Origin of the sequence: Streptomyces sp. ATexAB-D23, assembly GCF_000373645.1 — a bacterium.
GTDB classification, from domain to species: Bacteria; Actinomycetota; Actinomycetes; order Streptomycetales; family Streptomycetaceae; genus Streptomyces; species Streptomyces castrisilvae.
The window spans coordinates 1-43612 of record NZ_KB892001.1 but is presented as its reverse complement, the minus strand read 5'-3'; the positions used below and the strand labels follow the sequence as shown (position 1 = coordinate 43612).

29 protein-coding genes are annotated in these 43612 nt (G+C 72.1%); 12 read left to right on the top strand and 17 right to left on the bottom strand.

Going from position 1 to position 43612, the window contains the following annotated elements; translation table 11 throughout:
• The first annotated feature begins 240 nt into the window (after positions 1 to 240).
• Entirely contained in the window at positions 241 to 2511 is a 2271-nt protein-coding gene (locus B082_RS0100150) for a glycoside hydrolase family 2 (protein ID WP_026249256.1), read from the top strand.
• A gap of 56 nt (positions 2512 to 2567) precedes the next feature.
• On the opposite strand, the gene B082_RS0100145 is transcribed toward B082_RS0100150, so the two are convergent.
• Positions 2568 to 3407, bottom strand: coding sequence for a phytanoyl-CoA dioxygenase family protein (locus B082_RS0100145; RefSeq protein WP_018549794.1), 840 nt, complete (start codon positions 3405 to 3407; stop codon positions 2568 to 2570).
• Positions 3408 to 3572: 165 nt separating this feature from the next.
• On the opposite strand from B082_RS0100145, the gene B082_RS0100140 reads away from it, so the two are divergent.
• Entirely contained in the window at positions 3573 to 4592 is a 1020-nt protein-coding gene (locus B082_RS0100140; RefSeq protein ID WP_018549793.1) for a LacI family DNA-binding transcriptional regulator, read from the top strand.
• Between the two features lie 81 nt (positions 4593 to 4673).
• Here the strand turns inward: B082_RS0100140 and B082_RS0100135 are convergent, their stop codons facing one another.
• From B082_RS0100135 to B082_RS0100090, 9 genes are all read right to left on the bottom strand, one after another.
• A complete protein-coding gene (locus tag B082_RS0100135) occupies positions 4674 to 7970 on the bottom strand; it encodes a LamG-like jellyroll fold domain-containing protein (RefSeq protein WP_018549792.1) in 3297 nt (1098 codons plus the stop codon).
• Positions 7971 to 8212: 242 nt separating this feature from the next.
• Positions 8213 to 9310 (bottom strand): NADH:flavin oxidoreductase/NADH oxidase, encoded by a 1098-nt coding sequence (locus tag B082_RS0100130; protein ID WP_018549791.1) that lies wholly within the window; start codon positions 9308 to 9310, stop codon positions 8213 to 8215.
• A 142-nt stretch (positions 9311 to 9452) separates the two neighbouring features.
• Positions 9453 to 9725 carry a DUF1876 domain-containing protein gene (locus B082_RS0100125; RefSeq protein ID WP_026249255.1) on the bottom strand — a complete coding sequence of 91 codons (273 nt, stop codon included), beginning with the start codon at positions 9723 to 9725 and terminating at the stop codon, positions 9453 to 9455.
• 94 nt (positions 9726 to 9819) lie between these two features.
• Positions 9820 to 10200 carry a hypothetical protein gene (locus B082_RS0100120; RefSeq protein WP_018549789.1) on the bottom strand — a complete coding sequence of 127 codons (381 nt, stop codon included), beginning with the start codon at positions 10198 to 10200 and terminating at the stop codon, positions 9820 to 9822.
• A gap of 71 nt (positions 10201 to 10271) precedes the next feature.
• Positions 10272 to 13454 carry a glycosyl hydrolase 115 family protein gene (locus B082_RS0100115; protein ID WP_018549788.1) on the bottom strand — a complete coding sequence of 1061 codons (3183 nt, stop codon included), beginning with the start codon at positions 13452 to 13454 and terminating at the stop codon, positions 10272 to 10274.
• Positions 13455 to 13708: 254 nt separating this feature from the next.
• Positions 13709 to 16123, bottom strand: a complete 2415-nt coding sequence (locus B082_RS0100105) for a glycoside hydrolase family 3 N-terminal domain-containing protein (RefSeq protein ID WP_018549786.1) — start codon at positions 16121 to 16123, stop codon at positions 13709 to 13711.
• 52 nt (positions 16124 to 16175) lie between these two features.
• Complete coding sequence (locus B082_RS0100100) at positions 16176 to 17069, bottom strand: carbohydrate ABC transporter permease (RefSeq protein ID WP_018549785.1); 894 nt, start codon at positions 17067 to 17069, stop codon at positions 16176 to 16178.
• Positions 17070 to 17073: 4 nt separating this feature from the next.
• A complete protein-coding gene (locus tag B082_RS0100095) occupies positions 17074 to 18003 on the bottom strand; it encodes a carbohydrate ABC transporter permease (protein ID WP_018549784.1) in 930 nt (309 codons plus the stop codon).
• 2 nt (positions 18004 to 18005) lie between these two features.
• The gene (locus tag B082_RS0100090; protein WP_018549783.1) at positions 18006 to 19241 is read right to left on the bottom strand and encodes an ABC transporter substrate-binding protein; all 1236 of its coding nucleotides are present in this window, start codon (positions 19239 to 19241) and stop codon (positions 18006 to 18008) included.
• A 337-nt stretch (positions 19242 to 19578) separates the two neighbouring features.
• Between B082_RS0100090 and B082_RS0100085 the strand changes: the two genes are divergently transcribed.
• Together B082_RS0100085 and B082_RS0100080 are read left to right on the top strand one after the other, a co-directional pair.
• Complete coding sequence (locus B082_RS0100085) at positions 19579 to 20514, top strand: substrate-binding domain-containing protein (RefSeq protein WP_018549782.1); 936 nt, start codon at positions 19579 to 19581, stop codon at positions 20512 to 20514.
• Between the two features lie 102 nt (positions 20515 to 20616).
• Positions 20617 to 21705 carry a WD40/YVTN/BNR-like repeat-containing protein gene (locus tag B082_RS0100080; protein ID WP_018549781.1) on the top strand — a complete coding sequence of 363 codons (1089 nt, stop codon included), beginning with the start codon at positions 20617 to 20619 and terminating at the stop codon, positions 21703 to 21705.
• A 10-nt stretch (positions 21706 to 21715) separates the two neighbouring features.
• Here B082_RS0100080 and B082_RS0100075 read toward each other — a convergent pair whose 3' ends face one another.
• Positions 21716 to 22393 carry a uracil-DNA glycosylase gene (locus B082_RS0100075; protein ID WP_026249254.1) on the bottom strand — a complete coding sequence of 226 codons (678 nt, stop codon included), beginning with the start codon at positions 22391 to 22393 and terminating at the stop codon, positions 21716 to 21718.
• A gap of 83 nt (positions 22394 to 22476) precedes the next feature.
• Between B082_RS0100075 and B082_RS0100070 the strand changes: the two genes are divergently transcribed.
• Positions 22477 to 23508: an N-acetylglucosamine kinase gene (locus B082_RS0100070; protein ID WP_018549779.1), complete on the top strand. Its 1032-nt coding sequence runs from the start codon at positions 22477 to 22479 to the stop codon at positions 23506 to 23508.
• Positions 23509 to 23635: 127 nt separating this feature from the next.
• On the top strand, positions 23636 to 24559 hold the full coding sequence (locus B082_RS0100065) for a sirohydrochlorin chelatase (RefSeq protein ID WP_026249253.1): 924 nt from the start codon (positions 23636 to 23638) through the stop codon (positions 24557 to 24559).
• A 78-nt stretch (positions 24560 to 24637) separates the two neighbouring features.
• Here B082_RS0100065 and B082_RS0100060 read toward each other — a convergent pair whose 3' ends face one another.
• The 3 genes from B082_RS0100060 to B082_RS0100050 all read right to left on the bottom strand — a co-directional run bounded on the left by B082_RS0100060 (position 24638) and on the right by B082_RS0100050 (position 29013).
• The gene (locus B082_RS0100060; RefSeq protein WP_018549777.1) at positions 24638 to 25696 is read right to left on the bottom strand and encodes a lactonase family protein; all 1059 of its coding nucleotides are present in this window, start codon (positions 25694 to 25696) and stop codon (positions 24638 to 24640) included.
• A gap of 131 nt (positions 25697 to 25827) precedes the next feature.
• On the bottom strand, positions 25828 to 27330 hold the full coding sequence (locus B082_RS0100055; RefSeq protein WP_018549776.1) for an FUSC family protein: 1503 nt from the start codon (positions 27328 to 27330) through the stop codon (positions 25828 to 25830).
• Positions 27331 to 27594: 264 nt separating this feature from the next.
• On the bottom strand, positions 27595 to 29013 hold the full coding sequence (locus B082_RS0100050) for a tetratricopeptide repeat protein (RefSeq protein WP_018549775.1): 1419 nt from the start codon (positions 29011 to 29013) through the stop codon (positions 27595 to 27597).
• Between the two features lie 452 nt (positions 29014 to 29465).
• Between B082_RS0100050 and B082_RS0100045 the strand changes: the two genes are divergently transcribed.
• From B082_RS0100045 to B082_RS0100030, 4 genes are all read left to right on the top strand, one after another.
• Entirely contained in the window at positions 29466 to 30776 is a 1311-nt protein-coding gene (locus B082_RS0100045; RefSeq protein ID WP_018549774.1) for a M64 family metallopeptidase, read from the top strand.
• A 264-nt stretch (positions 30777 to 31040) separates the two neighbouring features.
• Positions 31041 to 31631 (top strand): lytic polysaccharide monooxygenase auxiliary activity family 9 protein, encoded by a 591-nt coding sequence (locus tag B082_RS0100040; RefSeq protein WP_018549773.1) that lies wholly within the window; start codon positions 31041 to 31043, stop codon positions 31629 to 31631.
• A 136-nt stretch (positions 31632 to 31767) separates the two neighbouring features.
• Entirely contained in the window at positions 31768 to 32250 is a 483-nt protein-coding gene (locus tag B082_RS0100035) for an Lrp/AsnC family transcriptional regulator (RefSeq protein WP_018549772.1), read from the top strand.
• Between the two features lie 300 nt (positions 32251 to 32550).
• A complete protein-coding gene (locus B082_RS0100030) occupies positions 32551 to 33687 on the top strand; it encodes a serine/threonine-protein kinase (RefSeq protein WP_018549771.1) in 1137 nt (378 codons plus the stop codon).
• 10 nt (positions 33688 to 33697) lie between these two features.
• Here B082_RS0100030 and B082_RS0100025 read toward each other — a convergent pair whose 3' ends face one another.
• A complete protein-coding gene (locus B082_RS0100025; RefSeq protein ID WP_026249251.1) occupies positions 33698 to 34690 on the bottom strand; it encodes an aldo/keto reductase in 993 nt (330 codons plus the stop codon).
• 1 nt (position 34691) lies between these two features.
• Positions 34692 to 35615: an aldo/keto reductase gene (locus tag B082_RS0100020; protein ID WP_018549769.1), complete on the bottom strand. Its 924-nt coding sequence runs from the start codon at positions 35613 to 35615 to the stop codon at positions 34692 to 34694.
• Between the two features lie 433 nt (positions 35616 to 36048).
• Here B082_RS0100020 and B082_RS0100015 point away from each other — a divergent pair, with 433 nt between their 5' ends.
• Positions 36049 to 39531: a M28 family peptidase gene (locus B082_RS0100015; protein ID WP_018549768.1), complete on the top strand. Its 3483-nt coding sequence runs from the start codon at positions 36049 to 36051 to the stop codon at positions 39529 to 39531.
• A 65-nt stretch (positions 39532 to 39596) separates the two neighbouring features.
• On the opposite strand, the gene B082_RS0100010 is transcribed toward B082_RS0100015, so the two are convergent.
• Positions 39597 to 41027: a helix-turn-helix domain-containing protein gene (locus B082_RS0100010; RefSeq protein ID WP_018549767.1), complete on the bottom strand. Its 1431-nt coding sequence runs from the start codon at positions 41025 to 41027 to the stop codon at positions 39597 to 39599.
• Between the two features lie 464 nt (positions 41028 to 41491).
• On the opposite strand from B082_RS0100010, the gene B082_RS35335 reads away from it, so the two are divergent.
• A partial coding sequence (locus tag B082_RS35335) for a discoidin domain-containing protein (RefSeq protein WP_037709187.1) occupies positions 41492 to 43612 on the top strand: 2121 nt, incomplete at its 3' end.

Genomic DNA, 43612 nt, shown 5'->3' with positions numbered 1-43612 from the left:
CTCGGCGTGGACGGGATGTCCACCGCCGACAGCGCCCACGTCGTGCAGTTCGCCGACAACGGCACCGACGACCACCTCTGGCAGCTCGTCTGATTCCCGGTGCCCCACGCACCCCCCATACCGCCCCCGTCTCCGGGGGCCCAACCGAATCAAGGAGACGAACCTGTGAGCCGTTTACCTGAGCCCGGCCGAAGGCCGTGGTGGAGACGGACGATCGCGACGACCGGGCTGCTGGCGCTGGTGTCCTCCGCGCTGGTCGGGGTCGGTGCGGCGCCGGCCGGTGCCGCGTCCTGGTCGCCCAGGACCCCGCCGATGACGACGCCCTGGACCGGCCAGGTGCCGGTCGACAAGCCGCTGCCCGAGTACCCGCGCCCGCAGCTGACCCGGCCCGACTGGTCCAACCTCAACGGCATCTGGGACTTCGCGGTGACCGGGCGGGACGCCGGGCAGCCGGACTCGTTCCCCGATCAGATCCGGGTGCCGTTCGTCGCCGAGTCCGCGCTCTCGGGCATCCAGCGCAGGATCACCGAGAACGACAAGCTCTGGTACAAGCGCGCCTTCACCGTCCCCTCCGACTGGGACGGACGCCGGGTCGAGCTGAACTTCGGCGCCTCCGACTGGCAGACCACGGTCTGGGTCAACGGCACCCAGGTGGGCGCGCACAAGGGCGGGTACGACTCGTTCGCGTACGACATCACCCCGCAGCTGAACGGCGGCACGAACACGGTCGTGGTCTCCGTCTACGACCCGACGCAGACCGGCGGGCAGGCCGTCGGCAAGCAGCGCGTCAACGATGTGCAGCCGCACGACGGGGGCGGGATCTTCTACACCGCGGCCTCCGGCATCTGGCAGACGGTCTGGCTGGAACCGGTCGCCCAGGCCCACATCACCCGCCTGGACATGACCCCGGACCTGGACGACAGCACTCTGCGGGTGACGGTGCGGGCCGCGTCGGCCGCCGGGCGTACGGCCAGGGTGACCGTCTCCAGCGGCGGCACCGTGGTCGGCACGGCCACCGGACCGGCCGGCTCCGCCCTCGCCGTACCGGTGCCGGACCCGCGTCTGTGGAGTCCGGACGACCCGTTCCTGTACGACGTGAAGGCGGACCTGCTCGACGGGACCGCCGTGACCGACTCCGTCGGCAGCTACACGGGTATGCGCTCGATCGCCGTCGCGAAGGTCGACAACGTGATGCGCCCGGTGCTCAACGGGGAGTTCGTCTTCCAGACGGGCACCCTGGACCAGGGCTACTGGCCGGACGGCATCTACACCGCCCCGACCGACGATGCCCTCAAGTCGGACCTCCAGGCGCACAAGGACCTCGGCTTCAACATGGTCCGCAAGCACATCAAGGTCGAACCGCAGCGCTGGTTCTACTGGGCGGACAAGCTGGGGCTGCTGGTCTGGCAGGACATGCCGGCCATGGACACCGGAAAGAGCCCCGACGGAGCGGCCCGCACCCAGTGGGAGAGCGAGTTCCACGCGGTCATCGACCAGCACCGCAGCTCGCCCTCCCTGGTGATGTGGGTCGACCAGAACGAGGGCTGGGGGCAGTACGACCAGGCGAGGATCGCCGACGAGGTGAAGGCGTACGACCCGACCCGGCTCGTCGACAACATGAGCGGGGTCAACTGCTGCGGCTCGGTCGACGGCGGCAACGGCGACGTGATCGACAACCACATCTATGTCGGCCCCGGCAACACCGCTCCGACCGCCACCCGGGCGGCCGTCCTCGGCGAATTCGGCGGTCTGGGCTACAAGGTCCCCGGCCACGAGTGGTTCCCCGGCGGAGGCTTCAGCTACGAGGACCAGCCGAGCGTCCCCGCGCTCAACGACCGGTTCGTGGGGCTGATCGACGCGATCCGCGTCGGCCAGCTCCCGGCGGGCCTGTCCGCCTCCGTCTACACGGAGATCACCGACGTGGAGAACGAGGCGAACGGGCTGCTCACCTACGACCGCCAGGTCGTCAAGGTGGACGCGGCCCGGGTGCGGGCCGCGAACCGGGCCCTCATCGACGCCTCCAGGAACCCGGCCCCTCCGGTGGCCCTGCCCACCGGGCAGTACAAGTCGCTGCGGGTCACCACCCCCGGCTACACCGACAAGTATCTGCGCCACCAGGACTCGCTGGCCTTCACCGAGGTCGTCGGCGACGACAGCGGCGCGCTGCTCAAGAACGACGCCACGTGGAAGATCGTCCCCGGTCTGGCGAACGGCAACTGCTACTCGTTCGAGTCGCGCAACTACCCGGGCGAATACCTGCGCCACCGGGACTTCCGGGTCCGCCGCGAGGCGAACGACGGATCCGCGCTCTACCGGGCCGACGCCACCTGGTGCGCGGTCGCCGGTACCGGAGGTGTGCGGCTGACCAGCGCGAATCTGCCGGGCAGCTATCTGCGGCACATCGAGTCGGAAGTATGGCTGGCCACCCCCGGCGGCGGGCACGCCTGGGACAACCCGGCCACCTTCACCGAGGACACGACATGGGCGGTGGAGGCTCCCTGGGCTCCCTGAGCCGAAGCGAGGCGCGTGCCGGGGCCGGGCGGGTCCGCCGCCGGGCCCCGGCACCGTCATGCGTCGCCCATGACCAGTCCCTCGATGGTGTGCTTCTGGACGATGGGCGTGAGCCGGTCGACCACCGGGCAGCCCAGGTGCGCCCGGACCCGCTCGGGCAGGGCGGCCCAGAACTCCCGGGTGACCGCCATGTCGTGGTGGCCGTCGTTGCCCGCGCCCGGGGCGTCGACGCCCAGCACCAGGACCGGGCGGGGGTCGTCCGACCGGTTGGCCGTGCCCCGGTGGACGGTCAGGGCCGAGCGGGCCGAGATGTCGCCCCTTCGGGGGTACTTGCGCTGGGCCAGGGCCTCGTAGCGCGGGTAGTCCTCGCGGCGCGGGAACATGGCGTGCCCGAAGCGGGCGCCGTCGTCCCACTGCGTGCCGGGCGCGATCTCGAACGGGCCCATGTCCTCCCGCGTGTCGACGGCGGTCAGGTTGAAGGCGAGCGAGGTGAGCCGGCGCTCGTCGCGCGTGGCCCCGGGCATGGGGAAGTCCCGGTGCCAGGGCTGGTTGACCGCTCCGGCCAGCGGCACGTCGAAGCCCAGCTCCACGATGCGGTAGTCCGGACCGAGGACCGCCTCGCTGACGGCGCGCACCCAGGGGTGGTCCACGAGGTCCACGAAGCCGCGCAGCTGCTCCGGGTGGATCTCCACGTAGTAGCGGTGCGGGCCGCGCCCCACGGCGCCGCCCTCCCGGCCGCGCGCCTCGGCGAAGGCGGCTTCGATGTCCTCGCGCATCCGGTCCGCCCACCGCGGGCTGAAAGCGCCCCGGCAGGCGGTGATCCCGGCCGTGTACAGGTCCCGCACCGCCTCTTCGGGGTGCGGGAACGGGGCGGTGGTGGTCGCGGCCTCATGCATGGCGTGGTCCTTCCGTCGGGCGTGGCACGGTGTGGCAACGCCATATTGCAACGTTGCAACCAACGTGGCAAGAGTCTGCGCGGACGGGTTCGGCGCCACCTGTTACGGTCACTGCGCAAAGGGTGCGGCCCGCCGCCCCGCAGGCCGAGAGCAGGAGCAGCGACCGTGGCAGCGAGACTCAAGGACGTCGCCGCGCTCGCGGGCGTGTCCGTCAGGACCGTCTCCAACGTCGTGAGCAACGCGGCCGCCGTCGCCCCGGCGACCCGGGCCCGGGTGCTGGCCGCCGTGGAGGAGCTGGGGTACCGGCCCAACCTGGCCGCCCGCAACCTCCGGCAGGGCCGCACCGGGCTCATCGGCGTGGTCGTCCCGGAGATCCACTCCCCCTATTTCGGCGCGCTGACGGGGCTCCTCATCGACGCGGCCCAGGAGCGCGGCTGGACGGTGCTCCTGGAGCGGACCGGGGGCCGGGCCGAGCTGGAGCGACGGCTGCTGGACGGCTCCGAGGGGCACCAGGTGGACGGGATGATCGTTAGCCCGTGGTCGACGCCCCCCGCCGAGCTGGCCTCGCTCGCGGGCGGTCTGCCGCTGGTCGTCCTCGGCGAGCTGGACCCGCTGGGGTCCATCGACCACGTGGCGCTGGACAACGTGGCGGCGGCCCGGGACGCCGCCCGTCACCTCGTCGCTCTGGGCCGCCGGAGGATCGCCGCCATCGGGCTCCAGTCGGCGCTGGGGCACGGCACGGCCGAACTCCGGGCCGAGGGCTTCCGGCTGGGGCTGCGGGAGGCGGGGCTGAGCCCGGCCGCCGAGGCCGAGGTGGCCGACCTGCACCGGGGCGAGGGGGCGCGGGCGATGCGCGAACTGCTGCTCCTGCCCGAGCGCCCGGACGCGGTGTTCTGCTTCAGCGACGAACTGGCGCTCGGGGCGCTGCGGGTGGCCGCCGAGCAGGGGGTGCGGGTGCCCGATGAGCTGGCGCTGGTGGGGTTCGACGACATCGAGGACGGGCAGTTCGCCACCCCTTCGCTCACCACGATCGCCCCGGACCGGGCGCAGATCGCGGAGCGGGCGGTGCAGTGCCTGAGCGAGCGCGTCCTCGGCCGGCTGGCCGCGCTGCCCGCGCGCCGGATCGTCGTCCCGCACCGGCTGCTGGTCCGGGAGAGCTCCGGGGGTCCGGCGCCCGCCGGGTAGAGCGCGTCGGGGCAGGCGGAAGCTCCCGGCGGTGCGGGCTGTCGCCGCGCTCCGCCGGGAGCGGTCCCGGGGGCCGGGGCCCTACGGCTGTTCGCCGTCGTGCAGAGCGGTCACCTCCTGATCGGTGAGCGCCTTGTCGTACACCCGCACCTGGTCCACGGAGCCGTTGAGGAAGTCGGTGTTGCCGCCCGACCACTTGGCGCGGCCGAGGGACAGGGCGCCGCTGCTGACGTCGGCGGACCCGGCCGGCGCGGTGGCGGCGAGCTCGCCGTCCACGTACAGCTTGATCTCGTCACCGCTGCGGACGCCGGCCAGGTGGTACCACCGGCCGAGTTCGGGGGTGATCTCCAGCCGGGCCCGGTGGGCGCCGGGGGTGGAGAAGGCGAACGCGCCCTGCCCGTACTGGAGGTAGAAGGGGTTCTCCTGGCGGCGGCCGTCCTGGCTGACGACGGTGGCGTAGTTGCCCGGGAGCGCGTCCAGGGACACCCACGCGGAGACGGTGTAGTCGCCGGTGGTGTCGACGACCGGGCCGTCGGTCTCGGCGTACTGGCCCTCGCCGTCGAACTTCAGCGCCGAGCCGTGCACGCCGGCCGTCCAGGACGTGCCCTCGGAGAGGGTGAGGTTCTTGTGGTTCGGGCCGCTGTCGGCGGCCTTGGTGCCCTTGTTCTCGTCCAGGGACCAGGCGGCGCCGCCCTTGACCGGTGTCCTCGTGCCGGCCGCCGCGCCGGCGGCGATGACCTGGCGGTTGATCTTCCGCACCTGGGCGGCGTCGACCTTGATCTCGCGGCGGTCGTACGTCCAGAGACCGTTGAGCTCGTTCTCCAGGTCGGTCACCTGGGTGTAGATGGAGCCGGAGAGTTCGGCGCCGGCCGCCTCCAGGTAGTAGTCGCGGGTGTTCTCGACGTACTTGGCGGTCAGTGCGGCCTTGTCGGCGACACCGCTGTAGATCGCGGTGGGCGCGCCGGGCCACATGTGGCCGGGCATCCGCAGGGTGAAGCCACCGTGCTCGCCGTCCATCGCGGCGCGGTTCGCGTCCGGGAAGGCGGGGTCGGTGTTGTTGTAGTCGTGGTGGTCGATGATGTCGCCCTTGCCCGAGTCACCCTTGGAGTTGCAGCAGTTGACTCCGCTGTGGGCGTTGACGACACGGGAGGGGTCGGCGGCCTGGACCTGCTCGGTGATCCTGCCGGTCTCGGTGCGGTCCCACTCGCCCCAGCCTTCGTTGAAGACGATCCAGGCACCGATCGAGGGGTAGTTGTGCAGCTGGGTCATCATCTCGGCACCCTGGTCGAGGAAGGCCTTGTGGCCCTTCTCGCCGGTGAGGTTGCCGGAGACGAAGTCCTGCCACACCAGCAGACCGAGCTGGTCGGCGTGGTAGTACCAGCGCGCGGGCTCGACCTTGATGTGCTTGCGGACGGAGTTGAAGCCGAGGTCCTTCTGCGCCTTCAGGTCGAAGACGAGGGCCTTGTCGCTGGGCGCGGTGTTCAGGCCGTCCGGGTAGAAGCCCTGGTCGAGCTGGGCGAGGGAGAAGAACGGCTTCCCGTTGAGGACGAGCTTCCGGTAGCCGCCGACCTCGGCGACGCCGAAGGAGCGCATGCCGAAGTAGCTGTCGACGGTGTCCTTGGAGCTGCCGTCCTTGAGGGTGACCTCCAGGTCGTACAGGTAGGGGTCGTCCGGCGTCCACAGGTGCTGCCCCGCGACCGGCAGGCTCAGCTCGCGGTTGGCCGGGCCGGTGACCCTGCCGACGGCCTTGCCCTTCTTGTCCCGGGCGACGGCGGTGACCTGGGCGGACTTCGAGGCGTCCGCGGAGTTGACCGTCAGGGCGAGGCGGCCCTTGTCGATGTCGGGAGTGGTCGTCAGGGAGTCGACGGCTGCCGGGGCGACGGGCTCCATCCAGACGGTCTGCCAGATGCCGGAGGAGGCGGTGTAGAAGATTCCGCCGGGGTTCGCCGACTGCTTTCCGGTGGGCTGGTCGGCCCCGGTGGTGTCGGTGACCGCGACGACGATCTCCTGCCGGCCGCTGCCCTTGACCGCGTCGGTGATGTCGGCGCTGAAGGCGGTGTAGCCGCCGGTGTGCTCGGCGACCTTCTTGCCGTTGACCCAGACGGTCGCCTCGTAGTCGACGGCGCCGAAGTTGAGCTTCAGCCGGTTGCTCTTGCCCTTGCCGTGCTTGTCACTCTTGACGGCCCAGTTCTTCGGGACGGTGACGAGCTTGCGGTAGAACATGTGGTCCTCGTGGCGCTCCAGGCCGGAGAGCTGCGATTCGACCGGGAAGGGCACGGTGATGCGCTCACCGAGCTTCTTGCCGAAGACGGGCTTCTCCCCCGCCTTGGCCCCGGCGAACTCCCAGGGGCCGTTGAGGTTCTTCCACGCGTCGCGCACCTGCTGCGGCCTGGGGTATTCGGGCAGCGGGTTGTTGCGGTCGACCTTGTCGCCCCAGGTGGTGGTGAGGCGGTGCGTGGAGAGGTTGGTGGCCGTGCGGTTGATCTCCGGGACGGTCTCGCGGCCCGACTTGAGACCGGCTTCGCCGTCGTACGCGACCGTGACCCGCTGGTCCTTCTGGACGGCGGCGGCGAGGGTGACGACGAGCTGCTTGGCGTTGCCGGGGGCCCGCTTGACGGACTTGACCGGCATCGGCGTGGTGTCGGCCTCGATGGTCAGGTGGTCCTTCAGGCCGGCGTAGTCGCTGACCTTGTCCTCGAAGGCCAGCCGGAGCTTCTGGCCGTCGTCCGCGACGCTGAGCCCGACCGGGTAGACCTCGAAGTCGGCGGGCGGGGTGAAGGCGGACTCCGGGACGAGCTGCTTGGCGAGCTTCGCGCTGGACCAGCGCAGGAACATGTTGGCGCCGCCGGTGTCCTGGAACATCTCCAGCTTGAACGTGTGCGGCTCGCCGGCCTTGAGCGATATCGGCTCGCTGGTCTGCTCGTTGTCCCAGTCGGGCTCCCAGTGGTCGATGACGGCCTCGCCGTCGATGAAGAGCCGGAAGCCGTTGTCGCCGATCGCGGAGAAGGTGTAGTCGCCGTCCTCGGGTGCGGTGATGTTGCCGGTCCAGCGGGCCGTGGTGTTCTCGGTGCGGCCGGTGGTGGACTCGAACGTGCCCGTGAGACCGGGGAAGTTGATCTGGGGGTCGAGGGCGACGCCGCCGAGCTCGTCGAAGTCCCGCGCGCCGGGCGCGGACATGCTGAAGTACTCGCCCTTCAGCCCGTGGACGGTGGTGGCCGGGTCACCGGCCTTGAAGGTGGTCGCGGAGGCGGTACCGGCGGCAGCCGCGGGCGCGGCCGCGGCTGCCGGGACCAGGGTGGCACCGAGGGGGATCAGGAGCGCGGCAGCGCAGGCCGCTGACCTGAACAGAGCGCGGGGGCGGGGCGTTTGTCGTCTCAAGGCGTCGTCCTGTCGAGAGAGCTGAAGTGCCTCGAACCTGTGAGGCACAGCACACAATCGAACATTGAGCCACAGCATCAAACGCAAAACAACAGTCGTGCACGGGGATTTTTCAACGATAGAAATCGATGACCGGGGCGGCCCGCCGGGAGGTCCACGCAGACCGCCCCCTTCGCACACCATGGGCGCGAAGGGGGCGGAGAGGGGCGGAAGGCGCGGACGGGACCGCCGGGGCAATGCGGTCAGATCGCGTATCCGTACTGCTCGGGGGCGCGCACCGTGCCGCTCAGTTCGCGGGCCGCGCCCAGGGCCCACGAGGGATTGCGCAGCAGTTCGCGTCCGAGGAGCACGGCGTCCGCGCGGCCCTCGGTGAGGATCTTCTCGGCGTGCTGCGGGTCGGTGATGAGGCCGACGGCCGCGACGGGCAGCGAGGTCTCCCGCTTCACCCGCTCCGCGAAGGGGACCTGATAGCCGGGGCCGGTCGCGATGCGGGCGCGGGGGGCGTTGCCTCCGGTGGAGACGTCCAGCAGGTCGACGCCGTGGGCCCGGAGTTCCTCGGCCAGGCGCACGGTCTCGTCCGCCGTCCACCCCTCCCGCTCGTCCTCGGGGTTCTCCGTGAGCCAGTCAGTGGCGGAGACGCGGAAGAAGACGGGCAGCTCCTCGGGCCACACCTCGCGCACCGCGTCGACCACTTCCAGGGCGAAGCGGACGCGGTTGTCGTAGCCGCCGCCGTACTCGTCGGTGCGGTGGTTGCTGTGCGGCGAGAGGAACTGGCCGATGAGGTAGCCGTGCGCGCCGTGCACCTCGGCGACCTGGAACCCCGCCTCGACGGCGCGGCGGGCGGCCTCGCGGAAGTCGTCGACGACACCCCTGATCTCGTCGGCGGTCAGCTCGTGCGGCACCGGGTAGCCGGCGTCGAACGGCAGCGGGCTGGGGGCGACCGGGGTCCAGCCGTGGGCGTCCGCGCCGACCGGGCCCCCGCCGGTCCAGGGCGCGGCGGTGGACGCCTTGCGGCCGGCGTGGGCGAGCTGGATGCCGACCGCGGAGCCCTGCGCCTTGACGAAGTCGGTGATCCGGCGGAACGCGGCGGCCTGGGTGTCGTTCCAGATGCCGAGGTCGGCGGGGCTGATGCGCCCTTCGGGGCTCACAGCCGTCGCCTCCGTGAGGATCAGGCCGGTGCCGCCCGCGGCGCGGGCCGCGAGGTGGGCGAAATGCCAGTCCGTGGGCACGCCCGCACCCGGCCCCACCGGCTCGGCGCTGTACTGGCACATCGGTGCCATCCACACCCGGTTGGGCACGACAAGCGACCTGAGGGTGTAGGGCTCGAAGAGGGCACTCACGACGGACTCCGTTTCGCCGGTACGGAAGGATCGCTAGTACGATACATCCCGTACTACGAAGGCCGTCAAATTACGACGCCCTTCGTACAAGGAGCCGTGCGCGAGTGCCCGCCGGGTGGTGCCCGCCGTCGGGCCGGCGCCGTCAGGTCAGCGGGTACGAGGTGCGGCCGGAGGCCTCGTCGATCTCGTCGTGGGCCTTGGTCAGCAGCTTCATCGCCAGTTCGTTCAGTGCGCGCGCTCCCGCGATCTCCTCCCCCACCCGGGGCTGTTCCGCGTCGGAGGGATGGCGGCTCGCGTAACCGTGGGCGCGTACCTCCTGACCGTCGGAGAGCCGCACCAGGGCGGCGGCGCGGGTGCGGTGGGTGTCTTCCTCGAATTCCAGCTCGATGTGCCATCCGACAGCGGTTCGTGTCATGGCGCTCACCTCCGGGGGTCTCCTCTCCAGGGTGCGCCCGCCGCGGTGATGACGCGCGACCGGGCGGGGCGGACTCCCGGGGCTTCGCGCGGGCTCAGGCGCCGGGCAGGCGGCCCCGGCGGCGGAGCGGGATGCGGGCGTCCGCGCCGTACATCTGGTTCCAGCTGCGCCCGGCGCCCGAGGTCCAGGTGACGTGGGCGGTGCCCCCGTCGGTCCGGACGGCCTCCACCGTCATGACGCGGTCGCCGTCGCGTACGTCGCCCCGGCGCAGTTCGTCCGCCCTGACGGTGACGGGGTCCGCCGGGCCGCTCTCGGCCTCGTCCGCCGCGAGGCGGAGGGCGGTGGCCAGTTCCCGGGCGCGGGCGGGGGTGCACCGGAAGGAGTGCTCTGCGGACGGCGTGGCGACGGTGATCCCGACCTCCGCCCCGGCGGGGGCGATCTCCCAGATCCCGGTGTCCGCGTTCTCGCTCGTCATCGTTCCGCTCTCTCTTCCCTCGTCCCGCCCGGCACGCACCGGCCGGGCGGGACCGGCCCGGACCCCCGGGCTCAGCGCAGCCGGAGGCTCTCCGGCGGGCCGAGGTAGCTGGGTTCGAGGCCGCCGGTGTCGACCACCAGGTTCTGGAGCACCACCGTCGGGTCGACCATCCAGAATTTCAGCACATGCACACCGGGCGTCGCGATGCGGTGGACGGTGCCGGTGATGTTGACGTTGTCGGAGGTGTTGCGGGCCCACTGGGCGTTCATGGTCCCGTCGTCGGCACCCGTTGCCTTCGTGACGTTCACCCGTTGCGGAGTGGCGTCGTCGAAGGAGACGGCGTACGTCAGGCCGTCGGTCGGCAGCGGGTTGTTGCGGGGGGAGAGGTGGGCGTGGACGGTGACCGGCCCGGTGGTGAAGAGGCTGACCCGGTACTCCAGCCGCGGGCCCCGGCCGCCGGGCGTCTGCCGGGCGGCGGTGACCGGGAAGGGCTCCATCCCGGCACCGGTCCGCCCGATGCCGGGGATGCGCTGCCAGCTGATGCCCCGGCCGCCGACGGCACGGCTGTAGTGGTCGGCCTCGATGGAGACGTATCCGCCGGCCTCCACAAAGCCGTCGAGGCGGGCGCGGGAGAGGGCCGGACGGTCGACGACCGCGGTGACCACGACCTCCGCGCCGCCGGGTCCGGTGACCGTCACCGGTACCTCGGTGACGCCCTTGGGCGCCCGGTCCCAGTCGACGCGCAGGGTGATCCGGTCCTGGGCGGTGACCCGGCCGCGGACCCGGTCGGCGCTCAGCCAGGGCGCTCCGGTCCGCACCCGGTAGTCGAACGGGGCGCGGCCCCGGTTGAACACCTCGATGTACTGCGCGGGCCGGGTCTGATACGGGCTGAAGACCGGCAGCACGGCTCGGGTCCGCTCGTGCGGCCACCAGGCCGTGGAACCGTCGACGGCCACGCCCATCCCGGCCCGTGCGGGCAGGTCGATGCGCCTGACCGCCGGGAAGAGCACGTCCTTGAGTGCGACGTCGTCGATCTCGGGCTGCTGCCAGGGGGCGTTGGGGCCGTAGCGCTCGACGTCGCCGTAGTCGATGTGCGGCTGGGTCTGGAAGCCCCGCCATTTGCCTTCGGCGATACGGGTGTTGAAGCGGTCGGCCAGGGCGAAGTCGTCGGCGAGCCGCGCCTCGGCGGTGGCTGCCAGGTCGTTGGTGAGGGCCCGGCCCTGGGCGGCGTAGTGGAGGTTGGTGAACTCCGCCTCGCGCAGCGCGTACAGATTGGCGGTGGCTTCCACCTCGTAGCCGACGAGTTCGTACCAGGCGTCCTGGGCATAGGCCGGCAGGCGGCGCCCGATCCGTCCGGCCCGCTCGCCGAGGAGCCGCCACTCCTCGGTGACGCGTTCCAGCTCGCGGTAGTGGACGAGGCTGAAGGGGGATGCCTGGTCGTCGTTGACGACCGCCGATTCGTCGGTCGCCGGGTCCTTGGCCGGGTCGAGGGTGATCCGGCGGTTGAGCAGTTCGGGCTTGCGGCGCGACTGGAGCCGGGCGTAGTCGCGCAGCACGGAGGCGATCTCGGCGGCCTGCTCCTCGCCGAAGTTCTGCCGGGCGTAGGCCTCCTCCCACTCCGGCAGCCGGTCCAGGGACCAGCGCTCCGGGTTCCAGGCGTACTCCAGGAAGAACTGCGTGGGCAGTTCGTTGCCCTTGAGGTCGCCGGCGTTGGTCACCCACAGTCCGTGGTTGCCGTAGGCGGCGCACTGGTGGAGCTGGTCCCACATGTTGGGCAGGGAGGTGGTGTCCACCCACTTGTAGTTGCGGCCCGCCCCGACGTAGTCGAAGTGGTAGTACAGGCCGTAGCCGCCCTCCCTGGGGCCGTTCTCCAGGTCGGGGAGCTTGCGGATGTTGGCCCAGTTGTCGTCGGTGAGGACCACCGTGATGTCGTCGGGGACCCGCAGCCCCCGGTCCCAGTAGTGCTGGACCTCCTTGTACAGCGTCCAGACCTGCGGGATCGTGGTGATGTCCCGGCCGGAGACCTCGGCCAGGATCTCGCGCTGGGTGGCGATGATCTCGGTCATCAGCTCGATGCCGTCGCCGTCGGGGAGGCTGACGTCGCCGTTGCCGCGCATGCCGAGGGTGACGACGCCCTCGAAGTCCTCGTCCTTCATCCGTCGGATGCCCTCGGCCCAGTACGCCTTGAGCGCTTCGGCGTTGCGGCGGAAGGACCACTCGCCGGTGCCGCCGTACGGGTCGTGGCCGGGGGTGGTGATGTTGCCTTCGCTGTCGCGTACGGCGGCGACCGCGTGCCGGTTCCACTCCTCGATGCCGCGCATCATGGGCGCCTCGTGCGAGGTGCCCATGACGACGCCGTACGCCTTGGCGGTGGCGTGGTTGAGCGGGTCGTCCTCGGCGAAGGCGCGGCCCCAGACGGCCGGCCACAGGTAGTTGGCCTTCAGCCGGAGCATGACCTCGAAGACCCGGGCGTAGAAGTCGGCGTTGAAGCCGCCCTCGAAGCCGGGCGCCTTGCCGGGGCCGAAGTGGGCGGGGGCCCAGGTGCCGAGGGCGGGGTTCTCGTCGTTGATGAAGAAGCCGCGGTACTTCACGGCCGGCGTGCCCTGGGTGTGCCGGCCGGGCAGGACGTGGATCTCGTCGCGGTGTACGGGGACGACGTCGTCCCACCAGTACCAGGGGGAGACGCCGATCCCGCGTGAGACGTCGTACGTGCCGAAGACGGTGCCGCGCTGGTCGCTGCCCGCGATCACGAACGCGCGGTCCACGCCCGGCAGCGGCCGCTCCACGACGGTCTGGAGGCTGGTCTCCCACTTGCCCCGGATCGAGGACACGTCGAGTCTGCCGTCGGCGGCCAGCCGGTCGATCAGGGGGCTGCGGCCCACGGTCCCGATGATCGTGATCTCGCGGGCCTTCGGGACCGCCCCGTGCGAGAGGGCGGGGCGGACACCGGTGACGCGTTGGATGTCGTCGCGGAGGTCGCCGGCGACCCGGACGACGCCCGCCCAGTCGTGGTCGCTGACCAGGACGGGCGTCGCGCGCCCGTTCCTGACCAGCGGGAAGCTGCCGCGCGCGGCGGTGAACGAGATGTAGGCGCCGGGGTCGGTCGGCCGGGCGGCGGGGCCGTGCCCGGTGGCCGATGCCTCGGCGGACAGGCCGACGAGGGAACCGAGCGGTGTCGCGGTGAGGGCGGTGAGCCCGAGACCGAGTCCGAGGACCGATCGGCGGCTGGCGGGCCGCGGGGTGTCGTTGTCCATCCTGCTCTCCTTGTCCGGTGCTCAGTGCCGGCCCGCGGCGAGCGGCAGGCCGTCGCGCAGGGCGCGGTAGGGGGGCTTGGCCTGGTGGTTCTCGTCGAAGAGGCCGGCCGCGTCCTCTTTCCCGAAAGTTTCGGGCACCTCCCCGCACATCCGGCGAAAGGGCCGGAGGCACGGGCGCGGGAAGGTGCCCGGCGTGGAGCGGCGGCACGATGCGGTGAGAGCCGCGCGGCCCCCGCTCCGGGGGCGAAGGGCGGTCAGCCCCGTACGGGGGCGGCGGCCGTCACGGGTTCGATCAGGGCCTCGCACACCAGCCGGCGCCCGTGGTCGAGCGTGCGCTCGGGGCCGGTGAGGCGCAGGTGGACGGTGTGCCGGACGTCCTCGGCGCCGCTGGACGCCGCGAGCCGCAGCTCCAGCGCACCGGGTTCGACCACCCTCCGGCCGCCGATGCCGGTGAAGGAGGCCAGGTCGGCGTGGAACCGGAAGCGCACGCGCGCCTCCTCGCCCGCGTCGAGCGGGACCCGGGCATAGCCGATGAGCCGGCTGTCGGGGCGGGTGGTCTGGGCGACCGGGTCGTGCACGTACAGCTGCACGACCTCCACCCCCGCACGGTCACCGGTGTTGCGGACGGTCAGCGCGAGGTCCACGCCGCCGTCCGTGGGGATCTCCTCGGGGGCCGGGGCGCCGGGCTCCCAGGCGAAGGAGGTGTACGTCAGTCCGTGGCCGAAGGGGTACAGCGGCGTCGGGTCCAGGTTGCTGACCCCGTTGGCGAGGCCCAGCGGCGGCTGGAGGTACGTCCAGGGCTGGCCGCCCGGGTGGCGCGGGACGCCGACCGGGAGCCGGCCGGAGGGGCTGACCCGGCCGGAGAGCACGCCGGCGAGGGCCGGGCCGCCCTCCTCACCGGGGAAGAACGCCTGCACCACGGCGGCGGTGCGGTCCGCCCAGCGGCCGAGCGCGTACGGGCGGCCGGCCAGCAGCACCAGGACGACCGGGGTGCCGCTGTCCAGCAGCGCGTCGAGCAGTTCGCCCTGGACGCCCGGCAGCGCGAGGTCGTCGGCGTCGCAGCCCTCCCCCGATGTGCCGCGCCCGAACAGTCCGGCCCGGTCCCCCAGCACGGCGACGCAGACGTCCGCGTCCGCGGCCAGGTCCGCCGCGGCGGCGATGCCCGAGGTGTCCGTGCCGTCCACGTCGCAGCCGGACGCTCCGGTGATCTCGGCACCGGGGAACTCACCGCGCAGCGATTCGAGGACGGTCGGGATGTCGATGCCCATGGCGGTCTCGGGGTGCAGGACGCCGACGTGGCTGGGGAAGGAGTAGCAGCCGAGCATGGCCAGCGCGTCGTCGGCGCGCGGCCCGACCACGGCGATCCGTCCCCTGCCGCCCAGCGGCAGCACGTTCCCGGGGTTGGCGAGCAGCACCACGGCCTGTTCGGCCAGTTCGCGGGCCAGGGCCCGGTTGCGCGGCGGGTCCAGGTCGATGGTCTCGCGCGCCTGCTCCGGGTCGCCGTCCCGCAGGAGTGCGGGCAGCGGGGCCCAGTCGGGGTCGAGCAGCCCGAGTTCGCACTTCTGCAGGAGCACGCGGCGCAGCGCGCGGTCGACGAGTTCCTCGGGGACCGTGCCGGCCCGCACGGCGGCGGCGAGTTCGTCGCCGTAGCTGCGGACGGTGGGCAGCTCCACGTCGACTCCGGCGCGCAGCGCGAGGCGGGCGGCGTCCGCGCGGTCCTCGGCGACCTTGTGCAGGGTCTCCAGGAAGCCGATGGCGAAGTAGTCGGCGACGACGGTGCCGTCGAAGCCCCAGGTGTCGCGGAGGAGTCCGGTCAGCAGGGCGGGGTCGGCCGCCGACGGCACTCCGTCGATCTCCGTGTAGGAGTGCATGACGGAGCGGGCCCCGCCTTCGCGCAGCGCCATCTCGAAGGGCGGCAGGACGACGTCGGCCAGTTCCCTGGCTCCGGCCCTGACCGGTGAGAGGTTGCGCGCGCCGGCCGAGGCCGCGTACCCGGCGAAGTGCTTGAGGGTGGCGACGATGCCGGCGGATTCCAGGCCCCGCACATAAGCGGTGCCGATGGTGGCGACCAGGTAGGGGTCCTCGCCGATGGTCTCCTCGACGCGGCCCCAGCGCAGGTCTCGCACCACGTCCAGGACCGGGGCGAGGCCCTGGTGGATGCCGACGGACCGCATGTCGCTGCCGATCCGGTGGGCCATCTCGGTGACCAGCTCCGGATTCCAGGCCGCGCCCCAGGAGAGCGGGACCGGGTAGGCGGTGGCGCCCCAGGCGGTGAATCCGGCGAGGCACTCCTCGTGGGCGAGTGCCGGAATGCCGAACCGTCCGGCGCCCACGATGGCCTGCTGGGCCCGCGCCAGGGAGATCGCGCCCACGGCGGGGTCCACGGGTGCGGTGCCGAAGGGGCGGGTCAGCTGGCCGAGGCCGCGCGGGATCAGCGCGTCCCAGTCGATCGCGCCGACCATCTCGTTCTGGTGCGGGGCGACCCCGTCCCCGTCGGCGTCGGCGCCCACCCAGATTCCGTAGAGCTGGGCGGTCTTCTCCTGGAGGGTCATCCGGGAGACGAGATCGGCCACCCGCTCCTCGGGGGCGAGCGCGGGGTCCTGCCACGGACCGTCGACGGTGGTGGCCGCTTCGGTGCTGCGGGCGTGCGGAACAGGGGGGTTTGCCATGGCGGCGGGGATTCCTCTCAAGAGTGCGGTGGTACGCGGCGGCATGGGTGCGTTACTTGCCGCCCACCCCCATCAGTCCGTTGACCAGTGCCTTGCGTGCCACGAGGTACACGGCGAAGATCGGCACGACGGAGAGCACGATCGCGGCCAGCACGGCCGGGATGTTGACCCCGAACTGGGACATGAAGTTGAAGAGACCGAGGGTCAGCACCCGGTTCTCCTCCGACTGGGTCAGGATCAGCGGGAAGAGGAAGCCGTTCCACGCCTGGAGGGCGGTGTAGATGGCGACCGTGCTGATGCCCGCCTTGGACATCGGGATCGCCAGCTGCCACAGCATCCGCAGGGGCGACGCGCCGTCGAGCGCCATCGCCTCGTACATCTCCTCGGAGACGTCGCGCATGGTGCCGCTGAGGATGAGCACCGCGACGGGCATCGCGAAGGCGGCGGTCGGCAGGATGATCGCGGGCAGGCTGTCGTACAGGCCCATCTTGCTGATGAGCAGGTAGAGCGGCACGATCACGGCCTGCGCGGGGATGGCGACGCCGAGCAGGAAGGTGCGGAAGGCGAGGCCGGAGAGCCGGCTGCGGGTGCGTACCGCGACGTAGGCGACGGGCACCGCGAGCACCAGCACGATCGCCACCGTGGCCACGGCGACGATCGCCGTGTTGGTGAGCATCGTGGAGAAGCCGCTGTCCAGCACCGTGCGGTAGTTGTCGAGCGTGGGGTTGGTCGGGAAGGCCAGCGGATCGCCGTTCAGCGCCTCGTCCTGGTGCATGAGCGAGGAGGAGACGAGCGTGTAGAGCGGGACGATCACGAGCACGAGCCAGACCAGTGAGCCGAGCCCGGCCAGTGGGTTGCCCCACTTGCGGCGGTGCCGGGCGACGGCCGGGCGGGGGCGGTTCACGGGCTGTGCGGGGCGCGCCTCGGGGCGGGTGTCGATCGACATCTCGTCACATACCTTCCCGGGTGGAGCGCATGTTCCCGAAGCCGCTGAAGCGGACCAGGATCAGCGAGAGGGCGGTGGCCACGACGACCAGGGCCGTCGCGATCGCGGCGGCGTACCCGAGGTCGTAGGTCTGGAAACCGGTGCGGTACATCAGGTACGGCAGCACGGTGGTGTCGGTGCCGGGGCCGCCCTTGGTCATGATGAGCACGGTGTCGAAGTAGGTCAGCGAGCCGACGATCATCAGGACCGACGAGGTGGTGATGGTGTTGCGCAGCTGCGGCAGGGTGATGTGGAAGAACTGCCGGAACATGCCGGCGCCGTCGATCTCGGCGGCCTGGTAGAGGACCTGTGGGATCTGCCGGGTGCCGCCCTGGTAGATCAGGGTGTGGAAGGGCATGAACTGCCAGCCGCCCACGAAGGCCACGGTCAGCAGGGCGCCGGTGGAGGAGCCGAGGACGTTCGGGTCGATGCCGAACCAGGGCCCGATCTCCTTGATCACACCGAAGTTCGGGTCGAGCAGCGCGTGGAAGAGCATCGCGATGGCCGTGGTGGAGAGCAGCAGCGGGACGAAGAAGACCGCCGAGAGCACGGCGCGGCTGCGCTGCCGGCCGGCCGCCCAGACGCCGAGCAGCAGGGCCACCGGGGTCTGGAAGGCCCAGCTGATCGTGGTGAGGAGCAGGCTGAGCCAGGCGGCCTGGCGGAACTCCGGGTCCTTGAAGAGCCGGGTCCAGTTGGCCGTGCCGACGGAGGTCGGGGAGTTCAGCCCGTCCCAGTGGCAGAAGGAGAGATAGACGGCGATCGCCAGCGGGACGATCGCGAAAAGGGCGAAGAAGACGATGCCGGGCAGGGCCCAGGCGACCGGGGGGCGGCCGACGTTTCCGGCGGCCGCCTTCCTTCCTCCGCGCACCTTTGTGTACGAAGAGACGTGGGGCATCGTTACTTGACGGCCTTCATCGCGGCGACGAACTGCTCGGGCGTGGACTTGCCGGCGAACAGCTTGCTGATCTCGGTGAGCAGCGGGGTGGCGTACTTGGACTCCAGCGCCTGGTCCCAGGAGAGGGTGAAGCTCGGGGCCTTCTGGACCATCTCGTACTGGTCGGTGGCGAACTCGGGGTTGGGTGAGCCGCTCAGCATGGAGGCGGCGTTCGACGTGGTGGGCACGTCGCCGTTGTCGACCAGGGCCTGGGCGTAGGACTTGGAGGCCATGGTCTTCAGGAAGGCTATGGCCTCGTCCTTGTGCTTGGTGCGGGAGTTGATCGACCAGTAGTTGGTGGGGTTGCCCACCACGTCGGCGGGGTCACCGACTCCGCCGGCCACGGTCGGGAAGTTGGCCCAGCCGAGGTCTTCCTCGGCGAACTTCGGTGCCTTGCCGAGCTGGGTCGAGTACTCCCACGAGCCCATCAGGTGCATGGCCGCCTTGCCCTTGTTGAACAGGGTGGGGGCGCCGCCGTTGCCGTAGTCGACGGAGTTGAAGTTCTTGCCGAAGGCTCCGTCGTCCACGAGCTGCCTGACGGTCTGGGCCGTCTTGAGGACGGCCGGGTCGCCCCACGCCGAGCTGTCGCCGTTCTGGATCTTCCGGAAGACGTCGGGGCCGCCGATCCGGTCGAGCAGGTACTCCATCCACATCAGCTCGGGCCACTTTTCGGAGCCGCCGAGGGCGAAGGGGGTGATGCCCTTGCTCTTGAAGGTCGTGATGGCCTTCTGCAGGTCCTCCCACGTCTTGGGGACCTCGACCTTGTTCTCGGCGAAGAGGGTCTTGTTGTAGAAGAGCATCACGGGCTGCATGCCGCGCATCGGCACCCCGTAGATCTTTCCGTCGAGGCTGCCCGCCTCGATGATGGACGGGAGGAAGCCGTCCTTGAGGACGGCGTCGTTCTTCACGGTCGAGGTGAGGTCGACCAGCTGGCCCGCGTCGCGGTACGGCTTGATGGAGCCGGCGCCCCAGTTGTAGAAGATGTCCGGGGCGCTGGGCGAGCCCATGGCACTGCGCAGCTTGTTGACGTACTCGGTGCCCGGGACCGGGATCAGCTTGACCTTGACCTTCGAGGTCTTGTTGAACTCCTTGACCGCCGCTTCCTGGATCTTGACGGCGTCGTCGCCGTAGACGTACGCGGTGAGGGTGCCGCCGTCGTCGTCCGATCCGCAGCCCGCCAGTACCCCCGCCATGACCATGGCCGCACCGACCGCGGTCCATCTCGCCGCGCGCCTGCCCTGAGTGAATATTCCCGACCGCATGACCGCACCTCTGTCGAATGTTTCGGAGTTGCTTGCGAATGTTGCCGGAACCGTACGGTCGGGTTTCGGGCCAGTCAAGAGGTCGGGTGGAGCCAATTTTCCCGAGGGGCCCGCCCCTCTCTTCGGGCGTCCGGCGGTTACGATTCGCTGTATGAGCCCCGCAAACGTCCAGTCACATCAGGAGAATGCGCCTACCGGAGCGTCGTCGGACGGCGCCGCCACGCTGGCGGAAATCGCCCGAGCGGCCGGAGTCTCGGCTCCGACAGTTTCGAAGGTGCTGAACGGGCGTGCCGATGTCGCGCCCAGCACGCGCACCAAGGTGGAGGAGCTGTTGCTGCTGCACGGCTACCGCCGCAGACGCGGCTCCACCACCCAGTCGCAACTGATCGACCTGGTCTTCCACGAGCTGGACAGCTCCTGGGCGATGGAGGTCGTGCGCGGCGTCGAGAACGTGGCGCGCGAGGAGGGCCTGAGCCTGGTCCTCTCGGAGAGCGCGGGCCGCCTCAGCCCCGGGCAGACCTGGGTGGACGGGGTGCTGGCCCGCCGGCCGGTCGGGGTGATCCTGGTCCTGTCGGACCTCACCGCCGCCCAGCGCGCCCAGCTCACCAGCCGCAGCATCCCCTTCGCTGTGGTCGACCCGGCCGGTGATCCGGGCGACGACATCCCGTCGGTCGGGACGACGAACTGGCAGGGCGGTCTCGCCGCCACCCGCCACCTCACCGGGCTCGGGCACCGCAGGATCGGCGTCGTCAGCGGCCCGTCGCGGATGATGTGCAGCCGGGCCCGGGTGGACGGCTACCGCGCGGCCCTGGAGACGGCGGGCCTGCCGATCGACCCCTCGCTCATCCGCGAGGGCGAGTTCCAGCACGAGGCGGGGTACGCGGCGGGCATGGAGCTGCTGCGCTCGGCGGACCGGCCGACCGCCGTCTTCGCCGGCAACGACCTCCAGGCGCTCGGCGTGTACGAGGCGGCGCGCGAGCTGGGTCTGCGCATCCCGGAGGACCTGAGCGTGGTCGGCTTCGACGATCTGCCGCTCACCCGGTGGATCGGGCCGCCGCTGACCACGGTGCGCCAGCCCCTGATCGAGATGGCCGAGACCGCGGCCCGCCTGGTCCTCGACCTCGGCCGGGGCCGGCAGCCCGCGACGACCCGTGTCGATCTGGCCACCAATCTGGTGGTCCGCAGCAGCACGGCGCCGCCCTGCCGCTGACGCCCGGACCGCCAACACCCCGAGCCGTCGTCCACGCCCCTGTCAGTACCCCGGTGCAGACTGGCGGATATCCGGCACAACGGCGTTTCGGGAGGTTCGGTCATGACCGGGGTATTGCTCACCGTGGGCACCCGCAAGGGGCTCTTCATCGGTCGCGGACGCGGCGGCACGTGGGAGTTCGACGGGCCGCACTTCAACGCGCAGGCGATCTACTCGGTCGCCATCGACACCAGGGGCGGCACGCCCCGGCTGCTCGTCGGCGGGGACAGCGCGCACTGGGGCCCGTCCGTGTTCCACTCCGACGACCTGGGCGCGAGCTGGGTCGAGCCGAGGAAGCCGGCCGTGAGGTTCCCGGAGTTCACGGGCGCCTCGCTGGAGCGGGTGTGGCAGTTGCAGCCGGCGGGACCCGAGGCGCCGGGGGTCGTGTACGCGGGCACCGAGCCGGCCGCCCTGTTCCGGTCCGGGGACGGCGGTGAGTCGTTCGAGCTGGTGCGCCCGCTCTGGGAGCACCCGACCCGTTCCCGGTGGGTGCCGGGTGGCGGGGGCGAGGGGCTGCACACGATCCTCACGGACGAGCGGGACGCCCGGTCGGTGACCGTCGCGGTCTCCACCGCCGGGGTGTTCAGGACCACCGACGGCGGCGAGAGCTGGGACCCGGCCAACAAGGGGGTCTCGGCCGTCTTCCTGCCCGAGCGGGACCCGGAGTTCGGCCAGTGCGTGCACAAGGTCGGCCGGGACGCCGTCGACCCCGACCGCCTCTACCTCCAGAACCACTGGGGCGTCTTCCGCAGCGACGACTCCGGGGGCCACTGGACGGACATCGGCGCGGGCCTGCCCTCGGACTTCGGTTTCGCCGTGGCCGCACACCCGCACCGCGCGGACACGGCGTACGTCTTCCCGATCAACGCGGATGCCGACCGGGTGCCCGCCGAGCACCGCTGCCGGGTCTTCCGGACGACCGACGCCGGCGCCCACTGGGAGCCCCTGTCGACGGGCCTGCCCGAGAGCGCCCACTACGGCACGGTGCTGCGCGACGCGCTCTGCACGGACGACGCGGACCCGGCCGGCGTCTACTTCGGCAACCGCAACGGCGAGCTGTACGCGAGCGCGGACGACGGGGACACCTGGCGGCAGCTCGCCTCCCACCTGCCGGACGTGCTGTGCGTGCGGGCGGCGGCCGTCGAGATGTGAGGCCCCGCCCTTACGGAAGCCGCCAGTCCACCGGCTCCGCGCCCCGGGCCACCAGGAGTTCGTTGACCCGGCTGAACGGCCTGGACCCGAAGAACCCGCGGTCGGCGGACATCGGGGAGGGGTGGGCTGACTCGATGGCCGGCAGGTCACCGAGGAGCGGCCGCAGATTGCGGGCGTCGCGCCCCCACAGCACCGAGACCAGCGGCTTGCCGCGGGCGACCAGGGCGCGGATGGCCTGTTCGGTCACCTCCTCCCAGCCCTTGCCGCGGTGCGCGCCGGGCGAGCGGGGCGCGGTGGTCAGCGCCCTGTTCAGCAGCAGCACGCCCTGGCGCGTCCACGGCGTCAGGTCACCGTTCGACGGGCGGGGCAGCCCGAGGTCGGTGTTGAGCTCGCGGTAGATGTTCTCCAGGCTGCCGGGGAGCCTGCGGACCTCGGGGGCGACGGCGAAGCTCAGCCCGATGGCCATGCCCGGTGTCGGGTAGGGGTCCTGACCGACGATCAGCACCCGCACCTCGTCGAAGGGCTGCTGGAACGCGCGCAGCACGTTCGCCCCGGACGGGAGATAGGTGCGGCCCGCCGCGACCTCCGCGCGCAGGAAATCGCCCATCGCGGCGACGCGCCCCGCCACGGGGGCAAGGGCCTCGGCCCAGCCGGGCTCGACAACTTCGTTCAACGGTCGTGCTGTCACGGAAGATCACCCTACCGGCGCAACGCGGTGCCCCGGGGATAGGGTGCTGCCGTCCTTCCCCTTCGTCCCCCGGGAGCCGGTCCATGACGTCACACGGGCACGCGGCAACGGCACCCGGCACGTACGTCCTCGGGGTGGACTCGGGCGGCTCGGGGCTCAGGGTGGCGCTGGGCGGCCCGGACGCGGACGCCCCGCTGGGCACGGTCGTGTGCGGCGAGCCGGTGCGTACCGGCGCCGGCGGGATCGAGGCCGCCCATCTGCTGGAGCAGGCGCTGCCCGCCGCCCGCGAACTGCTCGCCCGGCACGGCGGCGGCCGGATCACCGCCGCCGCGGTGGGCGCCGCGGGCATGGCCACGCTCGGCGACCGGTTGCGCGCCGAGCTGCCGGCCGCCCTGGAGGACGCGCTGGGGGTGCGCCGGATCGCGCTCGCGGCCGACGCGGTGACCGCGTACGCCGGAGCGGTCGGCCAGCGGGCCGGAGCGGTGGTGGCCGCCGGCACCGGGCTGATCGCGCTGGGCACGGATCTGACGCGGTGGCGGCGGGCGGACGGCTGGGGGCATCTGCTGGGCGACAGCGGCGGCGGCGCCTGGATCGGGCGGGCCGGGCTCGACGCGGCGATGCGCGCCCACGACGGGCGGCGCGGCGGCTCGGCGGCACTGCTGGAGCGGCTGGAGGCGGTGTTCGGCCCGCCGCCGGAGCTGCCCGGACTGCTCTACCCGCGCGCCGACCGGCCCGCCGTGCTGGCCTCCTTCGCCCCGGAGGTGGCCGGGTGCGCGGCGCACGACCCGGTCGCCGAGGGCATCCTGCGGGCCGCCGGGGCGCACATCGCGGAGGCGGCCGCGGCGGTGTGCCCCGAGGCCGCGGCGGACGAGAAGGGGTACGAAGTCGCGCTGACGGGCGGGCTGTTCCGGATGGGCGAGCCGTTGCTCGTGCCGCTGCGCGAGGAGTTGGCGCGGCTGCTGCCGGGGGCACGGGCGGTCCCCGGTTCGGGTGATCCCCTGATCGGCGCGCTGCGCATCGCCCAGGCGCTGGCCACCGGCGGTCTGCGGCTCCCGCACCATCCGACGCTGCTCTGTCTGCCGGGGCACCGTGCCGGTGACCTCGGACAACGGTGACCGGGCCACTGACGACAGATCAGGACAGTTGCCAGGTAAGCCGCTTATCGGATAAATACGGACAGAGGCCGCTCGACCGGACCCTCCCCGCGCGGAGCCGTATCCAAAACCAGTAGCATGCGGCGCCATGAGCACCCCCACTGGGCCCGCTTCCGGCCTGCCTGTACGAATGCCGCGACCTCGCCAGTCCGGACGGCACCGCCGCCCGGAGCCCGTGGTCGCACCCGAGGGCGCTGCCGCGCTCGTTCTCGCCGTTCCCGGTACCCCTTCCTCGGAGAGCCGCAGTCTGGCCGAAGAGGTCATCAGCATCGCCCGTTCCGAGCTGCCCGGTCTCAACGCCCTGATCGGCTATGTCGACGGCGACGACGCCGAGTACCCGGCTCTCGCCTCCGTGATCGCGCATTCCGCCGCCGAGCGCACCGCGCGCTACGAGCAGGCGCTTGCCGTGGGCCGCGAGGTCGCCGAGCCCGAGGGCCCGGCCGCTGTGGTGGTTCCGCTGCTCGCGGGTCCGGACAGCGCGCTGGTGCAGCGGATACGTCTGGCGATCACCGACAGCGAGGCCCCGGCGGAGCTGACCGACGTGCTCGGTCCGCACCCGCTGCTGGCCGAGGCGCTGCACGTGCGTCTGTCCGAGGCCGGGCTCGCCCGTGCGGACCGGGCCAGGCTGTTCACGGTGGCGACGGCCGCCGACGGGATCGTGCTCGCCACAGTGGGCGGCGAGGAGGCCGTGCAGGCCGCGGGGATCACGGGCATGCTGCTGGCGGCCCGGCTCGCGGTGCCGGTGATGGCCGCAGCGCTGGACGTGGAGGGTTCGGTCGCCGCGATCGCCGAGCAGCTGAAGGGCTCCGGCTCGTTGCAGCTGGCGGTGGCTCCGTACCTGGTGGGTCCGGAGCTGGCGGACGGCCTGCTGGACGCCGCGGTGAAGGAGGCCGGCTGTGCGAGCGCCGAGCCGCTGGGCGCGTACCCGGCGATCGGCAAGCTGGTGCTGTCGATGTACACCTCGGCCCTGGGTATCGCTCCCGCGGTGGCGCAGGGGGCGCAGGCCCGCTGACCCCATGGACGTGTGAGGCCCCGGTGGCGGACGGCAGTCCGCCACCGGGGCCTTGTGCACGTGCGCGGCCCGCGCCGGTCAGGCGAAGACCACGCAGGAGGCCGCCGGGGCGTCCAGGGAGCCCCCGTGGACGGGGGTGCCGGTCTCCGGGTCCACGGTGAACCAGGCGATGTTCCCGCTGCGCTCGTTGGCCGCGTACAGCCGGCGCCCGGTGGGGTCGAGCGCGAGGTCGCGGGGCCAGTGCCCGCCGCAGCTCACGGTCGTGACCAGGGACACCTGCTCGCCGGACGCGTCGAGCGCGAGTACGGAGATGCTGTCGTGGCCGCGGTTGGCCGCCCACAGGAAGCGGCCGTCACGGGCGACGACGACCTCGGAGGCGTAGCTCGCCCCGGTCACGCCGTCGGGCAGGACGGGTGTCTCGCCGACCGGTTCCAGCACGCCGGTGGCGGCGTCCCACCGGCACACGGTGAGGGTGGGCTCCAGCTCGTTCAGCACGTAGGCGTGGCGGCCCGAGGGGTGGAACGCCAGGTGGCGGGGGCCGGTGCCGGGGCGCAGCGCCGTCTCCCCGTGCGGGCGGAGCTCCCCGGTGGCCGGGTCGAGCGCGTAGATCCGCACCGAGTCGGTGCCGAGGTCGACGCCGAGCACCCAGTTGCCCGACGGGTCGGGGAGTACCTGGTGGGCGTGCGGGCCCTGCTGGCGGTCCGCGACGGGGCCGCTGCCCTCGTGGGCGAGGACGGCCGCGACGGGGCCGAGCGCGCCGTCGTCGGTGACGGGCAGGACGCTGACGCTGCCCGAGCCGTAGTTGGCGGTGATCAGGCGGCCGGCCGCGAGGGCGAGGTGGGTGGGGCCGTCGCCGTCCACCGGCCGGGTCGCACCGAGCGGGCGCGGGACGTCCCCGGTGATGTCGAGGGCGGCGGCCGCGCCCGGCTCGGTCTCGCTGACCGTGTAGAGGACGGTGCCGCCGGGGCCTCCGCCCCGGCCGAGCGCCAGGTAGGAGGGGTCGGGTACGACGTCCGTCGCGCCGAGGACCGTGAGCGCCCCGGTCTCCTCGTCCACGGCGGCGACGGTGATACCCCGCCCGCCCGCCGAGGTGAACGACCCGATGAAGGCCCGGCCCGCGCCGTTGCTGCTGTCCACCGCACTGCTCCTCTCCGCCGACTGATCACGGCGGACCCGGCCGTCGTGATCTTCCGCCGCGACGGTAGCAGTGCCCGGCGTGGTCCAGACCAAGGGTGCCGGATCGTGGGACGCCACCGCGGGCCGCCGGATCAGGCGGTGACGCCCAGGGGCGCGCGCGGCGGGCTGTGCAGCGGGGCGGCGAGTTCGGCGAGCGCGCGCTCCAGGCCGTGCAGGTGGGCGAGGGCGGGCTCGGTCACCGCGGGGTGCGCCGGGAGAGCCGCGGCGACCGTGGTGCGGGCGGGCCGCCCCGGGGCGGTCAGCGCCTCCACCGCGCTCTCGACGCGCCAGCAGGCGGCGGCGAGGCGGGCATCGTGCGAGGCCTCCGGGTCGGCGGCGACAAAGGCCAGTCCGCGCACCTCGCGCGCGCAGTCGTCGAGCAGCGCGAGCACGTGCCGTGCCCGCCGCTTGCGGGCCCGCAGCGGGTTGAGCGGGTGCACCAGCGGGGCGAGCGACAGGCGCACCCTGCCGAGGATCGCCTCCAGTTCGGCAACGCTCCGGTGCGGGTCGGCGTCCGCGCTCCCGGCGAGCCGGGCGGCGGCCCGCGCCGTGCAGGTGTGGACACAGCGCAGCGCCCGCTCCACCCATGCCTCGGTCACCGAGTGCGTGGTCACCGGAAGCACGAACACCACCGCCAGCAGGGCGCCGGCCGCCCCGACCGTCGTCTCCGTCACCCGCAGGACGAGCAGATCCGTGTCGAGCACGCCGAGCAGCCCGTACAGCATGCTCGCCATCACGGTCACGGCCAGCATCATCCAGGTGTAGGAGACCGCGGCGGTGTAGAAGATGCCGAACACGCTCAGCGCGGCCACGACGGGCTCGTGGTGCAGCGGCACGGCGACGGCGAAGCCCAGGCCGATCCCGAGGACCGTCCCCAGGAAGCGCCGGAAGCCGCGCACGATGGTCTCGCCCCGCGAGGTCGTGGCCACGAACACCCACCAGGTGGCTCCGACCGCCCAGTACCAGCGCTGGTCGGAGAGCACCTGGCCCGCCATCAGCGCGAACGCCGCCCCCGACGTCGCCTGCACGGCCTGCCGCGTCGTGATCCGCCCGAGCCCCGCTCCCCCGGTGGGCGGGGCGACGGCCACGGGCGCCGAGAGCCTCCGCTCGTAGCACCACACACCGAAGCGCACCACGGACGACGCGGCCAGCGACAGCAGTACGGCCGCGTACAGCTCGGGCAGCCGGCCGGGCACGGTGTGCAGGAACTGGGCCGAGAAGTAGGACATGAAGGCGAACACTCCGAGCGAGTGCCCGCGAGGTCCCCACCGCCGCGCGTACACACCCGCCCCCACGACAGCGAGGAACGCCAGGTCGCGCGCGACGGGCAGATCATGCAGTACGGCGGCGAGCGCCAGCACCGGGAAGCCCACGACGGGGAGAAGCGCGGTCGTCGCCGCCTGCCCGCGCACCGTCGCGTCGGTCACCGTGAACAGCGCGAGCAGCGCGGCCAGGCCACCGGCGATGGCCGCCACCAGTGAGTGCCCGGCCGCCCCGCACAGCGCGACGGCGAGCCCGATGCCGAGCACGGCCCGGGACGCGAACCGGAGCCGGATCCGCCCCGGGTCCGGTGCCACGAACGCCCTCTTCAGCAAGTTGCCCCGCCCCTTCTTCGCACCTGGACCAGCCCGGACATGAGAAAGGCGCCGCATGGGTCCTCGCGGGACCCGCAGCGCCATTGACTGATATATCTGAGCATCTGACGGGCGAATGGTTCAAACGGGGCCCGATTCATTGAACCAATGGCCCAGAATCCGGTGGCCCATCTCAGCCGCGGCAGAGCCAACGGACCAGCCCCGCGCGACACCCGCGCGAACGGCCACCGCCCCGGAGCCGTGGCAGCCGGCCCGCCCGCCCCCTCAGGTCCAGGAGGTGAACGGCGGGCGGGCGGGAGCGGGGCCGAGCGTGGTGGTCCCGGGCTCGGCACGGTGCCCGAGCCCGGTCCGGTACGCGTTCAGCGCCTCCTCCGTGCGGCCCTCGTGGCGCATCAGGTCGCCGAGGAGCCGGCAGATGTCGGCGAGGTCTCCGGCGGCTCCGGTCTGTTCGAGCAGGGAGAGCGCGGTGGCGTAGTGCAGCTCGGCGGACTCGACGTCGCCGGCCTCCTCGGCGATCAGCCCGAGCAACCGGTGGGCCCCGCCGGCGTGCAGCGCGCCGCGGCCGTGCTGGAGGCCGACCAGCAGGCTCCCCAGCAGCTCCGCGGCCTGCGCCGACTTCCCGCTCCTGCGCAGGACGTCGGCGAGTTCGACCTCCACCTGGGAGACGTACAGGGCCGCGCGCTTGGAGACCAGCATCGAGCGGGCGGTCCGCAGCGCCGCCTCCGCCTGGACGAGGTCGCCGTCCTGGGCGCAGACGTAGCCCCGCATCCAGTGGCAGTGGGCGAGTTCGGTGCGGATCTGCAGTTGTTCGTAGAGCTCGGTCGCCCGTGCCAACGAGGTCTGGGCGGCGTCGGCCCTGCCTTCGGCGATCAGGGTGCGGGCCACGGTGCGGTGCATGCCGGCGACGAGTGCGGGGTCGGACACCTGGGGCACCAGGGCGAGCGCGAGTTCGGCGGCCTGCGCGGCTCGGGCGTGGGCACCCATGTCCATGTACGGGGCGATCGAGGCCGTGTACAGCTGGAGCAGCGCGCCCGGATCGTGCAGCCCCGATGTGTTCAGCTCGTCGATCGCGCTCTCCAGCAGATAGCAGGAGTAGCGGAGTTCGCCCGCCAGGTAGTGCGCGATCGACCTGCCCCGGACCGCACGCGCGCGGGCCGGGAGGGGTTCGCCGGCCAGCGCGAGTTCGGCCGCCTCGAACCGGCCGACGGCCTCGGCGAGTTCACCCGTCTCCAGGGCGCATTCCCCCAGGCCGGTGAGCGCGGCTCCGCGCTCCAGGGCGAGTTCGTACTCGTCGGCCCTGCGCAGGATCTCCTCGTAGGCGGCCCGCGCGTCCGCGGCGTCGCCCACCGCCAGCACCCGCTGCGCGTCGGTGAGCCCGCCCCGCAGGTCCGCGACGAGATGGGTGGGCCGGCCCGTGGCGAGTTCCTCCTCGGCGACCCCGAGCCGCTCGGCGATGTGCCGCAGAGCGGCCTCGGAGGGCCGCACCTTGCCGGCCTCCAGAGTCGAGACGTACGCGGCGGTGTACTCGGGCTCGGCAAGCTGCCGCTGGGTCAGCCGACGCTCCTTGCGCAGCCGCTTCACCCTCCGGCCGATCGCCGCGGGGCCCCTCGGCCCCTCCGGCCGCCCGTCCTCGGAGCCGGTCGTTCCGTCGCTGTTGACCGATACTCCGTCGGCTTGCGCCATGACAGCCCCTCGTTTCTCGTCCACCGGTGGATCGGCCCCGTCCGGCGTCCGGACTCACCGCCCGCGGCGACTCCGCATATTCCCATACGCGTCGCGCCCGCCGGGAGCGTGGAGCGGCACCCCCGTCCGTTCGGCCGCGGTACGACCGGTTACCCAAATGCAACCTCCCGAGCACCCCCTGCCCCGTTGTGCGGCTCCCTTCGCGGAACCTAAGTTAAACGGCGCATCAAGCATATTGAACCCAGAACTTATTTTGATACGGGTGCGGGGGCGCCGAGTTCGGGCTCGGTGGGCTCGCGGCGGATGGCCGCTTTCCGCCGGACCGGCCGCTCGGGCTCGCCTGTGACGAGAGCCACCCCCGCCCCGTCCGCGCGCCATCGCCGTACATGGCTTCCGAGCCGGACACCAGAGTGAGGATTGACATGCACACAAAAAGAACTGCCGCCATATCCATGAGCGTCGCGCTCATGGCCGTCCTGGGGGCGGCTCTCGCCGCTCCCGCGTCGGCCGCGGACCCGGAGCCCGCGGGGGAACGGCGCGTCGGCGTCGAGTACTTCCCCGAGCCGGGCGGCGCGGGGCACCGGACCCAGGTCCCGCTCCGCACGGAGACGGGGCGCGTCGCGGCCCGCAGCGCGGCGCCCGCCGCTTCGACGACGGACGGGGCGGTCGGCCGGCTGTCCGTGACCGGCTCCTCGGACGACCGGCTCGACGTGGTGATCGTCGGCGACGGCTACACGGCCGACGAGCAGGACGCCTTCCACTCCGCGGCCGCCGCCAAGTGGGCGGACATCACCGCCATCGAGCCCTACGCCAGCTACCAGGGCCTGATGAACGTGTGGACGGTCGACGCGGTCTCCGCCGAGTCCGGCATCAGCGGGGACCCCACCGCCGACGTCGTCAAGGACACCGCCCTCGGCAGCTACTTCTGGTGCTCGCAGACCGAGCGGCTGATCTGCGCCGACATCGACAAGGTCGCGTCGTACGCGGCGAAGGCGCCGGACGCCGACCTGGTCGTCGTCGTCTCCCACTCGACGAAGTACGGCGGCGCCGGCTACTCGGGCCTGGAGGACGAGGGCTACCCGTTCGACGGCGTCTCGACCCTGTCGTCGGACAACGAGCAGTCGAGCATGATCGCCGCGCATGAAATGGCCCATTCGGTGGGCCTGCTGGCGGACGAGTACACCTATGACAGCTACGGCACCTGGACGGGCGGTGAGCTCCCGGACATCAACTCCAGCATCCTCACCGCGGGGCAGATGGCCGCCGGCCGGAGCAAGTGGTACCGCTGGCTCGGCGAGGCCGACCCCACGGGCGGCACCGTCGGCACGTACGAGGGCAGCAGCTACTACCCGTTCGGGATCTACCGCCCGACCGCCAACTCGATCATGCGGACCCTGGACGTCAGCGACTTCAACCTCCCCGGGCGCGAGGCCATGATCGCGGGCTTCTACCGCGAGGCCAACGTGCTGAGCAGCAGCACTCCCACGGGCTCCACGGTCCTCAGGACCGACAGGATCAAGGTGACGCGGGCCGCGCTCACCGGACTGGCGGCGCCGGAACTGCGCTGGTACGTCGACGGGGTCCGGGTGAAGCGCGCCCAGGGCCTCACCGCCGCCCCCGCCCAGCTGGGCGTGCCCAAGGACGGCAGGACGCACACGGTCACCGTCGAGTCGGTGGACCGTACGAAGTCGATCCGCGACCCCAAGGTCCTCGCCGAGGCCACCGAGCGGCTGACCTGGAAGGTCGAGGCGTCCCGCGGGTAGAACACCGCCGGGCCCGGGATGTGGGGCAGCCGGCCGCCGCGCGGGCCCGCCCGCGCGGCAGGCCACCCTCGGACGCGGCGGACCGTCGCGGGACGCGGCGGACCGTCCCGCGACGGCCGTCGTTGCGGGAGTGGCGCCCCGGCCGCACAGGGCGAGCCCGATGGCGCCTCTGGTCTAGACATGTCAAGTTGCCATCGCTACGCTCACCCTTGGTCTAGACCGCAGCACTCTCCGGACATCACCCCACATCTCCAGGAGCGACGTATGCGCAGAAAGATCACTTCCTTACTGGCCGGCCTGGGGCTGGTCGGCGCGGCCCTGCTGGCCACCTCGGGCACCGCCCAGAGCCACGGCTACACCGACTCCCCGATCAGCCGTCAGCAGCTCTGCGGGATCGGCACCGTCAAGCACTGCGGGCAGATCCAGTGGGAGCCGCCGAGCGTCGAGGGTCCCAAGGGGTTCCCCACCCGCGGCCCGGCCGACGGCCACATCTGCTCGGGCGGCATCGGCCGCTTCTCCGAACTGGACGACCCGCGCGGCGGAGCCTGGCCCGCCACGCAGGTCACGGCCGGTCAGAACTACACCTTCAACTGGCGGATCGAGGCCCGCCACGCCACGACCGACTTCCGCTACTACATCACCAAGGACGGCTACGACCCCACCCAGCCGCTCACCCGGGCCGACCTGGAGCCGCAGCCGTTCCTGACCGTGCCCTTCGGCGGGAAGCTGCCGGGTTCGACGGTCAGCCATTCCGGCACGCTGCCGCAGAAGTCCGGCAAGCACCTGATCCTCGGTGTCTGGACGATCTCCGACACGGGCAACGCCTTCTACGCCTGCTCAGACGTCCAGTTCTGACGTCCGGCCCGTGCCCCGCGCCACCCGCCCGTGCGCGGGGCACATCCGGCCGCGACGACGGCAGGGCGGCCTGGCACACACATAGGCCGTTGGTACAGTCGCTGGCCCGAACGACACCGAAAGAGGCCGGCGAAGCATGGCGGTGGACGCACTCGACACCCGTATCCTGCGACTGCTCATCGAACAGCCGCAGACGAGCGTGCGCGAGTACGCGCGCATCCTGGCCATCGCCCGGGGCACCCTGCAGGCCCGGATCGACCGGCTGGAACGGGACGGTGTGATCACCGGGAGCGGTCCCTTCCTCTCCCCAGCCGCGCTCGGCCACCCGGTCCTGGCCTTCGTGCACCTGGAGGTCACGCAGGGACACCTCGACGACGTCGGCGAGGCGCTCGCCGCCGTGCCGGAGATCGTCGAGGCCTTCTCGACCACGGGCGGCGGCGACCTGCTGACCCGGGTCGTCGCGCGGGACAACGGGCACCTGGAGGACGTCATCCAGCGACTCATCCGGCTGCCCGGCGTGGTCAGGACCCGCACCGATGTGGCGCTGCGCGAACGCGTGCCGCACCGGCTGCTGCCCCTGGTCGAGTCCGTGGGCCGGGCCGCGGCCGGCGGCCGGTGACGACCACTCGTCACCGGACTCCCCCCGTCGGCCGCACCTGGCGGACCCGGCGCCGGCGGCCCGTCAACGCGCCTCCCCGGCCACGGCGGTGACCGCCGGTCGTCGGCGCTCCGCGCGCCGGATATCCTGATCTTGCCGCGCTCCCCCCACCCCGCCCTCGTCCCCGACGAGGCCGCCGCCGCGGCAGTCGAAGCGGCCCTCCGTCCGGGCTGCCCGAGAGGCCCGACTATTCGAGACAGGTGTGCACAGGTGCTGGTTGCTGGTCGGTACCGGCTGATATCCGCCATCGGCCGGGGCGGCATGGGTGAGGTCTGGCGGGCCACCGACGAGGTTCTCGGCCGTGCGGTCGCCGTGAAGCTGCTGCTGGGGGAACACGCCGACGAGTCGGCCACCGCCCGGTTCCGGCTGGAGGCGCAGACCGCCGCCCGGCTGAGCCACCCCCATCTGGTGGCGGTCTTCGACTTCGGGGCCTGGGAGGACCGGCTCTTCCTCGTGATGGAACTCGTCGAGGGCAGGAGCCTCGCCGATCTCCTGCTGGCCCAGGAGCGGCTGGGCCCCGAGCAGGCCGCCCGCATCGCCGGACAGGCCGCCGCCGGGCTGGCCGCGGCGCACCGGCAGGGCATCGTCCACCGCGACATCAAGCCCGGGAACCTGATGCTGGACGGCGAGGGAACCGTCAAGATCGGCGACTTCGGCATCGCCCAGTTCGTCGACGACCCCTCCGCCGCGCTGACGACCACGGGCCACATCGTCGGTACGAGCCTCTACCTCGCCCCGGAGCGGGCGCTCGGCCGCACGGCGGACGCCGCGTCCGACATGTACTCGCTCGGCTGCGTCATCTACCAACTGCTGCTCGGGCAGCCGCCGTTCCGCTCGGACACCGCCACCGCCACCCTCTACCAGCACGTGGACACACCGCCCGTGCCGCTGCGGCAGCGCGGCGTCGACGTGTCCGCCGCCTTCGACGCCTATCTCCTGGGTCTGCTCGCCAAGCAGCCGGAGGACCGGCCCACCGCCCAGCAGGTCGCCGACTGGTTCCACGGCGACGCCTGGCGGGGCCGGGCCGAGGCCCTGCCGCTGCATCAGCCTGCCCCGGCCCTGACGCCACCCCCCGCCGCCTACCCGGCGCCGCACGCCCCGCGCCCCGCCGCGCCGGCCCCCGGAGCGGAGTCCGGCGCCCCGACGACGTACCGGCTGCCGCAGGCCTCCGGGCACGGCCGGCGTGCGGCCCCCCGGGCCGGGACCGCCAGGCGGCGCAGCGCCGGTGAGGCGATCCGGCGCCGGCCCCGGGTGGCCAGCGCCATCGCGGGCGTGATCGCCTTCCTGGCCGCCGTGTACCTGGGGATGAGCCTGTTCGCCCCCGACACCGGGTCGGCCACCACGCCGGACGGTGGTACGTCGTCCGGCGCGCCGGAGACTCCCGGGGCCGACCGGTGACCGGAGCCTCCTACCAGCGGCCGTGGACCGCCGCGCGAATCCTGCGGTCGTAGAGGTCGCGCACCGCGTCCAGCGTGCTCTGCGGCAGCGGGTCGAGCGCGGCTGCGGCCGCGTTGGCCCGTGCCTGCTCCGTGGAGCGCGCTCCGGGGATGACGCTGGTGACGCCCGGCTGCTGGATGATCCAGCGCAGCGCCGTCTGCGCCGGCGTCGCGCCCTCGGGAGCGAGCCCGGCGAACTCCGCGGCGGCGGCCACGCCGGTCTCGAAGTCGACGCCGGAGAACGTCTCGCCCTGGTCGAACGCCTCGCCGTGCCGGTTGTACGTGCGGTGGTCACCGGCGGCGAAGACGGTGTCCGCGGTGTACTTGCCCGACAGCAGCCCGGAGGCGAGCGGCACCCTGGCGATGATGCCGACTCCGGCGGCCCGCGCCGCCGGAAGGACCTCGTCCAGCGGCTTGAGTCGGAACGGGTTGAGGATGATCTGCACGCTCGCGACACCGGGGCGGGCGATGGCCGTCAGCGCCTCGGCGCACGTCTCCACGCTCACCGCGTAGGCCGCGATCCGCCGCTCGGCCACCAGCGTGTCGAGGGCGTCGTACACCTCGTCGGACGCGTAGACCGCGGTGGGCGGGCAGTGCAGCTGTACGAGGTCGAGGGTGTCGACCCCGAGGTTGGCGCGGGAACGGTCGTTCCACGCACGGAAGTTGTCCAGGGTGTAGTTCTCCGGCACCTGATCGGCCCGGCGGCCCATCTTCGTGGCGACGAAGACCCCGGCGTCGGGCCGCTCCTTGAGATAGCGGCCGATGAGCTGTTCGCTCCGCCCGTCCCCGTACACGTCCGCCGTGTCGAAGAAGGTGACACCCGCTTCGACGGCCGCGTCGAGCACCCCGAGGGCGTCCGCCTCGCGGACCTCACCCCAGTCCCCGCCGAGTTGCCAGGTTCCTTGTCCGACGACCGATACGTCCCGTCCGGTCCTGCCCAGTTCACGCTGCTCCATGGGGATCATGCTACGGGTGTCCGTGTCCGGCGGGCTGCCCGAGCGCGGTCAGACGGCGCATCTCGTCGTCGGTGAGCCGCAGGGTGCCCGCCGCCACGTTGGCCTCCAGGTGGGCGGGGTCGCCGGTGCCCGGGATGGCCAGGACGTGCCGGCCCTGCTGGAGGGTCCACGCCAGCCGGACCTGGGCGGGTGACGCGTCATGGGCACGGGCGACGTCGAGCAGCGCCTCGTGCTCGGCGGCGCCGGCCCCGGACTCGCGGCCGGCGCCCGCGATGGCGTAGAAGGGGACGAAGGCGATGCCCAGCTCGGCGCAGATGCGCAGCACCTCCTGGGAGTCGGGGCGCCGCTCGCCGATGCCGTAGCGGTTCTGCACGCAGACGACCGGGGCGATGGCGCGGGCCTCGGCTATCTGCTCGGGCCAGACGTTGGACAGGCCCAGATGGCGGATGAGCCCTTCCTCGCGCAGTTCCGCCAGGGCGGCGAACCGGTCGCCGATCGGTGCGGGCCCGTTCACCCGCAGATTCACCACGTCGAGGTGGTCGCGGCCGAGCTGGCGGATGTTCTCCTGGACCTGGCCGCGCAGTTGCTCGGGCCGGGCCCAGTCCAGCCAGTCGCCCGAGGGGCCTCGCCCGGGGCCGACCTTGGTGGTGATGACCAGGTCGTCCGGGTAGGGGCCGAGCGCCCGGTTGATCAGCTCGTTGGCCGAGCGCAGGGGCGAGAAGTAGAAGGCCGCCGTGTCGATGTGGTTCACGCCGAGTTCGACGGCGCGGCGCAGCACGGCGACGGCCCGGTCCCGGTCGTGCGGGGTGCGCTCACTGCTGAAGGCCGCGCCGTTCTGGGTCAGCCGCATGGCGCCGAACCCGATGCGGTTGACGGTCAGGTCGCCGAGCCGCCAGGTGCCTGCGGCCGCTGCGCCGAGGGAGTGCGAGGTCAAGGCTGATGCCTTCCTTGTGGATACGGGTCGAGGGGCCGCCGCATGAGGGGCCGCCAAGAAGGCTTGCGCAATTGCCGATTCAGTGATATGCTCGCCTCGACAGTTGCGTATTGATCACCGATTTGGTGAGAGTGCAGGATAACGTCCGCCTCGCCGCCTGTCCACCCTCGCACCAACACCCCCGCGCAGACGTGCAGTCGCGCGGGTTTCCGCGCGTTGTCGCGGGGCAACTTGACCAGACTTGCCAACTCCCTTCCAGGCGCCCGCAGTTCGTTGACGGGGTCATGACGGCATGTGAGTGTTCGGTCGCTCGCTCACGGACACCACCCGGACGGACGGCCCACGCTGCCGCACGGGCGGGCGCGTCTCCCCACGCCACTGCCCGTGACCGAGGTCCCCACGAAGACGAGGAGCCTCGATGAAACGCAGACCCTTGACGGCCGGGACAGCCCTGGCCGTCCTCGCCGGAATGCTGGTCGCTGTCAGCGGCCGGTCAGCATCCGCGGAACCGTCACCGCCCCCGGTTCCCACGGCACTCACCACCGCCGTCTCGGCCGCCGACCGGGCGGCCGACAGCGGTCTCGACACCCTGGCCAAGGGCCCGGAGGAGCGCTACGAGCGCCGCACGGTGACCCCGTGGATCAACGGCCTCTACTCCGTCGCGTACGAGCGCACCTACCGCGGCCTGCCGGTCGTCGGCGGGGACGCCGTCGTGGTGGCCGACTCCAAGGGCCGGGTCCGCGGCTCGCAGTCGGCCCTGTCGCGGCGCATCAACGTGCCCACCACCGCGACGGTCTCGGCGAAGTCGGCCGAGGCCACCTCCCGCAGGCAACTGCGTTCGGTGGAGCGGGTCGAGAGCCACCGGCTGGTGGTGCGGGCCACCGGCAAGCGCTCCCGGCTCGCCTGGGAGACCGTGCTCACCGGCCGGAGCGAGAAGGCGCCGAGCCGGCTGCACGTCTTCGTCGACGCGGGCACCGGGGCGGTCCTGGACAGCTACGACGACGTCAAGGCGGGCACGGGCAACAGCCAGTGGAACGGCCCCTCCCCGCTCTCCATCAACACCACGAACTCCGGCGGCAGTTACTCCCTGCGCGACCCGAGCCGCCCGGGGCTGAGCTGCGCCGACTACAGCACCGGCGGCGTCTTCACCAAGTCGACCGACTCCTGGGGCACGGGCAACGCCTCCAGCAAGGAGACCGGCTGCGTCGACGTCATGTGGGCGGCCCAGCACGAGTGGGACATGCTGCGCGACTGGCTCGGGCGCAACGGCCACGACGGCAACGGCCGCAGCTGGCCCGTCAAGGTCGGCCTCAACGACATCAACGCCTACTGGAACGGCTCCTCCATCTCCATCGGCCACAACCAGGCCAACCAGTGGATCGGCGCCATGGACGTCGTGGGCCACGAGTTCGGCCACGGCATCGACCAGTACACACCGGGCGGCGCCAACAACGAGTCCGGACTCGGCGAGGCCACCGGCGACATCATGGGCGCGCTGACCGAGGCGTACACCAATGAGCCGGCCCCCTACGACGACCCGGACTACACCGTCGGCGAGAAGATCAACCTCGTCGGCAACGGGCCGATCCGGATCATGTACAACCCCGGCCAGATCGGCGACCCGAACTGCTACAGCGCCTCCATACCCAACACCGAGGAGCACGCGGCGGCCGGTCCGCTGAACCACTGGTTCTACCTGCTGGCCGAGGGCTCGAACCCCGGCGGCGGCAAGCCCTCCAGCCCCACCTGCAACAACTCCACGGTCACCGGCGTGGGCATCCAGAGCGCCGGCAAGGTCTTCTACGGCGGAATGCTCCTCAAGACCAGCGGCATGACCTACAAGCGCTACCGCACGGCCACCCTCACCGCGGCCAAGAACCTCGACGCCACCTGTGTGCTGCACAGCCGCACGAAGGCGGCGTGGGACGCGATCAGTGTCCCCGCCCAGAGCGGTGACCCGGCCTGCACACCGAGCGCGAACAACGACTTCTCGCTCTCCCTCGACCCGGCCTCCGGCTCGGTGAAGGCGGGCAACGCGGTCACCGCCACCGTGCGCACGACCGTCTCCTCCGGCAGCGCCCAGACGGTGAACCTCTCCGCGAGCGGTCTGCCCGGCGGCGTCAGCGTCTCCTTCGGCCCCTCCTCCGTGCAGTCCGGCTCGACGTCGGCCATGACGGTCTCGACCACGTCCGCCGCGGCGCCCGGGTCGTACACCTTCACCGTGAAGGGCGCGGGCACCCAGGAGCACACCGCCCAGTACACGCTGACCGTCACGGACGGCGGCGGCAGCCCCGGCGGCACACCGCCCGACATCAGCGTCGCCCAAGTGCAGGCCCACCTCGCCCAGTTCCAGACCATCGCCTCGCAGAACGGCGGCAACCGGCGGGCCGGCAGCAGCGGCTACACCGCCTCGCTCGCCTATGTGAAGGGCAAGCTCCAGGCGGCCGGATACACCGTCAGCGAGCAGACCTGCACCACCTGCTCCTACCCGGGCAACAACCTGATCGCGGACTGGCCGGGCGGCCCCGCCGACAGCACCGTGATGTTCGGCGCCCACCTGGACAGCGTGTCCGCCGGGCCCGGAATCAACGACAACGGCTCCGGCTCCGCGACCCTGCTGGAGAACGCCCTCGCGCTGGCCCAGCAGAACCCGACGATGACCAAGCACGTCCGCTTCGCCTGGTGGAACGGCGAGGAACAGGGCCTCCAGGGCTCCAAGTACTACGTCGGCCAGCTCACTTCGGCCCAGCGCAGCGCCATCAAGGCCTACTACAACTTCGACATGGTCGCCTCGGCCAACGGCGGCTACTTCATCAACAACCTGAACTCCTCCGCGTCCGCCCCGATGAAGGAGTACTGGACCACCCTCGGGCTCGCCCCGGAGGAGAACGTCGAGGGCCAGGGACGCTCCGACGACTACTCCTTCCAGCAGGGCGGCATCGCCACCTCGGGGTACGCGACCGGCGCCAGTTACACCAAGACCACGGCCCAGGCGGCCAAGTGGGGTGGCACGGCGGGCCGTTCGTACGACCCCTGCTACCACCAGTCCTGCGACACCACCTCCAACATCAACGCCACCGCGCTCGACCGCAGCGCCGACGGGATCGCCTACACGCTGTGGAAGACGGCGGTCGGCACCACCGCCCCGGCCGACGACTTCTCCGTCTCGGTGAACCCGGTCTCCGGGAACGTCCAGCCGGGCGGGTCCGCGAACGCCACCGTGTCCACGGCCACCACCGGCGGCTCCGCGCAGAACGTGCGGCTGACGGCCACGGGCGCGCCGAGCGGTGTCACGGTCTCCTTCGCGCCGTCCTCGGTGCAGTCGGGGTCCTCGTCCACGATGACCGTATCGGCCGGGGCACAGACCACGGCGGGTACGTACACGCTCACCGTGACGGGTACCGGCACCGCCACCCACACCACCACGTACTCGCTCGTGGTCGGGGGCGGCGGCAGCTGCCAGCCGCGGCAGGTCGTGGCCAACGGCGGCTTCGAGAACGGGACGGCGCCCTGGACGCAGACGGCCGGTGTCATCAACAACCGGACCTCCGAGAAGCCCGCGCACAGCGGTGCGTACCAGGCATGGTTCGGCGGCTGGGGCAGCACGCACAGCGACACCGCCACGCAGTCGGTGACCGTGCCCGCCGGCTGCTCAACGTACCGGCTGTCGTTCTACCTGCGCACCGACACCGCCGAGTCGGCGTGGGGGCAGGCGTACGACACCTTCACCGTCAAGCTGGGGTCCCGGACGCTGGCCACGTACTCGAATCTCGACGCGAGCAACGGCTATGTCCTGCAGACCTTCGACGTCGCGTCGGCCGCCGGTCAGACGTTGACGCTCGGGTTCACCAGTAACGAGGACGCCTACCTGCAGACCAGCTTCGTGCTGGACGACGTGGCCCTCGATGTGAGCTGAGATCCGACGACGGGGGGCGGGGGCGGGGCGTGGTCCACACGTCCCGCCCCCGCTGTCGTGCGCCCTCAGCGGACCGCCGCGGCCAGCCTGCGGACGAAGTCGTCGGTCTCGGAGCGGTCGCCGGGGCGGCCGGCCAGCCGGGTGTACAGCCCGCGCAGCTCCTGGCCGAGCAGGGTCGGGGGGTGCACCTCGGTGTTCTCCAGGACGGGCCCTGCGACGGCCGCGGCGGCGGCCGGCTCGCCCGCGCACACGTAGGCGTCGGCCGTCCGCGCCAGGAACAGCAGCCGGGCCGAGTGCATGCCTGGCGGCAGCAGCCTGATCGCGGTACCGGCCGCGTCCAGGGCGCGGAGCGCGAAGCGCCGTTCCCCGGTGGCCGCGGCGAGATCGCGCAGCGCACCGGCGGCGCCCGACTCCACCCGCAGGCGCACGGAGGCGACGGAGAGCCACGGGGCCTCCGCCTCGTCGCGCTCGCCGGCCCGGTCCATCTGGGCCCAGGCACGGCCGATGTGATGCAGGGTGCGGTCGGCGTCGCCGCGGACCGCGTGGCCGCGCGCCTGGTACAGATCGCTCATGGCGCCCGCCCAGGGCCGGTCCGCCGCGACCCTCCGGATGGCTTCGCCGTACGCGAGCGCCGAGGGCCCGTCGCCCTCCAGCCGGGCCAGGGTGCTCATGTCGCTGAGGGCCGCCACCTGCGCCCCCACGTAGCCGGCCATCGCCGCCCACAGCAGCGACCGGTCGAGCCAGGCCATCGCCGTCCCGTTACGCCCCCACAGCAGCCGCAGGCAGCCCGCCGACTGGGCGTACTCGGCGGCCAGCGGCGCGAGTTGGCTCCGGTACGAGCCGGCCGGGAGGGCCATCCAGCGGAGCATCGCGTGCAGGGTGCGTTCGACCACGGCGGTCGCCCCCGGCCAGGCGTGCTCCTCGTCGGCGCGCAGGCAGACGGCGAGCAGCGCGGTCAGCGCGTGCACCGTGTCGGTGTCCAGGGCCGGATGGGGCGAGGTGTCCGGGCCGAGGGCGCAGAACCGGGCGTGCAGGGCGACGACGTCGGGCAGCGCCGGGACCGCGCAGCCGTCCCGCCCGTGCACCGGGCAGACGAGGCCGTACGCGGGCAGCCGCGCGGGCAGGACGGTCCCGGGCGGGAGCATCGCCGTGAGTGTTCCGCCCGCGGGTTCGCCGGGCAGCGGCCCCTGCCGGACCGGGCCCGGCGCGGACGGCGCGGCCTCCGCCCGTTCCCGCGCCTCGGCCTCCTCACAGGCGGCCAGGAGGTCTCCGCCGGCCGCCAGCAGGTCGTCCAGCCGGCGGGCCAGCGGGAGCGGGGTCCTGCGGCTGCCGTGTTCGAGTTTGCTGATGGCGGTGTGGTCGTAGCCGACCCGGAGGCCCACCTGGGCCTGGGTGAGTCCGGCCCGCCGGCGCCAGTGACGCAGCCGGGCGCCGAACGCGCGCCATGCCTGCGCGCTCCGGGTCCCCGCCGCGACGGGGCCCGTCGCCGCGCTCATCCGGAACCCCGTCGTGCCTGGTCAGCGGCGCGCTGTGCGCCACACTCACGGCTCATGCACCGGAGGATAGCGACCCTCGGGGCCCGCTGTCCCCGGGGCGGCGGCCACGTGTCCGGTAACAGCCGCGCCGACCGGCGGTGTCCGGGGCCGCGGCCCCGTCGCGCGCGTCGCGTGATTGCGGTGGCAACGGCTCGCTCCGCCGCACTCACTCCCCGTACACGCTCCGTCATCCCCTGAATCGACGGCGCGACCGCCCTCGCGGCCAACCAGCCTCAAGGCGGCCCGAATACGGATACTCATCGCGTATCCGTCGTCAACTGTTGTCTTCAACGACGCTTGAAAAAGCGGTTGTTGCACACCTATTGACGCCAGGTGAGCGAGGGAGAAGTATCCCCAACTGCCGGAGAGAGCGCTCTCCGGCTTCGTGTCGTGCACCCGTTCCGCGACTCAGGAGACATTGCCCCATGTATGGACCCCCCTTGCTCCACAGACCCGCGTCCTCGTCCGGAAGAAGACGTACCGGCGTGCTGGCCGCCGTCGCCGGTCTCGTCGTCTCGCTCCTGGCCTTCGTGCCCTCGACCGACGCCAGCGCGGCCCCTTCCCTGCTCTCCCAGGGCAAGACGGTGACCGCTTCCAGCCAGGAGGGCGCCGGTACCCCCGCGACCGCCGCCGTGGACGGAGACAACGGCACCCGCTGGGCGAGCGCCTTCTCCGACCCGCAGTGGCTCAAGGTCGACCTGGGCACCTCCGCCTCGGTCAGCCAGATCGCACTGAAGTGGGAAGCCGCCTACGCCACGAGCTACCGCATCGAGTTCTCCACGGACGACAACACGTGGAGCACCGCCTACTCGACCACCACGGGCCCCGGTGGCGACGAGACGCTGAACGTCTCCGGCACCGCCCGCTACGTCCGGCTGACCGGAACCACCCGCGCCACCCAGTACGGCTACTCGCTCTGGGAGTTCCAGGTGTTCGGCACCACGGGCGGAGACGGCGGTCAGCAGATCCCCGGTGGCGGCGATCTCGGCCCCAACGTCCTGGTGTTCGACCCGTCGACCCCCAACATCCAGGGCAAGGTCGACGAGATCTTCCACCAGCAGGAGTCGGCGCAGTTCGGCACCGGCCGCTACGCGCTGATGTTCAAGCCCGGCACGTACAACAACATCAACGCCCAGATCGGCTTCTACACCTCGATCGCCGGTCTCGGCCTCAAGCCGGACGACACCACGTTCAACGGTGACGTCACCGTCGACGCGGGCTGGTTCAACGGCAACGCCACGCAGAACTTCTGGCGTTCGGCCGAGAACCTCGCGCTCAACCCGGTCAACGGCACCGACCGCTGGGCCGTCTCGCAGGCCGCCCCGTTCCGCCGGATGCACGTCAAGGGCGGGCTCAACCTGGCGCCCGACGGCTACGGCTGGGCGAGCGGCGGNTACATCGCCGACAGCAAGATCGACGGCCAGGTCGCGCCGTACTCGCAGCAGCAGTGGTACACCCGGGACAGCACCATCGGCAGCTGGGGCAACGGCGTCTGGAACATGACGTTCTCCGGCGTCGAGGGCGCCCCCGCGCAGAGCTTCCCCGAGCCTCCCTACACCACGCTCGACACCACCCCCGTCTCCCGCGAGAAGCCGTTCCTCTACCTGGACGGTGACGACTACAAGGTCTTCGTCCCGGCCAAGCGCACCAACGCGCGCGGTGTCTCCTGGAACGGCACCCCGCAGGGTGATTCGATCCCGCTGAGCCAGTTCTACGTCGTCAAGCCGGGTGCCTCCGCCGCCACCATCAACGCGGCCGTCCAGCAGGGCCTGCACCTGCTGTTCACACCGGGTGTCTACCACGTGGACCAGACGATCAACATCGACCGCGCCGACACCGTCGTGCTCGGCCTCGGCCTCGCCACGATCATCCCGGACAACGGGGTCACCGCCATCAAGGTCGGTGACGTGGACGGCGTCAAGCTCGCCGGGCTCCTCGTCGACGCCGGTCCGCAGAACTCCCAGGTGCTCGTCCAGGTCGGCCCCGACGGCGCATCGGCCGGCCACGCGGCCAACCCGACCAGCGTCCAGGACGTCTTCATCCGCGTCGGCGGCGCGGGCGCGGGCAAGGCGACCACGGGCATGGTGATCAACAGCAACGACACGATCATCGACCACACCTGGCTGTGGCGTGCCGACCACGGCGAGGGCGTCGGCTGGGAGACCAACCGGTCCGACTACGGCCTCCAGGTCAACGGCGACAACGTCCTGGCCACCGGCCTCTTCGTGGAGCACTTCAACAAGTACGACGTCCGCTGGTCCGGCGAGAACGGCAGGACGATCTTCTACCAGAACGAGAAGGCGTACGACGCCCCGAACCAGGACGCCATCCAGAACGGTGACATCAAGGGCTTCGCGGCCTACAAGGTCGACGACTCCGTCACCACCCACGAGGCCTGGGGGCTCGGCAGCTACTGCAACTTCACCTCCGACCCCAACATCCACCAGGACCACGGCTTCCAGGCCCCGGTCAAGCCCGGCGTGAAGTTCCACGACCTGATCGTCGTCTCCCTCGGCGGCCAGGGACAGTACAACCACGTCATCAAC

Bases quoted from the DNA above. Each gene is read 5' to 3' on its own strand.
- B082_RS0100145 (WP_018549794.1), bottom strand. From the start codon at position 3,407: ATGCATGAGGCCGCGACCACCACCGCCCCGTTCCCGCACCCCGAAGAG.
- B082_RS0100125 (WP_026249255.1), bottom strand. From the start codon at position 9,725: ATGACACGAACCGCTGTCGGATGGCACATCGAGCTGGAATTCGAGGAA.
- B082_RS0100120 (WP_018549789.1), bottom strand. From the start codon at position 10,200: ATGACGAGCGAGAACGCGGACACCGGGATCTGGGAGATCGCCCCCGCC.
- B082_RS0100115 (WP_018549788.1), bottom strand. From the start codon at position 13,454: ATGGACAACGACACCCCGCGGCCCGCCAGCCGCCGATCGGTCCTCGGA.
- B082_RS0100105 (WP_018549786.1), bottom strand. From the start codon at position 16,123: ATGGCAAACCCCCCTGTTCCGCACGCCCGCAGCACCGAAGCGGCCACC.
- B082_RS0100100 (WP_018549785.1), bottom strand. From the start codon at position 17,069: ATGTCGATCGACACCCGCCCCGAGGCGCGCCCCGCACAGCCCGTGAAC.
- B082_RS0100095 (WP_018549784.1), bottom strand. From the start codon at position 18,003: ATGCCCCACGTCTCTTCGTACACAAAGGTGCGCGGAGGAAGGAAGGCG.
- B082_RS0100090 (WP_018549783.1), bottom strand. From the start codon at position 19,241: ATGGTCATGGCGGGGGTACTGGCGGGCTGCGGATCGGACGACGACGGC.
- B082_RS0100080 (WP_018549781.1), top strand. From the start codon at position 20,617: ATGACCGGGGTATTGCTCACCGTGGGCACCCGCAAGGGGCTCTTCATC.
- B082_RS0100070 (WP_018549779.1), top strand. From the start codon at position 22,477: ATGACGTCACACGGGCACGCGGCAACGGCACCCGGCACGTACGTCCTC.
- B082_RS0100065 (WP_026249253.1), top strand. From the start codon at position 23,636: ATGAGCACCCCCACTGGGCCCGCTTCCGGCCTGCCTGTACGAATGCCG.
- B082_RS0100050 (WP_018549775.1), bottom strand. From the start codon at position 29,013: ATGGCGCAAGCCGACGGAGTATCGGTCAACAGCGACGGAACGACCGGC.
- B082_RS0100045 (WP_018549774.1), top strand. From the start codon at position 29,466: ATGAGCGTCGCGCTCATGGCCGTCCTGGGGGCGGCTCTCGCCGCTCCC.
- B082_RS0100040 (WP_018549773.1), top strand. From the start codon at position 31,041: ATGCGCAGAAAGATCACTTCCTTACTGGCCGGCCTGGGGCTGGTCGGC.
- B082_RS0100035 (WP_018549772.1), top strand. From the start codon at position 31,768: ATGGCGGTGGACGCACTCGACACCCGTATCCTGCGACTGCTCATCGAA.
- B082_RS0100030 (WP_018549771.1), top strand. From the start codon at position 32,551: ATGGGTGAGGTCTGGCGGGCCACCGACGAGGTTCTCGGCCGTGCGGTC.
- B082_RS0100025 (WP_026249251.1), bottom strand. From the start codon at position 34,690: ATGATCCCCATGGAGCAGCGTGAACTGGGCAGGACCGGACGGGACGTA.
- B082_RS0100010 (WP_018549767.1), bottom strand. From the start codon at position 41,027: ATGAGCGCGGCGACGGGCCCCGTCGCGGCGGGGACCCGGAGCGCGCAG.